The organism is Peribacillus sp. NPDC097264, from assembly GCF_050277925.1.
In the GTDB taxonomy this organism is placed as follows: Bacteria; Bacillota; Bacilli; order Bacillales; family DSM-1321; genus Peribacillus.
In genome coordinates, this window is record NZ_JBNNSR010000003.1 from 115,343 (window position 1) to 173,013 (window position 57,671).

Here is a 57,671-nt window from a genome sequence, read left to right on the forward strand (position 1 = left end):
CCCGGGCTTGCTTCAGGATCAGACCAACTTCTTCATAGTAACCTGGAAGAAATACGAATTCTGGTTTTGCGGACTTGATACGAGTCAATGTCGCACGGAAATCAGTATCTTTTGTCACATAGGCTTCTTCCGAAACGATTTTCCCTCCATTTTTCGTAAAGGCTTCCTTAAAGGCTGCAGCTAGTCCTTTTGAGTAATCGCTTGCACTGTCAACATAAATGGCAGCGGTCTTCGCCTTCACTTCATCTGTTGCAAAATTGGCTGCAACGGTTCCTTGGAATGGATCGATGAAGCACGTTCTAAACACATAATCATTCAATTTTCCAGCTTTGTTCGTGATATCGGGATTTGTTGCTGTTGGTGTAAGTAGAGGAATCTTGTTATCCTGTGCGACTTGAACTTGTGCTAACGTGTTTGTACTTGTAGCGGATCCTACAATCGCCACTACTTTATCTTGACTGACAAGTTTAATCGAACCGTTCGTTGCTTCTGCTGCATCCGATTTATTATCCACTTTTTTAATTTCAATTTTCTTACCATTAATTCCTTCTTTATTGATTTCATTGATGGCCAATTGCAAACCATCCATTGCAGACTGACCAAATGAGGCCGTCCCACCTGACAATTCAAGGTTGGCACCAATTTTTATGGTGTCTCCTGAACTGGATGATCCTCCGCCTGAACTACTGGTTTTCGAGTCACCATTGCAACCTGCCAGTGCCCCTGCGATTAATGATAGTGATAGAACCATGCCTGCTAACTTTTTCTTTTTCATTTGAAACCCCCTTTTTCTTTAGAAAACAAAAAGAATATTCTGAAAATAATGTATCTCATTCTAGGTAGTTTGTCTATATTTTTCGGTAAAATAGTAAATATATGTAATTATCAAAACAAAAAACTGACCCTAGATCAGAGTCAGTTTACCGCTTATTAATCGTTAACACGACGAACTTCAATATCTTTTAATAGGTCATTAATGACCCAGCTTGCCGCAATTAAGCCGGCTACAGATGGAACGAACGCATTGGAAGATGGAGGCATTTGAGCTTTACGGATTTTCGCCTCATCATTACCGACCTCTTTCCGGACATCCTCACGTATCACAATTGGGCTTTCATCGGAAAATACAACCGGAATTCCTTTTGTGATGCCTTCTTTACGCAATCTTGTGCGGATGACTTTCGCAAGCGGATCGGTATGTGTTTTGGAAATATCGGCAATCTGGAAGCGGGTTGGATCCATTTTATTTGCGGCACCCATACTTGCGATGATCTTGATATTTCGTTTCAGGCACTCTTTCATGACATGCATTTTGTAGATGACCGTATCGGATGCATCGATGACATAATCGAGATTATAACTGAAGAATTCCTCGAAGGTTTCTTCTGTATAAAACATCTTCAAGGCGATGACTTCACACTCCGGATTAATATCCTGAATGCGCTCTTTCATCAATTCGGCTTTTGGCTGACCCACAGTCGAAAGAAGCGCATGGATCTGTCTGTTTACATTTGTGATGTCCACATCATCTTTATCGACAAGGATAATCCGGCCAACACCTGTACGTGCCAACGCTTCGGCTGAAAAAGAACCGACTCCGCCTACACCAAGGACAGCGACCGTCGTGTTTTTCAACCGGTCCATGCCCTCTTTACCAATCGCTAGTTCATTTCGTGAAAACTGATGCAGCATATATTTTCAACTCCAATAAATTCTGATCTTATTTGTGTTCCCAATTAACAATATATCATAAACATCAGGGATGACAAGCAAATATGACCAGTTTTATCGGAATTGGCAGGCTAGTTCATTCGAGACAATTTTTCGAGCAGGTTGGCTAATAGGAGTGTGCGTTCTAACAGGCTTTCTATCTCTAAATATTCATCTTCGCTATGGGCATGGCCTCCAATCGGTCCGAGTCCATCAATCGTTGCGATCCCTAATTCAGAGGGGAACGACGCATCCGAGCCTCCACCCGTTTCCGTATCGGTGATGGTGATGCCCATTTCCTCACCCGCTTGCCGGATGATTTCCAATAAGACGGTGGTTTTCTCCGTCTTTTCCATGGGCGGCCGGTCCATCTTACCGCTCAGGCTAGTTTTTGTTCCCGCTACAAACGTTTGGGCACAGATATCCTTCATTTGCTTAAAGACGAACTGCGCCTGATTTCTTTTCGAGATTCGCACATCTATTAAAGCTGATGCATGGGGTGCAACAGTATTGACCGCCACCCCGCCTTCTATGATTCCAACATTTACGCCGATGCCTAGTTGATGATCCGTTAACCGATGCAGGGCGAGGATCTTATGAGCCAATTCTTCAATCGCACTTTGCCCTTTTTCCGGTTCAACCCCAGAATGTGCAGATTTCCCTACAACCTCCACCTTGAATTGGCCGCAACCTCTTCTCGCGGTGACAAGTGAACCATCTGCTCTCGCTGGCTCTAACACAAGCGCGAACTTCTTGTCCTTGGCTTTTTCCGAAATGAGCGCGGCAGACGATGGCGACCCTATCTCTTCATCGCTGTTTAGGATGATCTGTATATGTTTATAGCCGGTTTGTCCAGTCAGCTTCATGCAAAAAATCGCATACAGAAGCTCGACCAAGCTTCCCTTCATGTCAATAACACCTGGCCCATATGCACGCGGTCCCACCATTTTGAACGGACGTTTCTTCGCCGTCCCTTCCGAAAAAACGGTATCCATATGCCCAACAATGAGAATATGCGGAGACATTGCTTCACGGTGCTGGATGACTAAATGATCGCCATATTTCTCCTGTTTAATTACCGTCACTAGAAAATTAAGATCCTCAAATTTCTTTTTTAAAATCGCTCCGATTTCATCAATGCCTTTTTTTGTATAAGAACCGCTATCGATATTCACAAGCTGCTCCAATAATTGGAGCATTTCTTTCCTTTTCGCGTGCAATAAGTCCTTCAAAGCCCTCACTACTTTCTATCCTCGCTAAAGATTTATACTCCTACTCATAATTTACGAACGTACATCACGGAATGTTCCATAAATAGTGCGGGTATCAGTCGGTTTGATGTTTTTACCGGTCAATTTTGCACTTTTATCGGTCAATTGAATACATTTATCGGTCAAAACTCACTTTATATCAGTCAACCTCCCATTCAAGAACATATTCTCGCCCTTTATATGACCCGTAATGATCGACATTCATTCCTGACAGGATACGATTGGCAACCGTTCCTGATTCAATTTGCAAAAACGAACGTACATCTTTATTCGTTATCGTAGGACGGACAAGGAGGGCAAAATCATGCAATGCTTGTAAGTGAGCATTCTTTGAGCTATGTGAACATGAAGTGCATATCCATTTTCCCCGCCCGCGTTTCATGGGAAGAGCCATACATTCCGGACATTGGACACCTTTCAATAATTCAGTTTCAGGGATTTGATACACGTGTAGGATATTCTGATTAAGCGGGGTGTTTTTTTGGAGGAAGCTATTAGAAAGTTTGTTGAATTGCCTTTGCGTCAGTAAATGGGAAGGATACTTATTTTCAAGGGTTCGTATTCTAGCGTTGAGGGTTTCTTTACCAGTAATTTGGTTGAAAATCGAAGTGTGCCCAGGCGTAGTTTTGATGATGGCATTCGGGTTTGCATTAGCAATGAGGGTTTCTATCGGAATCTCCGGGAATTTATGAAGCCTCATCCAATCGGTTAAGCGGGATTTCTGGATATTCACCTGTAGAAGCGGGTCAAGGTAGGCTTGTTCCTGCCCGTCTTTCGTACGGATCAATTGAGGATAAAGTCGATCAAAATAAAGTGAACCGGCAAAGTTTTTCACCTCTATAATGATCATTACGTTTTTGGACAAAAGCAATAGATCCAGTTGAAAAAAACGAGTTGCGTCATGCTGTAATCGCAGATCATGAAAAGTGTAAAATTCCCCGGATAGATAGGCCAACTCAGCACCAATAGCCAGTTCTCCCTTATGACCTGTGCGTATTTTCCGATAATCACTCGTTATAAGGTACTGCTTAGGGTGGTGTTCAGGTAGCCTCCTGGTCAATGCTTCTAATTTGAGCATCTTAATTGGCTTCTTGCATGGTTTTTTAATCAATTCATCACTCTCCTTCCATGCTTTTTTCGACATGTCTGCAGATGAATCCTGCAAAAAAGGGTTCTGCACGTCTTTTATCGGTCTTTTTGTGTTTTTATCGGTTAAATCAGCACTTTTATCGGTCAAATGAATACATTTATCGGTCAAAACGCCTCTTTTATCGGTCAATATCCAAAGCGCACAAAAAAACCCATGTTTTCTCAACATGAGTTGCTTTGTTATGAGTAAGAGTCCCAATTGTGCCGTTTATGCCTTTGTTTTGAACCCGCTCTCCGCAGGTGGGTGCTCGGTTCCTTGCATTTGTAAGTCCTCTACGAAGGAGGCATTTACGCGGCCTGGAAACTAGTGCTCCCGGTAACTATAAGTGTTCGGTCAAAACTTATAGGTTAAAGAACGAACACATCAGGACTCTTACTTGTTGAAATCATCATAGCATATCACTTAGCTCTGTTTCAAGAGAAAGCATCTAGGTATAATTTATCATTTTTTACCAATTTACTTACTTTTCTTTGCAGCCAATCTGATGCTTAGTTCTGCTAATTGCTTGTCGCTTACCGGACTTGGAGCATCTACAAGCAAATCGCTGGCGCTAGCTGTTTTCGGGAACGCGATGGTATCGCGAAGGTTTGAACGACCCGCAAGCAACATCACCATACGGTCTAATCCAAGGGCAATTCCGCCATGTGGAGGTGTTCCGTATTCAAAGGCATCCATTAGGAATCCGAATTGTGCTTTTGCTTCTTCTTCAGTGAATCCTAGTACTTTGAACATTTTTTCTTGAACATCACGTTCGAAAATACGTAATGAACCACCGCCAAGCTCGTATCCGTTCAATACAAGGTCATAGGCTTGTGCGCGGACATTGGCTGGATCGGATTCAAGAATATCCAAGTCTTCACGGAATGGCATTGTGAATGGATGGTGGGCTGCGTAGTAGCGGCCTTCGTCTTCATCATATTCAAATAATGGCCAGTCTGTAACCCATAGGAAGTTGAATTTGCTTTCGTCGATCAAGCCTCTTTCTTTACCAAGCTTGTTACGAAGTGCACCAAGTGCATCCGCTACGATTCCTTTTTTATCAGCAACAAATAGGATAAGGTCCCCTACTTCCGCTTCTACTGCAGATACTAATTGTTGTTGATCTTCAGCGAAGAATTTAGCGATTGGTCCTTTTACGCCGTCTTCTTCGACTTTCAACCAAGCAAGGCCTTTCGCGCCGTAAATGGCTGCAAATTCTGCCAATGCATCGATATCTTTACGGGAATAGTCTGCATTTCCGTCCTTAACGACGATTGCTTTTACTTGTCCCCCGTTCGCTATAGCTCCTGTAAATACTTTAAAGTCGCTATCTTTCACGATTTCAGATACGTCTTTCAATTCCATTGCAAAACGTGTATCCGGTTTGTCAGAACCAAAACGGCTCATCGCTTCGTTATACGTCATTTGCGGGAATGGAAGGGTAACGTCCATTCCTTTTACGTCTTTCATGACTTTTGCCATCATGTTTTCAGCCGTTTTAATGATATCTTCCTGGCTCATGAAGCTAGTTTCAATATCAATTTGCGTGAATTCAGGCTGTCTGTCAGCACGTAAATCTTCATCACGGAAACAACGGGCAATTTGGTAGTAGCGTTCGAAGCCAGATACCATCAACAGCTGTTTGAATAGCTGTGGAGATTGTGGCAAGGCGTAAAATTCACCATCATGGACACGGCTTGGTACTAAATAATCACGTGCGCCTTCTGGTGTGCTCTTTGTTAAAATCGGTGTTTCGATATCAAGGAATCCTTCTCCGTCCAAGAAATCACGGATTGCTTTAGTCGTTTGGTTACGCATTTTCAACGTTTCGAACATTGCCGGACGACGTAAGTCCAAGTAACGATATTTCAAACGGATATCTTCTGAGACTTCCGTTCTTTCATCAATGATGAACGGAGGTGTTTTTGCTTCATTCAAGATTGTTACGCTTTCCGCTTGAACTTCAATCGTACCTGTTGTCACGTTCGGGTTGATGTTCGCCTCATCACGTTTGATGACCGTTCCTTGGATATCAAGAACGTATTCATTACGAATTTTTTCAGCGGTTGCCAAGGCTTCTGCCGAGATATCCGGATTGAAAACGACTTGTACGACCCCGCTTCTGTCACGAAGGTCGATAAAGATGACTCCACCTAGGTCACGGCGTTTTTGTACCCATCCTTTTAATGTAACCTTTTCACCAATAGCTGCTTCTGTTACTTCTCCATTGAAGTATGTTCTGCCAAACATGGTATTTCCCCCTTAAGCCTGTAGCTTTTTAAATTGTTCAACGAATGTAGCTAGATCCATTTGGACCTGTTCGCCCGTTTCCATGAACTTTAGACTGATTTTATTGTTTGCCAATTCATCGTCCCCGAGAGTCGCCACGTATTTCGCTTCTAGACGGTCAGCTGATTTAAATTGGGCTTTTACTTTACGGTCCTGGTAGTCTTTTTCGACTTTGAATCCAGCATTACGCAATTGATAGGCAAGTTTAACGTTATAATCCTTAGCCGCTTCACCTAATGAAACAAGATAGCAATCGATGCCTTTTTTAATTGGAAGTTGAACATTTTCGGCTGAAAGTGCAGCAATGAGACGCTCGATGCTAAGTGCAAAACCAATTCCTGGCGTTTCCGGACCGCCAAGCTCTTCGGCAAGACCGTTATAACGTCCTCCACCGCATAGAGTCGTGATGGCTCCAAATCCTTCGGCATCACTCATGATTTCAAAAGCTGTATGATTATAATAATCCAAGCCGCGAACAAGTGTTGGATCTTCGACAAACTCGATATCCAAATTTGTTAAATGCTGCTTCACTTTTTCGAAATAGATACGTGATTCCTCATTTAAATAATCAATGATGGAAGGTGCCGTTTGCATCAATTCATGATCGTGGTCTTTTTTACAATCAAGAATACGTAGTGGGTTTTTTTCCAGGCGTTGCTGGCAATCACCACAGAACTCGCCGATGCGTGGCTCGAAATGCTGGATTAATGCATTGCGGTGCGCTGTCCGGCTTTCTTTATCCCCTAAGCTATTAATGACCAATTTCAGTTTTTTCAATCCAAGTGCCTTGTACAGGCTCATCGCCAATGAAAGAACCTCTGCATCAATGCCGGGATCCTTACTGCCCAAAGCCTCGATCCCAAATTGAACGAACTGACGGAAACGTCCTGCTTGGGGCCGTTCATACCGGAACATAGGTCCGATATAATAAAGTTTGACCGGTTGATTCGCCCAACCAAACATTTTGTTCTCGATGTATGAACGAACGACTGAAGCTGTTCCTTCAGGACGAAGCGTCAGATTCCTTTCGCCGCGATCCTGGAATGAATACATCTCTTTTTGCACGATGTCGGTCGTATCCCCTACACCCCGCAAAAATAATTCCGTATGTTCAAATATCGGCGTACGGATTTCTTTATACTGATAACGTTGACAAATTTCGCGCGCGGTCTTTTCAATATACTGCCAAATCTCCGTTTGTTCAGGCAGTAAATCCTGTGTACCTCTTGGAATCTGAATCGACATAATTATTTCCTCCTTTAAAGCAAACGCCATTTTATCCCAAACAAAAAACTCCCGCCCCTTGTAACATAATCGTTACAAGGGACGAGAGTTGAATATCCCGTGGTGCCACCCTAGTTGAAACACAATAAATACGTGCCTCCGCTTAAAAGCAGTTAACGCCTGCTTACGTCCATCTCCTACTAGTGAAATCGTTCAGAGTGAAACCTACGGAGGGTTCTTTCATTAAGTCATCATGTGGAATGCTTTCAGCCTCGGCATTTCCTCTCTTGTTCATGTGTTTCTTAATTACTCTTCTCCATCATTGGTTGTTACAGTAATAGTTCTGATATTGTATAATCATACGGACGTTGCCTTCAAATGTCAAGATTCCTTGAGAAATTTGTCGAAACTTTCACTGATTGAGATTCTTTTTCAAGTTTTTGATCGTCCGGACGTTCACTTCGAATTCGGATGCTAATTCAACAAGATTTGCAGTTTGTTCCTTTTGGATGAAATCATGAAAATCGACGCCTAATACTTGATTGCCTCCATTTAATGTCGTTTGGGCCTTCTCGCTGAATTTCATTTGTACCCCTCCATCGTTTAGATATGATTTAGTCTTTCCAAAAATAAATCTTTTTTGCATAATAAAGAGGGAAATTTTTTATTGAACGAGAATAGATACAGATAGACAGAAAAGGGAGAGAGACAGCCATGAAAAGGAAAACAGGATTCATTGCCCTTGCCCTGTTGCTGATGATGACGGCTTTTTTACCGGTACAACACGTACTTGGAGAAAGTGAAGGAGAAATTATCGTGACGTCAAAGGTGGTCAATGTCCGTGAAGGTGCGGGCCTTAGTTACCCTATCGTCAAAAGGCTTACAAAGGGCGACAAATATGAAATCGTAAGTGAAAAAGATGATTGGTACGAAATACGGATTGGTACCGGTAGGACAGGCTGGGTGGCCAATTGGCTTGTGGAAAGAAATACGGAGTCGGGTCAAGTCAGGATGAAAACTGGTCAAGGTACCATTACCGGCGATTCCGTCCGTGTCCGTTTTGGTCCAGGCACCACATTCCAAACGGTAAGTACATTATCAAAAGGTACACCAGTGGACATAATGGAAAAGAATGAAAATTGGGTCCAAATTAAAAAAGGTGACATCGAGGGATGGGTCGCAGCTGACTATATTCAGCTTCCTTCTTCTTCAGCAGAGAACAAGGTGAATCAAGATGTTAAGGAAGAATCGGGAAAGAACCTGAAAACCGGTTTCGTCATGGTCGACAACCTTAATGTCCGTTCAGAACCATCCAAAAACAGTGCCTCATTAGGTAAGCTGAATAAGAGTGCTTCGGTCACCGTTTATCAAATCAATAATGAATGGGCTGAAATTAACTTTCAAGGCAAAAAAGGATGGGTCGCTGAATCATACATAGAAATTGGCAAGGATAAAGACGTTACCAAGGAAATCACGGCAGGCACGGCCATAGCAAGAATAACCGCCACAGGTTTAAATGTGCGGAAAAAAGATTCTTTGAATAGCGAAGTCATCGGTTCGGTCAATAAGGATGAGACTTATCCAGTTCTCCAACAAAAAGGACAAATGACACAGCTTCAACTTTCCGACGCAAAAAAAGGATGGGTCGTCAGCTGGTTCCTAGAAATTGAGAATGAGGAACAAACGTCCAAGGAAACGAACCATCCTATCAAAGGTACTAACATCACAACCATACATGACGGCACCATCCTTAGAAGTAAACCGAATACGGGCTCCGACATCGTTGGACAAGTTAATGCGGGTGAAACCTTCCACGTCCTTGGCATGGAGGGAGATTGGTACTCCATTAAGCTTAAGAATGGGGAAACCGCATATGTAGCAGGCTGGATTGTTAAAGTGGAGGGCAACGCCGATCAAGTTAAACGACCAGGTGTTGAAAAATATTTAGAAGATAAAGTCATCATCATTGATCCAGGCCATGGAGGCCGCGATAGCGGGACAATCGGAGTTGGTGGTACTCTTGAAAAGAACTTGACCATCCAGACGGCTGAGTTGCTTCGGGACAAGCTTCAGGCCGCTGGTGCAAAAGTCATCCTAACAAGAAGCTCCAATACGTATGTGGCTCTTCCATCACGTGTCAACATCTCTCATATTCATAATGCCGATGCATTCATCAGCCTCCATTATGATAGCACCATCGATCAGATCACAAGTGGGATAACCACGTATTATTATCACGGCTATCAGCAGGCCTTGGCCTCTTCCATAGCCCATTCACTCGGTTCCACCATGCAGGTGCCTAATCGCGGGTACCGGTTTGGGGATTATCATGTAATCCGTGAAAACAAACGAGTCGCTGCACTGATTGAATTAGGTTACTTAAGTAACCCTGTCGACGAATTGACGATTACAACGAACGAATACCAAGAAACTGTCACCTCTGCCATCTATAATGGTTTGGCAAGGTATTTTAAATGATGAAAAGCCGAGACTCCAATATGTGGGGCCTCGGCTTTTCCCTTTTCTTGAATACAAAAAAGTAAATCCCTGCACAATGCAGGGATTTACTTTTTACTTTCTAATAGCAACGTTACTGGACCATCATTGGTGAGCTGAACATCCATCATGGCACCGAATTCACCTGTTTCGGTATGGACGCCACGTTTGCGTAATTCTTCATTGAATAGATCATATAAAGCTTTCGCCTCATCAGGACGGGCGGCGTCCATGAAGTTCGGGCGACGGCCTTTTCGGCAATCGCCGTATAAGGTGAATTGTGAAACGGAAAGGATCGAACCACCAACATCCAGTAATGAATGATTCATCTTTTCATTTTCATCTTCAAATATTCTAAGATTGACAATTTTCTCAGCCAATTGGACGGCGTCAGCCACGGTATCCCCATGGGTGACTCCGACTAAAAGCACGAGCCCTTTATCAATTTGACCAATTGTTTTGTCTGCCACAACGACCTTGGCAGCTTTGGAACGTTGTAAAACAACACGCATAGTGATAAAACTCCTTAGTTCATAATCCTTCTTACGGAATAGACATCTGGTATTTGTTTTATACGGACGACGACCTTTTGTAAATGGGCAATGTTATGAATGTAAATGGACATATTGATGGTGGCCACTTTATTACGGTCTGACTTACCTGAAACGGCTGAAATATTTGTCTTAGTTTCATTGACCGCTTGCAGGACTTCATTCAATAAGCCTCGTCGATCATATCCGCTGATTTCAATCTCAACAATGTATTCCTTGCGATCGTTTATGCTGCTTTCCCACTCAACAGGGACCAGACGGTGATCCGATTCGCCACTTTCCAAGTTTGGACAGTCTCGTCTATGAACGGAGACTCCACGTCCTTTGGTAATATAGCCGACAATTTCATCGCCTGGGACCGGATTGCAACATCTTGATAAACGTATGAGCAGATTATCAATGCCTGGTACACGAACCCCAGAGTCACGTTTTTTCGATGAGCTAGGGAAGGTTTTGAGATCTGAAACCGCTTCTGTGATGTCCGCTTCCTGCTCGACCATTTTCTGCTTACGCCATTTTTCAGTAAGGCGATTGGCTACTTGAAGGGCTGTAATCCCGTTGTAGCCGACTGCTGCATACATGTCCTCTTCATTAAGGAAATTGAATTTATCCGACACGCGCTTAATGTTTTCGGGAGTCAGGATTTCCTTCAGGTCAAATTCCATTTCCTTGATTTCTTTTTCAACCAGCTCTTTGCCTTTTTCAATGTTTTCTTCGCGGCGCTGCTTTTTGAAGAATTGGCGGATTTTATTTTTCGCCTGGGACGTTTGGGTAAGCTTTAGCCAGTCCTGACTAGGTCCATATGAATGCTTCGAAGTCAGGATTTCAATGATGTCACCTGTTTTCAGCTTATAATCCAGCGGTACCATTTTCCCGTTCACTTTGGCACCTATCGTTTTATTACCGATTTCGGAATGGATACGGTAAGCAAAGTCAATTGGATTAGATCCTGAAGGAAGCTCAATTACATCGCCTTTAGGTGTGAAAATGAACACCATATCGGAGAAAAGATCGATTTTCAGGGACTCCATGAATTCTTCGGCATTGGTAGCGTCATCTTGGAATTCTAGGATTTCCCGGAACCATGTCAATTTTTCCTCTAGGGACGGCTGTTCACCGACATCCTTGCCTTCTTTGTAAGCCCAGTGAGCGGCTACCCCGAACTCGGCAATGCGATGCATTTCCGATGTACGGATCTGCACTTCAAGCGGATCGCCTTTTGGTCCGATTACCGTCGTATGCAACGATTGATACATATTCGGCTTTGGCATTGCAATATAATCCTTGAATCGGCCAGGCATCGGTTTCCAACATGTATGGATGATCCCCAGGACTGCATAGCAATCCTTGATACTGTTAACCACGATTCGTACCGCTAATAAATCATAAATTTCACTGAATTGCTTGTTTTGGAGAGCCATTTTCCGATAGATGCTGTAAATATGTTTCGGTCTGCCGGAAAGGTCGGCATTTATATGGACTTCCGTAACATTCTTACGCACTTCTTCAATAACTTCTTCTAAATACTCTTCGCGCTCCGCACGCTTTTTCTTCATGAGATTGACGATGCGGTAATACTGTTGCGGATTCAAATACCTTAGTGCGGTATCTTCCAGCTCCCATTTAATCGTGCTAATTCCTAGACGGTGTGCAAGCGGTGCAAAGATTTCCAGGGTCTCATTCGAAATCCTTCTCTGCTTTTCCTGTGGAAGATGCTTCAACGTCCGCATGTTGTGCAATCTATCGGCTAGCTTGATTAAAATGACCCGAATATCTTGAGCCATTGCAACAAACATTTTCCGATGATTTTCCGCTTGTTGTTCTTGCTGTGATTTATATTTGATCTTCCCTAATTTGGTTACGCCATCGACGAGCATGGCTACTTCAGGACTGAAATTTTCTTCGATATCCTTTAGCGTGATCTCCGTGTCTTCAACAACATCATGTAAAAAACCTGCGGCAATAGTTGCAGGATCCATTTCTAGGTCCACCAGTATACCAGCGACTTGAATCGGATGAATAATATACGGCTCCCCCGATTTACGGAATTGTTCTCGGTGAGCATGCTCTGCATATTTAAACGCTCTATGAATAAATTCAGCTTCTTCCGGCTGAAGATATAAGCTGGCCCGTTCTACAACCTGCTCGGCAGTCAATATTTGATCATTAGCCATTTAATCACCTTAACCCCACTTTAACTGCCACCGGATACTTTTCCGTCCGGATTGAGTATGATTGGTAACACTTTCCTTCTTTCAACAAAAACCTACATTATTTGCTAAAAAAATAAATCCGCCTAAACGGATACATGTGCAAATTGATTTAGTAGAAGAAAAACTCTTTATTATTACTATTATCGAAAAAAAATGCAAGGATGTAAAGGGTTAAACGTGTATTTTCTTTAGAATGCTTCTTTTTTTCATTGGAAATTCGACAAAATCACTGAAAATGATAAAAAAAAGAAGGCACTCTGGTCAGAGCGCCCTTGTTTTTAGAATGTCATTAATGTTAAAACATCATAACCTTCTAATTTATCTTTTCCATCTAGGTCTGTTAATTCAATCAGGAATGCAATTCCCGCTACAATTCCACCAAGTTCTTCTACTAATTTAATCGTCGCTTCGATTGTACCGCCAGTAGCAAGTAAATCGTCGGTGATTAGAATGCGTTGGCCCGGTTTAATAGCATCTTTATGGATTGTCAATACATCCGTTCCATATTCTAAACCATATTCGACTTTGATTGTTTCCCGTGGAAGCTTACCTTCTTTTCGTACTGGTGCAAATCCCACTTCCAAAGAGTATGCGACTGGGCAGCCGATAATGAATCCGCGCGCTTCAGGTCCAACAACTAAATCAATCTTCTTATCGCGGGCGTACTCCACGATTTGATCTGTTGCGTATTTATAAGCGGCACCATTATCCATTAATGTTGTAATATCTTTGAAGATAACACCCGGTTTCGGCCAGTCTTGCACAATCGTTACAAATTGCTTTAAATCCATTGCTTTGTTTCCTCCTCAAGGTCTATTGCCTCATGAATCAATATATGATTGAACCAATCGAATAATTGCTGATAGGAAGAATAAACTAGCTCTTGCTCGAGCTCAAATTGTTCTTTCTTTCTTATAAACGAAACAGATTCACTGAAATCGCGTTTTTTCGGGTTGGTCGTGAGCATAATTAATCCATTGTCTATTGTAACAAAATCAAGCTCAAAAAACACCTTAGAAATAAAATCCACTGTATCTCTTGACCAGCCGCGGTATTTGGCAAGGTCATCGCCATACCTTTTTATATCGAGCGGGCCCTTTTTGGAAAGAAATGCATAAAACCATTTGAAGTGGTCACGCGTCGGTAGCGTACTCAAAAAATGATCCTGCACATGAGAAAAATGAGCATAGATTCGTGCTGGTTTTTTATTTTCAACCACCTGTTTCAACAGGTTTCTCAGCGGTGGCATGTCCATGAATACGACATGGCCTTCATGACATTCCAGTTCCAAGGCATCCTTTTCGTCCTCTATATGGACAAGGTCAGGATGTTGTTGTAGAAATGGATAGGCTTTAAGAGTTTCCTCAGAGAAGATAACGATCTTCCGGTTATGTGCCGGAATGTCCGCCAGCCATTTATCAGCTTGTCCCTTGCCTCGATAGTCGAAAAGTTGCCAATGATTGACTTCTATATCTTGCACAAAGATTTGCGGCTTTTTGATGTTATTCCATTCATTGATGGAAAGTTCACCGATAACGGAAACCTTTGCGTGTGGGGCAATCTCTTCCATATAATGTCCAAGGCCGAACCCTACCCCATCCAGTTTATGATTCTCGCTATCCTCAAGCTGAACCTTCAAGTGGTTGTGGTTCGTCCCAATTTTGCGGACGCTCGCAAGCTGAACGGAATCTATTAAAATCTTCGGCTTAGGGTTCGTCACACCGAAGGGAGCAAGCAAACTCATTTCCTGGATCGTTTGAATGGAGGCTTCAGCCAATGTCGTCGCCCCATCCAGATTGGTAATCGGTGTGAAGTCCTCTTCGTTAAGTTGTTCGTTCGCAATCTTATTCATACGGTCCCGAAGCTCTTGAACGTCTTCGATTTTCAATGTCATCCCTGCAGCCATAGGATGGCCACCGAAATGAGGCAATAGTTCCCGACAGGTTGAAAGGCTTGCGAAAAGGTCGAAGCCGGAAATGCTCCGGGCCGATCCCTTGGCAAGTCCTTTTTCCTGGTCAAAACTTAATACGATGGTTGGTCGGTAAAAACGTTCAACGAGCTTAGAGGCTACAATCCCGACAACCCCCGCATTCCACCCTTCCCTTCCAATGATAAGGACACCATTGGTCTCAGGCGGATAGTTTTCCTCCACTTCCCGAATGGCTTCTTCAGCCATCGATGCAACCATCGTTTGCCGCTCTTTGTTAATATCGTTGATTTCCACAGCAAGCTCGGTCGCTTCTTCCAAATTATCCGACATCAGTAAATCGACGGCCGGATCGGCATCTCCAAGGCGGCCAACGGCATTGATTCGAGGCGCCATCCCAAATCCGATTGATTCTTCACTCAATGCCTCCTGCTGGATATTCGCCACTTTCATCAAGGCTACGAGCCCTGGTCGTTTGGTCAACCGCAGCTGTTCGATTCCTTTCGCAGCAATCAGACGGTTCTCCCCTTGTAAAGGGACCAAATCGGCAATGGTACCGATTGCCGCGATTTCCAGCAGATCCTCGGGCATTTCGCCAAGTAAAGCATGGGCCAGTTTGAACGCAACCCCCACTCCTGCAAGGTCTTTAAAAGGATAGGCGCTATCTTCAAGCTTTGGATGGATGATGGCCAGTGCTTCAGGCAGGATAGGACCTGGTTCATGGTGGTCGGTCAAAATATAATCCATGCCCAGCTCAGCTGCCAGCTTCGCTTCTTCCACAGCAGAGATTCCCGTATCAACAGTTATTAACACCTTCACTCCTTGATCTGCAGCAAGGCGGAAAGCCATTGGATTCGGTCCATAACCTTCCGTAAACCTGTTGGGGATGTAAAAGTCGACATCAGCACCTAATTTAGTCAATGTCGTCATCATGACCGTCGTGGACGTAACACCATCCGCATCATAATCTCCGAAAATCCTGATTTTCTCTTTATTTTTTATCGCTTCTCTTATTCTATATACCGCTTTATCCATATCTTTCATTAAAAACGGATCATGGAAAGTTTGATTTTTTACAAATAGAAATGAACGGGCACTTTCAATGGTGTCTAAGCCCCTATTCACTAGTAATGTCGCAACCAAAGGTGTGATATGAAGCTCTTCGGCTAGTATAGCTACTTTATTTTCATCGACGGATTTTACGTTCCATCGAGTTTTTGGCTTTAACATGCATTCACCCCTTAACCTACTTATTATACAAAATCACAAGTTTGGTTTCAATTTTATATTATAGACTTTCTTGTTCAGAAAAAAAAGAAGGCCGGCAATTATGCCAGCCCCCTCTCAGTTATTAAACTTGACCTTCCATACTCTGTTTCTTTTCTTTTGCTGTATTCAATGGTCCTTTTTTCTTCAATTCTTTGATTTTTAAATCGAGCCAGAATTGAGAAGCAATCAATAGGGACGAGTAAACGCCACATAATAAACCGATAAATAAAGCAATCGAGAAGTTTCGAATAGCTTCACTTCCGAATATCGCTAACGCCACAACTGTCACAAGAACGGTCAAGACCGTATTGATCGATCTCGTCAACGTTTGTCTTATACTGATATTGGCAATATTCTCAAGCTCTTCGACCGTTTTGACCTTACGGCTAAATCGTAAGTTCTCACGGATACGGTCAAAAGTAACGATTGTATCATTGATGGAATAACCCACAATCGTCAAGACTGCTGCGATGAATGTGATATCCACTTCAAGGCGAAGCAAGCTGAATATCGTGATGATGAAGAATGCATCATGTATTAGGGCTACAACAGCCGGTAAAGCCATCCGCCATTCAAAGCGTACGGATACATAAAGGATGATGCCAAGTGATGCGATCAATAAAGCAATCATCGCATTTTTAGCAAGTTCTTTTCCGACTGTAGGAGAAACGGTGCTGACATTAGGTTCGGCACCATAATCCTTATTGAAGTGGTCCTTCAATTCAGCGATTTCCTGTTTATCAAGGACACCGACCGTACGAACGACAGCATTTTTATCATCTGTACCGGCAAGCCTGATATCCTTCGCTTCAATATCGAACTTGTCCATCTCCGTCTTAATCTGTTCAGTCGTAAGTGCCTCTTTCGAAGCGATTTCAATACGGGTACCACTGGTAAAGTCAATGCCCAGATTCAATCTGAATACGAACAAGAAAATGATCCCGATGAGCGTAACACCGATTGAAATGCTATAAAAGACTTTCCGATGTTTTACGAAGTCGATTTTATCAAAGCGAGTTGGCAATGACATTAAATCGATTTTCTCGGATAGATTGTGAATGTATTTTTTCTTCACGCCAAACCAAGATTTCCGTTTGTCCAGGAACCCACTTTTCACCCATAAGCTCATGAAAAGACGCGTACCATATACGGCGGTGACAAAACTCATTAAGATGGAAATGATCAACGTTGTGGCAAATCCTTTAACCGAGCTTGTCCCATAGAAGAATAGTACGGCTGCGGCCAACAATGTCGTCAAGTTAGCATCCATGATTGTGCCAAGTGAATTTTTCGTACCTTCTGTGTATGCTGCCTTCACAGATCGTCCAAGTTTCAACTCATCCCTGATTCGCTCATAGGTGATGATATTGGCATCGACTGCCATCCCAACACCGAGTACAAGAGCCGCTATACCAGGTAACGTTAGAACCGCATTCATCCAATCAAAGACTAATAGCGTTAAGAAAATGTAAATGCTCAATGTGACGATCGCAATGAAGCCTGGGAAGCGATAATACACAAGCATGAAGATAAAAATAAGTGCAATTCCGATGATGCCGGCAAAAATAGTATCATTCAAAGCCCCTTCACCAAATTGGGCCCCAACGGAAGTGGAGTACACTTCTTTTAAGTCAACGGGCAGGGCACCTGCGTTCAATAACCCGGCAAGCTCTTTTGCCTCTTCTACTGTAAATTGACCCGTTATGAATACTTTATTTGTACTGAAGACTTCACTGACTGCTGGTGCAGAAATCATATTGTCCTGTGAATCTACTTTTTTAATGGAATCTTTTCCTTCTTCAAAATCCAACCAGATAGCCAGTACATTCGTTGGGCTCTCCATGGCGGAAATCTTTTCAGTGATCTCTTTAAACTTGTTTGCATCTTTCAATGTGACTTCAACGACAGGTTTATTATCTTGGAACGTTTGCTTTGCGCCGCCTTCTTTCAGGTCAGCCCCTGTCATCATTTCCTTATCATTGTAATCACGGAAGGATAGTTTAGCCTGAGTCGAAAGAATTTCCCTGGCATTATTTTGATCTTGGATACCCGCTAGCTGAACACGGATCCGATCATTTCCTTCAATTTGAATAATAGGTTCGTTGACCCCCAATACATTGACACGCCGATCAAGTGCGCTCGCTGTACTGCTCAAAACATCCTGGGTGATTTTTTCCCCAGCAAGCGGTTTTACTTCATATAACACTTCAAAACCGCCTTGAAGATCAAGACCAAGCTTGATGTTCCCAAGGATTCCTTTTGAAGTCGTTCCCATCGCTGCGGCAATCAAAAGAACAATTAGAAAAAACGCAACGATTCTGCTTCTTTTTACCATTATGTAGTAGGCCCCTTTCTTTATTACGCCTGTTCTTGGAGTATAAATAACTGTTTATTTTTTCATGAATGATCTTGTTTGCTCTTTAGTTTGAGAAAAAAGGCACAGTTCTTTATGCTTTTTTCCAAAAAAAAGCATAACCATATCTATTATGATTCATTTACAAACGGCTGTCAATTTAAGTATATATCTCTTTTATTCTTTCAAAAGCTCTTTTAACTCTTCTTCAGAAAGGGGGGCGAATAGATTCGGTGATTTATAAGCTTGGACCATTTGAAATGACATGAACTGATTGCTTGAAAACGTAACGATGTCAGCGACTAATTCGTGAAGATGGACGCTTTCCTGTGGTCGTTTCCATTTCATGTCTGTCAATGTACCCCATAGGTCCTCCTCGGTAACAGCTTCTAAACCAATCATTTCGAACTCCTCGCATTTGCTTTTCAGGAATGGTCGTAGCTTTAAATAATACCGTTGATACGGGTGATTTTTTTTCTTCATCACATTGCCTCCATTAAAATGATTCTCAATTGGATGCGTACATTTCTTAGAAGAGACTCAATCATTTGAGAGAACACAAACACTTTTGTCATGCTTTGTCCAAGTACAAGCATATAGATAATTGTATAGTATAACCGCTTTTTTGAGAAGGCAGGGAGGGAGTTCAATGTCTAAATTTTTGAAAGGGACGCTGATTTTATTAATAGCAAGCCTGATTACAAAGGTTCTTGGATTCATCAACCGCATCGTCATCGCCCGTTTCATCGGCGAAGAAGGCGTTGGTTTATATATGATGGCACTGCCGACATTATTTCTTGTTATCAATATGACTCAATTGGGTCTGCCGATTGCCATATCCAAATATGTAGCCGAAGCGAACGCCAGGGGCGATGAACGGAAAATCAAGAAAATTCTCGTTGTTTCTTTGGCATGCACATTTGGTTTATCGATGATTTTCACCCCGGCCATGCTCCTGTTGGCACCCGTTCTTTCTGAACACTTGTTCACGGACGGACGAACGGTTTGGCCACTTATGGCGATTGCCCCTATCGTTCCGATCATCGCCATTTCATCTGTCCTGCGCGGATATTTCCAAGGTAAGCAAAATATGAAACCATTTGCGTTCTCACAAGTGATTGAGCAGGTGGCCCGGATTACCTTCATCGCGGTGCTGACAAAAGCCTTTTTACCGTATGGAATTGAATATGCCGCAGCCGGTGCCATGTTTGCCTCAATAATTGGTGAACTCGTTTCTCTTGCATACCTTTTAACAAGCTTTAAATTCAAGAAGCATTTCAGATTCAGAAAGGGTTTCTTTCAAAATGTTAAATCAGGAAAAGGGACGTTTACCGAACTAATGGGAATTGCCCTTCCTTCGACAGGCAGTCGCATGATCGGTTCCATTTCCTGGTTCCTGGAACCAATCGTCGTTGCTCAGAGCTTAGCCCTGGCAGGCGTGACGGCTACAGCGGCCACAAGTCAATACGGGGAGCTAACAGGATATGCCTTGCCCCTTCTCATGCTTCCCTCCTTTGTCACGGCTTCACTGGCTACAGCCCTCGTTCCTGCTGTTAGTGAAGCACGGACGACAGGAAATTATCTGCTAGTGGAACATAGGCTTCAGCAAGCACTGAAAATTACCTTCATTACCGGCTGTCTAGCCGTCGTCACTCTCTTCATCTTCGCTGAACCAATCTTACAGGTGATGTATGGTTCTTCTCATGCAGCCGTATTCATTAAGTTCCTGGCACCTTTTTTTATCCTTTTCTATTTTCAATATCCACTTCAGTCCATGCTTCAGGCACTTGACCTTGCAAAAGCTGCCATGTTTAACAGTCTGGCAGGAAACATCCTCAAGATCGGCGTAATCTGGATGCTGGCTTCAAAGGAGAATTTCGGCATCATGGGGGCTGCAATCGGAATAGCGGTAGGGACCATGCTCGTTACGTTCCTCCACTTTTCCACCGTTATAAAAGTCGTTCCATTCACGCTCCATTTCCGGAGCTACATCCTTTCTTTGATCATTGCTTTGATTTCTGGCTTTGGGGGTTATTATGTCTACGAATTCCCTCTCGCCTCTCTGCCATTGGGATCGCGCTTATTGCTCTCCGTTTCAGTATTGTTGGTGCTTTTCATCTTTTTCATGTTAGGGACGGGCAGCATAAAGAAGGTGGATTTGATTCGTATTCCTTTCATCGGTGGTTTCTTAGCAAAGTTTGCTTGGAAATAGAAATAACCAAGTTCCCTTGGTTATTTCCTCACTTCTTTTTTATCAATATAGATCTGACCATTGATGAAACCGCAAATCGAGACTTCTTCAAGCTTCAGGTATCCATGCCTTTTCAACTGATGCAGAAGCCAGTATTTGTCTTTTCCTATGTATGCTAGGTTGTTTTCCTGTATCTTTCCGTCGATGATAAGCGGGTATGGTGTTTCGATACTTTTTGACTTCTTCCCTTGGCTATTTTTAATGACAGAGAGCTTGCCCGAAGATTCAAGTATCGCAAATTGCACTTCATTCAAGTCACTGATTCCCTGTTCGCGGAGCTGCGTCAACAAATCATTAAAATTATACCGTTGCCTTCTCATTACTTTCTCATCTATTTTCCCTTGGTTGATGATGATTTGCGGCTGGCCATCCATGAGATAGCGGAACCTTACACTCTTCAATGAAAAGAATGCCAATATGATTTGAACAACTGCAAGGACCAACATCGGGAAAATCGTTCCAAAAAATGGTTCATCATTTCCTTCTAAGGCTAATACAGCAATGTCTCCTATCATGATGGAAACCACCAAATCCAGGATGCTAAGTTCCCCGACCTCTCGTTTTCCCATCAACCTAAAAAGGAGCAAAATGAATAGATAAACAAACAAGGTTCTTAACCCACTGCTTAAATAATTTTCCATAGCAAAGCACTTCCTTCACCATTATCATGGCTGGGATGAAGAATAATTACTCTTTTTATTTTAAAAATTCCCAGAAGGTTCTCAAACCTGGTCTAAAGCGGATAAAAGTGGAATATGCTTGTACAAACACATCAACAGGCTAGTCGATTCAGCCTTTTAAAAAGGGGGAATAAACATCGAAACAAAAAAAATGAGCGTCGCCGTACTTTATGGCGTCGGCTCCATCTTTGCCATAGCTGTGATTGCAAGTTTTCTATTTTCAATTCTTCTTCGTTTCACTTCATTGACGGAATCATCCCTGACATACGTAATCATGATCGTGTCCTTTATATCATTATTCATTGGCGGGTTCATTTCAGGGGGCAAAGGTCAGAAACAGGGGTTATTCCTAGGTGGCAGTACAGGATTAATGTATCTCCTTGTCGTGTTCCTTTTTCAATACTTGGGACATGATGCACTGTTCACCTTGAAACAATGGATTTATTACGGATGCTTTGTCATTACCGCTATGATGGGTGGAGTACTTGGAGTGAATATGAGCTCAGAATCACGGACGAATTAATAGAAACAAAAAACCGGGCACAGGGCCCGGTTTTCGTCTGTCTTATACTTGTGCTTCTCTTGCTGGTGCGCTTTCCGTAATTTCACGGATTGCAGCACGGTCAAACGTTAGTTTTGAACCATCTGTAGATTTAATGACGATTTTTAACTCATCGATAGCATCGATTGTTCCGTGCATTCCACCGATCGTTGCAACCTTGTCGCCTTTTTTCAAGCTCTCTTGCATGTTTCTTGTATTCTTGGCGCGTTTTTGCTGCGGACGGATAAGTAGGAAATAGAACAATACGAACATTAAGATTAACGGAAGTAATTGTGTTAAACCACCCATTTATATTCACTCCTTTCATTTTTTAAAGTATTTATGGAATTAGAAGTTTTTTGCATTTGGCTTATTGAAACCATATTGTTCAAAAAACTCTTCCCTAAAGTCTCCAAGGCGATCTTCTCGGATAGCTTGTCTGACCTGTTCCATCAAGTTTAACAGAAAATGAAGATTGTGATAAGTCGTTAGACGAATACCATACGTTTCTTCGCATTTAATTAAGTGGCGAATGTATGCCCGGCTATAATTTTTACAAACATGGCAATCGCAATTTTCATCGATTGGACCAAAATCACGCGCGTACTTCGCATTTTTTACGACTAATCGGCCAGTACTTGTCATCAATGTACCATTACGAGCGATTCGTGTTGGCAATACACAGTCAAACATATCAACCCCGCGGATTGCACCGTCAATCAATGAATCAGGTGATCCAACCCCCATAAGGTAACGAGGTTTATTCGTCGGAAGGAGCGGACTCGTGAACTCAAGCACACGGTTCATGATATCCTTTGGTTCACCCACCGATAATCCCCCAATAGCATAACCCGGGAAATCTAGGGAAACAAGGTCTTTCGCACTTTGTTTACGGAGATGTTCAAACTCCCCACCCTGAACGATACCGAATAATCCTTGATCATTTGGACGTTCATGAGCATTCAAGCAGCGTTCTGCCCAGCGTGATGTCCGTTCGACAGACTTCTTCATGTATTCCTCGGTAGCCGGGAATGGAGGACACTCATCGAATGCCATCATGATATCTGAGCCTAGTGCATTTTGGATTTCCATTGCCTTTTCAGGAGATAAAAATAGCTTATCACCATTGATATGGTTTCTGAAATGGACGCCCTCTTCCTCAATTTGACGGAATTTGCTTAGGGAGAATACCTGGAAACCGCCGGAATCCGTTAATATTGCGCGATCCCAGTTCATGAATTTATGCAGTCCTCCAGCTTCCTTGATGATCTCATGTCCTGGACGTAGCCATAAATGGTACGTATTGCTGAGGATGATGCCTGCCCCCATTTGTTTCAATTCTTCAGGTGACATCGTTTTGACGGTAGCCATCGTCCCTACCGGCATAAATGCTGGAGTTTCGAAAGTACCATGTGGCGTATGAACGCGACCAAGCCGTGCCCCCGTCTGTTTACATGTTTTGATTAACTCATATCGTATTGCAGTCAACGCAATAACTCCCTTCAAGAGCCTATCACTCTTTATATTACTTGATTAACATTGCATCTCCAAAACTAAAGAACCTGTATTTTTCTTCCACTGCCGTTTCGTAAGCATGCAGAACATGTTCCCTTCCTGCAAGTGCAGAAATAAGCATGATTAACGTTGATTTTGGCAGATGGAAGTTCGTGATCATTGCATCGATTCCCTTGAATTCGAAACCAGGATAGATGAAAATGCTTGTCCAGCCGCTTTCTTCCTTGAAAACCCCGTCATTACGGGATGCAATCGTTTCCAGCGTTCTTGTTGATGTCGTGCCGACTGTGATGATCCTTCCGCCGTTTCCTTTCACTTCATTCAACAACCGTGCTGTGCCTTCGGTCATTTGGTAAAATTCCGAATGCATTTCATGACTGTCGATGTCTTCCACACTTACAGGGCGGAACGTTCCAAGCCCAACGTGTAGCGTGATGAAAGCGATGTGAACACCCATGTCTTTAAGCTTCTCAAGCAAATGCTCCGTAAAGTGGAGACCAGCCGTAGGTGCTGCTGCAGATCCACGTTCACGTGCATAAACCGTCTGGTAACGGTCTTGATCGTCAAGTTGTTCTTTAATGTAAGGAGGCAACGGCATTTCGCCAAGTTCGTCCAATATTTCATAAAAGATGCCATCATACTGGAACTTCATAATCCGGCCGCCATGATCCAGAATGCCTGTGCAGACCGCACGTAGCTTGCCATCACCAAAAACGATAGTGGATCCTTCTTTAATACGTTTTGCAGGTTTCACCAAGGTCTCCCAAACATCGTCACTCTCTTGTTTTAACAAAAGAACTTCAACTTTCCCGCCTGTTTCCTCTTTACTTCCATAAAGTCTTGCAGGTAAAACCTTCGTATCATTCAATACAAGGCAATCACCCGGCTTCACATATTCCGTGATTGAACTGAATACATCATGCTGAATCTCACCGGTTTCCTTGTCCAATACCATCAATCTACTTGCTTCCCTGTTCTTCAAAGGAACTTGGGCAATCAATTCCTCTGGTAAATGAAAATCAAACTCTTCTAATTTCATCTGTTCCACTTCCTAATCTGTGTATCATGTAGTTAGTTATTATTTAAAACGGCTAATTAAATAAAAAATAGCCGACAGCACAATGCTGACGATGATCGAGGTCATGATAGGAAAATAAAAAGTCGTATTTCCCTTCTTGAAAAAGATATCCCCCGGGAGCCTGCCAAGCTGAATGAACTTCATCACAAATCCAATCACAAAAATAATCACACCTAGAGTCATGATCGTCTTAGGCACATTCATCGCTCAGGCATCTCCATCCCGAAATGCTCGTAAACAAGCGAAGTTGCCATACGACCTCGAGGAGTCCTCTGTAAAAAACCAACCTGCAGTAAATAAGGTTCATACACATCTTCAATCGTATGCGCTTCCTCCCCGATCGTAGCTGCGATCGTCTCCAAGCCCACAGGACCACCACGAAACTTTTCAATGATTCCTTTAAGTAATTTATGGTCAATATGATCCAGTCCTAAACGGTCGACCTGCATTAATTCCAATGCATAATCAGCCAGTTTCGTCGTGATTGTGCCATCCCCGCGAACTTGGGCAAAGTCCCTCACACGGCGTAAAAGCCGATTGGCAATCCTAGGGGTCCCCCGCGACCTTCTCGCAATCTCACCGGCAGCCTGGTCATCCATTTCTGTATCCATGATTTGGGCTGTCCGGAGAACGATGTCGGTCAAGTGATGTTCCGTGTAATATTCCAAGCGGCTCAAGACGCCAAACCGGTCCCTAAGAGGTGCTGATAGTGAACCCGCACGAGTTGTAGCACCAACAAGGGTGAACGGTGGTAGATCGATTCGGATTGAACGAGCTTCGGGTCCCTTACCGACCACGATATCCAGACAAAAATCCTCCATGGCTGGATAGAGGACTTCCTCCACGACCCGAGGCAAACGATGGATTTCGTCAATGAATAAGACATCACCTGGTTCAAGGGCACTCAAAATGGCTGCCAAATCTCCCGGTCTTTCAATGGCCGGTCCAGAAGTGGTGCGGATATTGACTCCCATTTCGTTCGCAATGATGACGGCAAGCGTCGTCTTCCCAAGCCCCGGCGGTCCATACAAAAGCACGTGATCAAGCGTTTCTTCGCGCATCCGGGCGGCTTCGATGTATACACTCAAATTCGCCTTCACTTTATCCTGTCCAATGTATTGCTTTAAGTTTTGCGGTCGCAGGCTTTGTTCAAAGGATAGTTCGTTCAAATCGGCTTCCTGATTAAAAACTCTCTCCTCCATTGCGCCACTCCTTATCTTAACATCATTTGCAATGCTTTCTTAATGTATTGCTCGGTCGTCATTTCTTCCACTTGCAGCTTTTTCGCGACCTTCTGTATTTCTTTTTCCGAGTAACCAAGTGCCTTCAGGGCCAGAATCGCTTCGTCCAACTCTTCGGTATACCCATTTTGATTGATTGCCGTCGGAACTCCTTCATTGAATAAGTTCGGGAAAGCATCCGGGATGATATTCTCAAGCTTGCCTTTTAAGTCAAGGATCATTTGGCGTGCTGTCTTCTTTCCGACTCCAGGGAATTTTACAAGGAACGTCTCATCCTCATTTTCGATGGCTTGCACAACCTGATCCACCTGGCCCGACGCCAATATAGCAAGCGCCCCTTTCGGCCCGATTCCCGTCACATTCAATAGTTTCGTGAACAGAGCCTTTTCCTGCCGCGATTGAAATCCGTATAAAGAAATCATGTCCTCACGTACATAATGATATAGAAAAACTTGAGTCTCTTTCTTAAATTGGGCGGAGTAAATAAAAGGATTCGGAGTCAGCACTTGATATCCGATTCCCCCATTATCCACGACTATGTATTCAGGTCCAATATAATCGACCATGCCTTTTATATAATCATACAAATTAATTCTCTCCCTGATTTAGCTGTACCTCTCATTTTATCATAAAAGGAGAGGGAAGTTTATTAAAAGTTATTTAGCAATTGGTGGTGTTCACCGCCTATGCTTTTTTGAGATAGGCACCTTTTGCCCCGACGCTGGATATCCTGAATTCCCTACCCATCAGTTTGGCGTTAAGTCACCCATCGATCCTTGGAAGGCAGACAAATAGGATGGGTGTATTTCTCCCATCCTAGTTAATCGAATACGGCTCATATTCCTTAATAAGCTGTTTATATTGATCCTTATTTACGATTGGAATCCCTTTTTGCAGTTCTTCCTGCTTGTACACTTCCAATTTCCCTACATCCAATTGATAGAAAGTATGAATGATTTTGGCATGCTCCGGCTTCCCGATAAAAATGGATAGAGTCCCATCCTCCTTCATCCCAAGATAGCCGTTTGCTTTGAGTAAGGGCGATATATCATTCTCTATTTTATTCAATACAATGTGGTCATCATTTTGATCAACCACATTCCATCCTTGGTATTTCAACCAAAAGTCTTCCATCGTCCAAATCTTTTCCGTCAATTTTTCTTCACTTAATTCCCCATCGAGATACAAACGCTGGAGGATGACTTTTTGTTCGATTGGCTGACTTTCCTCTTGTTTTGCTTCCTCGGCAAAAGCAGTCAAACAGAACGGGATGACGAACAAGGCCAAGAAAAACTGGATTTTCAGTTGATTAATCAATGCGATCACCTCTTAAGGCGTTTACTTTTTACATAGTTTGACCTGAAATTCGATTATTAACCGAAAAAATTCCGTTGGTCTTTTTAAAGAAAAGAAGCTGACTCCATTCGAAGCCAGCTTGGATGCGTTTATTTGATATGATCTTTATGAATATCCAGGTTGTCGAACATATCATTGGCATCCAGGACAATTAATTCTTTTGTATCTCCGTCTCGCAGGTTATTATCGAGTGTCATCGTCCGGTAGTATACACCTTCATCCGTCGTTACATAAAGTGCCCGGCCCTCTGTTAGAGGTTCGATTTTCTTCCACACCGCTTCTTTGACCGCCGTCGCCTGATCATAATCATCTAGCAACAAAGCCACTAGCATTTCATCTTTCATGATGATGGCCCTGGCGTCAATGACATTGTCTACACGATTTGCAATCTTATCCGCTTGGTCGACCAATGTCCCTTCATAGGAGTTATAATAGGATGATTTAGCCCGAAGTGGTTTGCTTTCATGACCATGATAGTTACGGTCCTTCTTGCTGTATGCATCATCTTTTCCATACAAATCCTTTTCCATATCATCAAAATTGATTTGACGAACTAGTGCATTCTTTTCGGTTGTATGGTACCCCGTTTCATTCATAGGATTTTGATTCTCTGCCGTATCATTATTGGCACAGCCAATCAAACCCCCAATGAATACCGTGCAAAGCGGCAGTGCCCAAATTTTGTTCCGCACCAACAATCCCCCCTTTGCTAAAATGGATTGAGCCTATTTTCGCTCATAATTAGCATGGGTGTATTGAAGGGATTTCAGTCTGTAAGTTATGTCCATATTAGATACTCATTACCTTTTGGAAATCATGTCCGCCAATTTTTCGTTCATCTCCATTCGCTTCGAAAACCCCTCCACCGTCATTTTCCAAACGGAATGGAATTGTGATGAGCTTTTATTATTCCTGTTCCACTCGCGGAATATATCCGTAGGGAAAGCCAAAGCATAAAGAAATGCCCGATCTTTTTGATATTTTTTCAACTGTGGAACTTGCCAAAGCATCGTGGCAGCATCATCGAGATGGGGTGAAATCCGATTGGCATATTGTAAATAATCGATGCATCGTGGTGCCTTCGCCATTAAATCGAAATCGATTAAAGCAAGTGACCCATCTTCTCTTCTCAAAAAATTATGGTGGGCACAGTCACCGTGAATGATGACGTTTTTTTCCTTATCCCATTTTGATTGGTTTTTTTCAAACCCCTCCAAGGACCATTCCCCCCACCTTACCCACTCATTGATGATTTCATCTGAAACATATTGGCGAGTATACGAAATGTTCTTTTTGAATAATGACAATCTTTCTTTCCATTTTCTCACCTGATCAAATAGGGGAGCTTTGATCGACAGGTTTTCAGAAACATCGTGAAATCTTTCCAATAATTCAATGCCCTCCAACCGGTCTTTATGATGGGAAAAACGGAACTTTTTCTTGCTTGGAGGTATATAGTCCATACTGCCATACCATTTCCCTTTGAATTGGAACGGCATTAACTTCTGGTGAATCTGATACGTTTGTTCGAACCCTTTTTGACTTAACAAGGAAGTCAATTCCCTTTGTCGATCCCATTTTTCAAAGCTATCGAATCCTTTAAGAATGATGGGAGCATCTTTTTTGAATGAAATCATATAGACATTGCTCTGAAGATGATGGACGTTCTTTGGTCGGCGGTTTAAATAAGAGAGGAGACGAGTGTAAAAAACACTGTCCCCCTGATAATTAGTAGTCATCACTTTCGTCCGCATACGTAGGCATTCCAAATGTTTCAGGTGCTTGAACGCCTCCGAATTGACCTGGTTGACCACCCATTTGCCCTGGCATCATTGCTTCAGGGTGACCTCCGAGCTGTCCACGCATCATTCCGGGCTGTCCGCCAAACTGACCTGGCATCGCACCTGGTTGGCCCCCTAGTTGATGGCCATATGGATTACCCATCATATCTCCCATCTGGTTGCCGGGCTGGTTCCCCATCATGCCTCCCATTTGGTTGCCGGGCTGGTTTCCCATCATGCCTCCCATCTGGTTGCCGGGTTGGTTCCCCATCATGCCTCCCATCTGGTTGCCGGGTTGGTTCCCCATCATGCCTCCCATCTGGTTGCCGTATGGATTACCCATCATGCCTCCCATCTGGTTGCCGGGTTGGTTCCCCATCATGCCTCCCATCTGGTTGCCGGGTTGGTTCCCCATCATGCCTCCCATTTGGTTGCCGGGCTGGTTTCCCATCATGCCTCCCATCTGGTTGCCGGGTTGGTTCCCCATCATACCTCCCATCTGATTGCCGGGTTGGTTCCCCATCATACCTCCCATCTGGTTGCCAGGCTGGTGGTTCCCCATCATGTCTCCCATTTGATTGCCGGGCTGGTGGTTCCCCATCATGTCTCCCATCTGATTGCCAGACTGGTGGTTCCCCATCATGTCTCCCATCTGATTGCCGGGCTGGTTCCCCATCATGCCTCCAGGAGGTCCTCCTTGATATTCTTGAATTTGAATTTCATCCACCGATTCTACTTCATATTGCATTGGATGCTGTTTTTCCCCCATTAGACTTTGAATACTAGCTCCCGCATAGGATTCTGAGTATTGTGGTCTGCCTTTATGGAATTGATGATAATCAGGGTGATGGTGCGCCTTGCTTTGCGTTTCCTCCATAGCATAGTATTGGCCCTTCACTTCTTTCTCTGGTCCATATGTTCCTATTTCTCCCTTGTTGCAGCCACAATCCTCACTTTCGGCTTGCATATTGGACTGCATATAGGGCTGCTGTGGATAGTATTGGAAATTCGAAGCATTCGACGATGACGACTCGGAAGATGACTCATAATGGTGCGGCATATATGCACCTGCAACTTGTTGTGGAGTTCCGCCATACATATGATGTGGGACGGGTGCTGAAGCTTGATATGGATAGTATTGCTGACCGGCCTGGTTTTGACTGGCTCCTTGGACGGTACTTTGACCCATTGAATGCATATCAGGAGATTCTCCCCATACGTCTGAACTTTCTTCCATCATTTGATAGCCTTGCATGCCTTGAACACCTTGTTGATAGTGAGGGGCTCCTTGAAAAGCTCCTTGGACTCCATGCATGGGCATGGATGCCCATGGCGGTGGATCGATGCAAAAACCGCTACCTGGCATAATAGGGGTGATTGGAATGCAATCGTCTACCGGTTCACATATTTCCTGAACAACTGGCTTCTTTTTTGATTTTTTCTTTACCGGTTTTTCTACCGGCTTCACCGCTTCAACCTTTTTTGGGGGAGTTGGTGGAGTTGGTGGCTTCTGTACACTCATGTTGGTCATATTGACCAAATAATAATTATTGATATCTATTTCTGGTATCACTTGTTTCGGTACCTGAACCTCTTTAGGTACGACGATTTGTTTTTCCTTAACAGGCATTTCCTTAATAGGCATTTGTTTTTCTTTAATAGGCATTTCCTTAATAGGCATTTGTTTTTCTTTAATAGGCAATTGATATTCTTTTATCACAGGCTGTTGAAATTTCTGCTGTTCTTTTATGGGTGCTTGATATTTTTGCTGTTCCTTCATTACGGGTTGTTGTTGAATTTGCTGTTCTTTCATTTGAATCGGTTGAATTTGAGATTCCTTGGATTGATATGTCACTTGTGGCGCGCCCATCTCTTTTTTAATTGATCCCGATGTATTTCCAGGTATATTAATTTTCATGCCCGGCATCATCATATCCGGATTACTTAACTGAGAATTGGATTTTTTCAGTTGTTCATAACTGACGCCATATTTTTTTGCGAGCTTCCAAAGCGTATCGCCTTTTTGGACTATATGAATTTTCACGCTGATAACCCCTCCTGTGCATATGTCCATATATACTATGATGTAGTGGGTAAATTGCCATTATTATTTATCATGAAAACTTATGCTTGATGAAACTAAAATATGAATGAAAGCCACACAGTCGGAAAAACCCGTTCAAATGAGGGGTTAGCAGGATTGACCGCTTTTTGCCAGAGGGCATTTCTGTCTAATCGATCCGAACTTTGGGTATAAGGTATAGGATTTATAAAATGCTGATCAAGATAGCACTACATAAAAAACAACAACCTAGGAGGATATCTAAATGAAATGGAAAGGAAGACAAAAGAGTTCGAACGTTGAGAACAGAAGAGGAATGGGTGGAAAGAGCATCGCCGGGATTGGTGGCGGATTTGGCATAGTTGTCGTTTTGATCGTTATGTTCCTAGGTGGCAACCCGAGTGATCTTTTGAATGGCCTTGGTTCCAATGATACTACAGACAATGGCTCCTATGAGGAAACGGACCAGGAGAAGGAGCTAACTCAATTTGTCTCGGTCGTTCTTGGAGATACCGAGCGGGTTTGGGCGGAAGAGTTTCGTAAGCAAGGTCTAGAATATAAAGAGCCCACTCTCGTTTTGTATACAGGAAGTGTCGACTCGGCCTGTGGAACGGCCGGTTCTTCAGTGGGACCCTTTTATTGTCCCGGTGACATGAAGCTTTATATTGACTTGAGTTTCTATCAGGAACTTCAAGATGAGTATCAGGCACCCGGAGATTTTGCAATGGCTTATGTCATAGCTCATGAAGTGGGACATCATGTACAGACCCTATTGGGCACGTCTAGAAAAGAAATGCCCGACCGGTCAAGGGTCAGTGAAAAAGAATATAATAAATATTCTGTTCGACTGGAACTTCAAGCTGACTATTTAGCAGGGGTATGGGCTCATCACGCTCAAGGAGAGAACTTACTTGAGGAAGGCGATCTCGAAGAGGCTTTGAGTGCAGCCAGTGGAGTGGGAGACGACACCATCCAAAAGAAAGCTCAAGGGTATGTTGTTCCTGACAGCTTTACGCATGGAACCTCCGAGCAGCGAAAGCGCTGGTTTAATAAAGGATTCCAATCTGGTGATATGAACGGAGGCAATACTTTCAAGGCAAGTAACCTATGATTGTACAAGATTGAGGGCGGACGTTTCCATGTGCCTCCCTCTTTTTTGCTGCATTCACCCGCATGCATTTAAGGAACACCATGGGTAAATCGACTTTCATTCGATTAGCCCCTTTATTTTATGGTAAACTATTTGTACATAACGAGGTGAAGGATCATGCAAAAAAAGAAATTATTAGGCGAAGAAAGACGAACCAAGCTCTTACATATCCTACAAACAAGTTCACAGCCTGTTACCGGTAGCGAACTCTCCCAAATAACCAATGTGAGCCGGCAGGTCATCGTCGGTGACATTACCCTTCTTAAAGCACGAAATGAGCCGATTATCGCTACTAGCCAGGGGTATATCTACTTGCAAACCGAGACTAGACAAAACCCGGAACGGACCATCGCTTGTCAGCATGAGCCCACTCGAGCCCAGGAAGAATTATTTCTACTTGTCGATATCGGCATAACCGTCAAAGATGTGAAAATAGAGCATCCCGTGTATGGGGACTTAACGGCTTCCATCATGGTCAGTAATCGGAAAGAAGTGGCATCCTTCCTTTCAAAGGTTACTAAAACAAAAGCCACATTATTATCGGAACTGACTAGCGGCATTCACCTTCATACCATTAGTGCCGCTTCAGAAGACTTACTGGACGAAGCCGAAGAGGCGTTAAGTGAGGCCGGAATTTTGGTTAACTAAAAAAAGGACACTTCGAAGCACGTCTTTCGAAGTGTCCTTTTTCCTTACGACTCACTTCCACTCTCACCCGATTCATTACTTATTAATTGAGCAATCAGGGTGAGGATGGCCCCTATTGCTTGAATCCAGCTCCCCAATACTTGTATGGATTGCGAATCTAATTGCCCCTCACTATTTCCATTGTTCCCATTCCCTTCGTCTCCATATCCTAGACTTCCATACCCTTGGCCCCCTAGGCTCGCATTCCCTTGATTCCCATATCCTTGGCCAGCACTTAAGTCTTGGTCCCCACTTTTCAAATCGATGATGCCAGCGAGGGCTTGTAATGAATTCCCCACCGCTTGCAATATGTTACCCACTATATTTATTCCTTCGGCCGGCGAATTTTCCGTTATATCAGCTGCAGAAACGCCTCCGCCCAAAGCTTGAATGAAGTTTCCATCTATGACCAATATTTGTTTCGTTTCATCTGAAAAATCCCCAATTAATCCTGTAATGACGGTGGAGTTTCCAATGGCTTGGATAGCACTTCCTATTTGATCCAGGGTGAAAGCTTCCTCCCCATCCGCAATCACCGCATTCCCCGTTCCCTGAAGGACATTCCCCACCACATCCAAGTTTGTAGCCGTCTCCTCTTCCGGTACAAGAGTCGGCGTATTAGCGATGGCGGATAAAACCGTTCCGATGGCTTGAACCCAAGAACCAAATGTTTCTTTGAACTGATTCCCCATCTTTACCGCACATCTCCTATCCTCTACTTTCATCTATTTTCGTTTATTTGTGGTCAGATTCTGTATAAGGACATCATTACGATAACTAACCCCTTGGATATGTATTCTCGTCTTTACATTACTCTATTATATGGGCTAGATGACTTAACGTTCTTTAAAATAATGGGCCTCCTATTTTCTATGAAGAAACGAACTGAACTCCTCGTCCTCAAAGAAAACCGTGATCAAAAAAAATATCCCTGGAATATATCCAAGGATTTTTCACCATACAGTGTCCACTTCCTCGTTCTGTTTCTTATCGGTGCACCAATCCATTTTGAACCGTAAAGCATGGATAACTGCCCAAGATGGAAACGGTACAGCCAAGGGCCTCTAGTTCGGAAATCGTGCCCGGGATGAGCACCTCGTCAAGTGCCATTTCTACATCGATAATGAAGAAATAATGGCCCAGTCCGGTTTTCATCGGCCGAGATTCAATTTTGGATAGGTTGAGCTTCCTCCATGAGAAAGCGGAAAGGACTTGATGAAGCTGTCCCGAATGATCGGCCGGAAGCTGGATCATCAACGTCGTTTTACTGTCTCCCTCAGTCGTCAAATGCCCACTGAAATCGACCTCGCCGTTGGATACGACAATGAATTTGGTGTGGTTATGCTCATAGTCGTGAATATTTCGTTCAAGAATCGTCAACCCATACTCCTGTGCTGCCATTTCGTTCGCGATGGCTGCAATTTTGGCATCCGGATTCTCCATTACCATTTTTGCTGCTGCAGCCGTTGACGTAACATATTCAAATGGGATGCCACTTAGATCTTTATGTAGGAATTTACGGCATTGTGCAATAGCGTGTGAATGGGAATAGACCCTATCCGGTTTAAAGTCAGGATTGGCATGATCCGGATGAACCATGTAATGCTGTTGGATAGGAATCGTGATTTCCCCTTTAATCGGAAGCCTCACTTCATGAACCAGGTAATCCATCGTTATATTTACCGAACCTTCCAACGCATTCTCGATTGGGACCAGCGCATGGCTTACTTCCCCATCGCGGACAGCGTCGAGACTGTCTGGAATCGTACTCATCGGAATTTTACTATCATTAGGAAATAAGCGAGAGACAGCTAAATCCGTGAACGTTGCTTTCGGTCCAAGAAATGCTATTTTTGAAGTCATATTATAATCCCCTTTTCACGGACAATCTATTGTTTATGTTATGCCATTTTCTGATTTATTACAATAGTTAATCTTTAATGACCACACATAAAAAAAAGCCTGTACAATGAACTGTACAGGCTTTATTCTATGCACCATTCCCAAGGATTTCGACCTTTTCGACGAATTCCATTTTACGCAATCTTGTTAAAAGATCATCAATATCCACCGTCATCCCACTCGTGTTGAGCGAGAGAGTGACGTTGGCACGACCCTGTAAGGGAATCGTTTGGTGAATCGTCATGATGTTGCAGCCAGATGAGGCGACCAGTCGTAAGAGCTCCGATAGAGTCCCGGAACGGTCTTCGAGGTAAAAGAACAGAGTGATTAGCTTTTCTTTGACAATCGTATGAAACGGAAAGACCGTGTCCCGATATTTGTAAAAGGCGCTTCTACTCAGATCCACTTTTTGTACCGCTTCCCAAACTGAATCTGCTTTTCCCCGTTCAATCATTTCTTTAGCATCCAGCGTTTTTTTCATCGCTTCGGGGAGGACATCCTCTCGAACGAGGAAAAATTTCTGATCGGCCTTATTCAAAGTCCGCACGCTCCTTTTGCCTACCACCATGGTTTTTACATATTATCAGTCAATAAATTCAAATTCATATTCAAGGATACGAACGATATCCCCGTTTTTCGCACCTTTTTGGCGCAATCCTTCATCGACACCGAATGAGCGAAGTTGTCTAGCAAAACGCTTGATGGATTCTTCACGTGTGAAGTCCGTCATTTTGAATAGACGTTCAATCTTGAATCCTTTAACAGCAAAGCTGCCATCCGATTCACGCTCGATATCAAATTCATCTGAAAGGGCTGTATGTTTATAAAGAACACGATGAACCCCGGTATTCTCTTCTTCATGATCAAGCGGGAATTCAGGTGTTTCTTCGATTTTATCGGCAATTGCATAAAGAAGTTCACGGATACCTTCACGTGTTACAGCTGAAACCGGGAAGACCGGGAATTCCTCTTCAAGCTTTTCTTTGAATGCCGCTAAATTATCTGCTGAATCAGGCATATCCATTTTACTGGCTACGATGATTTGCGGACGTTCAGTCAAACGAAGATTATACTCTTCTAGTTCCTTATTGATTGTCAGGTAGTCTTCGTACGGATCTCTGCCCTCAAGGCCAGACATGTCTATCACGTGAACGATGACTCTTGTTCTTTCAATATGGCGCAAGAATTGATGTCCAAGACCTACTCCTTCAGAAGCACCCTCAATTAGCCCCGGTAAATCGGCCATGACGAAACTGCGGTGATCTTCCGTTTCAACCATACCAAGATTCGGCACGATTGTCGTGAAATGATATTCGGCAATTTTAGGTCGGGCTGCTGATACGACTGAAAGCAATGTAGATTTACCAACACTCGGGAATCCTACAAGGCCTACATCAGCCAATAACTTCAGTTCCATGATAATATCGCGTTCTTGTCCTGGTTCGCCATTTTCACAAATTTCCGGTGCCGGATTGGCTGGTGTCGCAAAACGGGAATTCCCGCGTCCACCACGGCCGCCTTTAGCGATAATGGCACGTTGTCCATGTTCAACTAAATCTGCGATGACTTCTTTCGTTTTTTCATCAATGACAACTGTACCAGGTGGAACTTTAATGACCATATCCTTCGCAGTTGCACCATGCATATTTTTAGACATGCCGTGTTCCCCGCGAGGCGCCTTGAAGTGACGTTGATAACGGAAATCCATCAACGTCCGCAATCCTTCTTCCACTTCAAATACGACGTTTGCTCCATTGCCGCCATCTCCGCCGGCAGGTCCGCCTTTTGGTATGAATTTCTCTCGACGATAAGCAACGATTCCGTTACCACCATCTCCGCCTTTTATATAGACTTTCGTTTGATCGACAAACATGCTATCACTTCCTTGTTTTCTGCAAGTCATTTCTTGCTGTATACTTCTCTAAAACTTAATATCCATCTTAAAGAATAATTCATTCTCATTACAAATACGCATTTCTATTGATTGCTCCGCTGTTAAGGATTTTTCTATAAATTCCACCACCGCGGATTGATCATTGAAACGGCCCTGCAAATGAAAAGAACAACGCATATCACTTATTTCTTTTTTACACATAGAAACAGCCAGTACATTTTCTCCAAAAGGATCGAGATTCTTTTCTAAAACTTTAAAGTAATCGTTCGTCCAACGAGACATCAACTCGTCCAACTCATTGGAGCCCGCAAAAACATCGATAATTTCAAATTCACATTGAAATGTTGAATTACTCCAATTCGACGTCAACAGCATCTCGCTGAACTTTGGCATATTCAAACTAGAGAGCCTTGCCTCATTCTGGGTTTCAATTATGATCTCGTCAATGAATCCTTTGACGCGATCAATTCTATTCAACTCCAAATTCCCTTTTATAATTTGAATTCTATTCAGCCAATCATGTCTAGTCTGACGAAGCGTTTCAATAGTCGTCCAATTTTTATCCATTATTAACACCTTCAATTATGATAAAGAAACTTTTTTTTGGCTCTATCATGTTGAATACTTCCATTTGTATCAGTATATCAAAAAACAAAACAAACAGGAAATGAAGCTCGATTCACATGCCTTCATATGAAAGCCCCCGTCCAAAAAATACAGCCACACACCCTGAGTTCTTTGGACGATGGTAGAGCCGTTTGAACTTGCAAAGAGAATGGGCTTATTCATGCAACAATTGGAGATATAATAGTTGAATTGAACAGTCTATTTAAATTCAATCAATGTGTTAGTTAGAGCAATCCAGGATTTTACCCCCTAAAGTATAAGAAAGCCCGCCAAAACTGGCGAGCCTTTTGTGAATCAGAGGTGGTTTTCCATACTAATTGACTAAAATCTCCTGCAAAACGCTGGTTATTCATCATATTTATAGTATAAATAAAGGGCCGGACCCCTTCTACACTATATAAAGCATACCATTATCAATAATGACGCGATATATAGTGTCTCATAGAAGGAATCAGACCCTTTTGAGTCAGCCTCTGTTCAAAGATGCCAATTATGCTTCTTGTGCAACTGGATATACGCTTACTTTTTTACGGTCACGTCCGAAACGTTCGAATTTAACAACACCGTCTATTTTTGCAAATAGAGTATCGTCTCCACCACGGCCTACGTTCTCACCTGGATAGATTTTTGTTCCGCGTTGACGGTAAAGGATAGAACCACCAGAAACGAATTGACCATCTGCACGTTTAGCGCCTAAACGCTTAGAGATTGAGTCACGTCCATTCTTTGTAGAACCTACTCCTTTTTTCGAAGCGAAGAACTGAAGATCTAATCTTAACATTTGTTCCACCTCCTACTGGTTGAGGATAATTTTCATATATTTACCATAATCACGTTCGATGGTTTGTAGCGATATGAGCATTGCGTTCAAGAGCAATTGCACCTTCTCTTCGGATTCCGGCGAAAGATTCCCCGGGATGACGCAGCGAAGGTAGCCGCCGTCTTGCCCTTGCTCAATCTCAGGTTCTACATCCGTTAAGGACATAATCGCATTGACCGATCCAAAGGATACGGCCGATACGCCTGCACAAACGATATCGGAACCTTTTTTAGCAAAATCAGCATGTCCGCTTAATGTGAACGAAGTGATCCGTTCTTGCGGAGCATCAAAGATAACTTTAATCATCTTGATATCAGCCCTTACGCGTTGATTGCTTCAATAACAACTTTAGTGTATGGTTGACGATGACCTTGTTTTCTACGATTGTTTTTCTTCGCTTTGTATTTGAAGACAGTGATTTTCTTTTGCTTCCCTTGTTTCTCAACAGTACCTGTTACAGTAGCGCCTTCCACTAGTGGAGCTCCGACTTTCACGTCCTCGCCACCTACGAATAAAACTTTGTCAAATGTAACAGTTTCGCCTGCTTCAGCGTTTAATTTTTCAATGTAAACCGCTTCGCCAGCTGCTACTTTAATTTGTTTTCCGCCAGTTTCGATAATTGCGTACATACTTGCACCTCCTTGAATGTCTCAGACTCGCCAATCACAGGCGTTTTGTCCAGAAGACAAAAAACTTAAGACCTGTTGTTGAGCGGTTGTAGCACGGGTGCTACAAACATAACATTAAAATCCTATCATGAAACCTGAATGACTGTCAATACATTTGTTGGATTTCTTGTCCATCACTTTACTGACCGCTTGATTTCTTCATAACTTCCGAAGCGCCTGATGGAATATGTATGGACCGGGCCTGGAACATAAGAGATCACTAGCTTTTTGGATATTAGTTCTTCCAATGTCGCTTTATATGATTCCTTTTCCCCCAACAGGACATCCCCCACTGATTGGCTAAGTTCCACCCAAACGGCCTCATCGTCCGTTTTGCGGTGCTCCAGCAACTCCCGCTCCAAGCGGAAGGCAACGGTTTCAGCGCTTTCCACCTTTCCACTTCCATTGCAGGTTGGGCAAGGAACCGTCATGGTTTCACTAAGCGAAGGGGATGTCCGTTTTCTCGTCACTTGAAGGATTCCTAGTTCAGTAAATCCGACAACCTTCATCCGCATCTCATCTTTCGCGGCTTCCTTTTTGAACAGATCGATGATTTCAAGCCTGTGTTGCGGTTTCTCCATATTGATGAAATCAATCAAGATGATTCCACTAATATTTCTAAGCCTCAGCTGACGGGCGACTTCTTTTGCTGCCGCTGCATTCACTTCAAAAAGCGTCGCTTCCTTTTCCACCTTGCCTGTAAACTTCCCTGAATTGACATCGATTACGGTGAACGCTTCGGTTTCTTCGAAAATCAGATAACCCCCATTATCGAGCCAGACCACTTTTTTCATGGCCTTTTCGAACTGGTTATCTAGATTCCGTTCTGAAAAAATGTTCTTCGCACCAGTCTCATAGGATATACTCCATTCCTTACCATTAGTCAGCACCCACTTTTTCAACTCTTGACTCGCATCAAAATTGTCGATAAAGAGCTGACCTGATACCGTTTTCGCCATTTCAGCGATAACCATCTCTAGGAATGTATCTTTCTCATAGAGGAGGGCAGGTGCCTTCATCGTACCGGACTTTCCTTCCAGTTCTTTATACAGCTGCCTCAGTGTATTCAGCTTGTCGAGAAATGCCGACTCACTTTCCTTCTCCATCGAGGTGCGAACAATCAACCCCTCGTCCTTTTGCTTATATTCTGTTGCTTTTTCTCTCCAATACTTTTGCAAACGTTCATTTTTGAATTTCTTCGACACACCAACATAATCTATTCCATGTATGTAAACGAGGGAATCCGTCGAAAACTCGATCAGCCCCGTCAATTTCGCCCCTTTTGTACCCGTTTCATCACGGCTCACCTGAACGAGCAGCTTTTCACCCTGTTTAACATAATGATTGATGGGTGATTTTCCATCACGCTTCGTCAGTTGATATGCCGGAATTTCATCCCGATGCAGAAAACCATTCTTGTCTGCACCATAATCGACAAACACGGCATCCATTCCTGGCAAGACCTTAGTCACTTTGCCAAGATAAATATTACCTACCGTACTATGTTGATGAGGTGGCATGACTTCGACTTTCCGTAACACTTCATCTTCTAGGACAGCTACTCTCTTCTCACGCGAAGATAGGTTCACAATCACTTTTTTCATCAAAAAAATCCTCTCCTCAATTTGAAGAAAGGATATCATATTTAATAAGAATATAACAGGTCACCAATTTGCCCATTGGTCATTTTCTCGGAAAAATAGGCATGAAGTATTTCCGTCTCATCCAATGAGCCACTCTCTTTCCCATTTTTCATGATGATGACGGGATGCTTGCAGCCACGTTGAAACAATTCCAGCACTTTATAAATCGGTTCATGGGCATCCACCATGATGGGTTTTAATTTGGCCAGATCATTCGTGTTTCCGTAATGGCGCTGCAGAAGAAACCGCATGAACGCATAATATCGCTGTCGCCACTCCATGATTAGAGAAAGACTGATAAAAAAGATGATCAGCCAAATATTCAGGTTAAGCGGTTCGAGAAGAAGCCATGTTAAAAACGCCAATACAGCGAATGCACCAGAAAAATATAAGGTATATTTCTGAGCCTCAAGGAAGGTACAGTATAGGGAAACACCAATGAAGAGTAGCCTTCCCCCGTCCAATGGCCAAATTGGCAGCAGGTTAAAGAACAACAACATAAGATTCATATAGAAGAAGGAATGATACAGATCAGAAGAAACGACAGAAAAGAAATAGAGCAGGTAAGCCGCTCCAATGAGCCATATATGTTGCAGTGGACCCGCCAGTACGACTGCAAGATCTTCCTTCAAACTTTTATTGCCATATTCCTCGGTCTCGACAGCCCCACCAAAGGGGAGGAGCTGAATCGACTTGATCCGCCATTTAAAATACTGTGCACACGCAGCATGTCCCATCTCATGGATAAATACGATGAGTAAAAGCATCATCACTTCAATAAAGTGTGCCGTAAGGATGGCGATTCCTATGACGAACCACAGCGTCGGATGAATCTTGATTTTGGACAGTAAGTTCGCGTATTCAGTCAAAGGAAATCACCTTTTTAGGATCGATGAATGCATCATTTTCTTTAATGGCTAAGTAAAACCTGCCTTTGGAACCATCCTCGCTTACTGTGACCTGTCCTACTTCTTTCCCTTCCCTCACCAGATCATAGAGCTTCACATCAATCTTTTCCAACTGGCCATACCATGACTCACTTTTATTGGCATGCTGTATGACCACAGTCTTACCGATTCCTTCTTTTTCTCCTGCAAAAATGACCACCCCCTCATTGATGGCTTCGACCTTGGACCCTAAGCTCGTTTCCATTATGATTCCCTCGCCGTTCGCCTCGAAGGTTTGGGTAATCTCCCCCGATGCAGGCATCGCATATTCTTCACCTGAATCCGCCGTTTCAGTAGTGGATTCAGTCGGTAAAAATGCGATAGGTTTGCCAAATGCATTTTCATACCAACTGGAAACCGATGCAAATTGGAACTCTTGGTTCATGTTTTCCGTAACAAAGCTTCTGGCTGAGTCCAAGCGAACGGAAGGGTGCTTGAACATCACGGCAACCACTAAGAATAGGCAAATGCTCACCAAGATTTTCAAAAAGAAATATTCCTTCTTAAAGAGCGGATGATCTTTTTCTGAATACCCGTCAAAAGATTCGAATTCGTACGGGTTCTCCTTTTCAATCTCCGTCCAAGTACTGTTAAGCACTGGGCTATCCTTCACCTTTCGTCTCTTGGCGATACGATTGCGGATATCTTTCCTGCGATCATCCATTCCAAATCTACCCCCTGCTCATATCAAAGCGCTCATATTAAAACTTATGAGCAACCTGTCCAGACTATGACGAGGAATCGTTTTTCTTTACGACAGATGAATGGTTTGCGTTTTAAAAACGAATGGACGAAAGAAAAAAAGACTGATTTTCAAACGTTTTGAAAGCCTTTCCCTTTTAATAATGGAAGAGGTGAAAAATCCAATTGATATTCACCTACTTTATTTGTTATAATGAAGTTGTTTTAACATTATTGAGGGGGAACAATTTTAATATGTCAATCGAAATAGGCAGCAAAGTACAAGGTAAAGTAACAGGTATCACTAATTTTGGAGCATTCGTAGAATTACCAGGAGGCTCAACAGGTCTTGTGCATATCAGTGAGGTAGCGGACAGCTATGTAAAAGACGTTAATGACCATCTTAAAATAGGCGACCAAATTGAGGTAAAAGTGATCAGCGAGAAAGACGGAAAAACTGCCTTGTCCATCAAAAAAGCTATAGATAGACCCGAAGGACAAACCTCTTCTTATACTAAACGCCCACCACGCCAAGGCGATAATCGTAATAAAGATTTTCGTTCTAAAGGCAATTTTCAACCTAAGGAAAACTTCGAAGATAAAATGGTCCGTTTTTTAAAGACTAGCGAAGAGAATTTATCTACGCTCAAACGTAGTACAGAATCAAAACGTGGCGGTAGAGGCGGAAGACGCGGATAACCTGTTGCATTTATAATACTTTAGTACAATAGATAAGGTAAGCCTATTATAAGGCTTACCTTTTTTATATCCATTTTTCGATAAAAATAAAAAAAGCGAGGGCATGGAATGCTCCCGCTTACTAAATTAACGCACACTAAAGAATTTTTTCAATTTAGACATGAAACCTTTTTGCTCTCCACCAATTGGAGTCAACGGCACAGATTCACCAAGAATCCGGCGGGCAATGTTCCGATAGGCAATCGAGACCCTGTTGTCCGGATTGTAAGCTATCGGTTCCTTTTTATTCGCAGCCACAATGACCTGATCATCATCAGGTATAACACCGATAAGATCAATTTTAAGGAAATTGGTTACTCCGTCAATATCCATTTCTTCATCTTCATGTAAAAGGTGTCCACGGATTCTATTGATGATCAATTGAGGAGGATCGATATGCTCTTCTTTCTCAAGCAGGCCGATGATACGGTCTGCATCACGGACGGCCGGTCTTTCAGCGGTGGTGACGATGATGGCCCTGTCCGCACCCGCTATCGCATTCCTAAAGCCCTGCTCGATACCTGCCGGACAATCGATCACGATGTAATCATAGTCCGGTTTCATATCACTGATCAGTTTCTTCATCTGTTCCTCATTCACAGCTGATTTGTCACTGTTTTGTGGAGCCGGAAGCAAATAAAGCAAATCTTCGAAATGCTTATCTTTAATAAGTGCTTGATGAATTTTACAACGCCCTTCGACTACATCGACCAAGTCATAGATGATACGGTTTTCCAACCCCATAATCACATCTAAGTTCCGAAGACCAATATCCGTGTCAATCAAGCAAACCTTTTTGCCTAGAAGAGCTAACGACGTTCCTAGATTGGCTGAGGTGGTCGTTTTGCCGACACCACCCTTACCAGATGTTATAACTATTGCCTCTCCCACGATTAGAGACCCCCTTCTAATCTATTTAAATTAGGTCTATATTTCTTCAAAACTTGCAGTTTATCAATGATGATATTTTCTTCGTCGTCCATGAACGCACATTCCAAGTCATGTCCAAATTTCGTATATTGGTCAGGAGATAAGTTCACTTTCCCCGCAATTCGCAATTGTGCAGGTTTCATGATGGATGCAGCGATGATGGCCTTTTTATTCCCCAAATAACCAGCGTGGGCAATGCCTCTCAGCTGTCCCATAATATAGATGCTCCCACCAGCTCGGACAGTACCATCTGGATTGACATCGCCAATGAGCAACAAATCGCCGGGCACTTCAAAAACCTGTCCCGATCTTATCACCCTGGTCAAAGTTGTCACTTGGTTTTCGTCTTTCCACTGTTTCGCATCTTCCTTTGACATGACATTCGAAATCAACTCATCAACGATAAGCTTTTTCTTTTTATGAATAACTTCTTTGATTTTTTCCTTCTGGTCTGCATCTAGATAGCGGTTCCCGGTATGTACTTTAACGGAAATGGACGGGTCGTTTTCTTGAAACTGATAGTTTGCCGAAAGCTTCACTTCTAACTCTTTCAATAATTCGGAAAATGAGCAAGAATCATCGAGATGAAGCATAAACCCGTCCTTTGTCCCCTTAATCATAACATTTTGCTGAATTCTTTTATTCATGACGTTTGTTTCACCTCAATGAAATATAATTCGACATAGGAAAACAATTTACCTTTTTCTACGCACATGTTAAAGAGAAAATACATTTTAGACCGCATCCAACAGTCCAGTGAACGTTATTCCATTTCTCCCTGTAAATCAAACTTTTCAATAAGTCTCTTTAAGGGGTAGCAACTAATAATAATAAAAATGAGATTCAATATGAGTGTTGGAATGAATCTCCTGTCCACAAATTCCCCGAATCCCATATCCGCAAAAGTAAGAATATGATTCATTTGATAAGATACACACTCTACAATTGCCGTAAAGACAAGTGCCATTAAACAGTTAATGAGAATATTGTTTTGAAGGATCTTCATACTTTTGGAAATCAAATATGCTAGAAAAGGTAAAAGGAACATATAAATCCCCAAAATCTCCGTATATACGACATCATAGGTCAGCCCCAAAATGGCTCCATACAACATCCCCAGCTTCCTTGAACCATACATGGTCAGGAAGAAGACGAAAATGATCATGAAACGGGGAACGAGAATGTTATTGCTTCCAAAGACATCCCCCGCGAAAAGTTGCGCAAAGATACTTTCAAAAACGAAGAAGAGTAAGGCTACAAAAGAAAGGATGAAATGTTTCACTTAGCTTCATCCTCCCCTTCACTTTCTTCTTCAGCTCCCTCAACTTCACGTTTAACGACCATGACATTATTGATATCATAGAAATCCGTTGACGGCTCAATATATGCGGTTTGGTTCAATCCATATTGATCCACCTTCACGTCAACAACCTTACCGATTAGCAGACCTTTAGGAAAGATCCCGCCATAACCGGATGTGATGACCTTAGAGTTTTTCTTGATCTTTTTATCATAAGGAATCCGTTTCATTAATAGAAGATTCTTCTCATCATCGAACCCTTCTATCAAACCATATGCCTTATCATTACCCTGGACGATAGCTGAGACGCGGTTCGCTTTATCGATCGAACTCAAAAGCTGAACGGAAGCCGTGAATTCAGTCGTGGCTTTAACTTTACCGATCAAGCCATTGGCAGTGATGACAGCCATATTTTTTTCCACACCGTTACGCTCGCCTTTGTTAATTGTTAGCATTTCATGCCAGCGGTCCGGATTACGACCTATGACCGTTGACTGAATGGGTGCATACTTTCGTAAGTCATCTTCTTTTTTAAGATTATCACGAAGCTCTTCATTTTCTTCTTTCAAATCCTGCACCTGCGTTTTCAACAAGACGTATTCATCCAGACGAGCTTTTAATTTCTTGTTTTCATCGTATGTATGCTGAAGGTCTTTTAAATCCCCTACAAAACCTGTAATACCCGATACTGGTTTATTAAACACATTACCAACCCAACCGGTTGTATCCTTCAAGAACTTTTCGGGCCAAGTTAACTCTTCTCTCTCTTTTAATGAAAAACCGATCAATGCCACGAGAACGATAATACTAACGAGCAAGAGAAGGAGCTTTTTATTAAAAAACTGTGGCATGATGATCTGCACCTCTATTTTAATTTACTCTATTTGCATGAAGTATAATAATATCTTCTGTCAAAAAACTACACATTTAAGACAGGTAAAAAAATAGAAAAGCCGGCTCAAAATTGCGATCTTTTGTTGAGCCGGCCTTTTTTATAAGTACCGCTTAGCGAGAATCTCTAGATTTCGTCTTGAATAAGTGAATATGGTCCAAAGCTTTCCCTGTTCCAATCGCTACACAATCAAGAGGGTTTTCGGCAATAATAACCGGCATTTGCGTTTCTTCACTGATGACTTTATCCAAATTACGCAGTAAAGCACCGCCACCTGTCAATACTATGCCTCTATCCATGATGTCAGCTGCAAGTTCCGGTGGAGTTTTTTCCAACGTGTTTTTGACAGAATCCACAATGGCTGACACTGTATCACGTAATGCTTTGGATATTTCCTCTGCCGTAATTTCAATCGTTTTTGGAAGACCCGTCAATAAATCACGACCACGAATTTCCATGTTTTCGATTCCTTCTGTATCACCTGCAGAACCGATTTCCATTTTAATAGCTTCCGATGTACGCTCACCAATCATCAAGTTGTAGTTTTTACGTATGTAAACGATGATTGCATCATCCATCTCATCACCAGCAATGCGGATTGACTGGCTTGTCACGATACCGCCAAGGGAAATGATGGCCACTTCCGTAGTACCTCCACCAATATCAACAACCATGCTGCCTGTAGGTTCCCAAACAGGAAGATCCGCTCCGATAGCAGCTGCAAATGGCTCTTCAATCGGATAAGCATCGCGAGCACCAGCTTGTCTAGCTGCGTCAATCACTGCACGTTGTTCAACAGCCGTAATTCCTGAAGGCACACAAATCATGACATATGGCTTGTTGCCAAATACGCCTTTTTTCTGAGCTTCTTTCATATAATATTTCATCATCGTAGCCGTTGTTTCATAATCAGCGATTACGCCATCTTTCATAGGACGAAGTGCCACTACATTTCCCGGTGTACGGCCAATCATGTTTTTTGCGTCTTTACCGACAGCAACGATCTGCTTTGTATCTGTCTGCACGGCAACAACCGACGGTTCACGGACAGCAATGCCTTTTCCTTTAACATAAACGAGCGTATTCGCCGTTCCTAAATCAATTCCTATATCTCTTGCGCCAATTCCAAACATTATGGTATCTCCCTTTCGTAAACAAAAATGCCTTTTTATAAGTTCAAATGATAATTTGTCGTTTTTTGACAATAGGTTTTTGAAAAAAGTTCCCTCTTTTAAAAATCATAAACAACATTATATCGTATCGTCAAAAATTTGGATAGTGTCATAAATAACCTTTTTCCTTTAAACTCACATATTTATGCTCCCCGATGATGATATGGTCCAGTACTTCTATCCCCATTATTTTACCACATTCTACTAACCTTTTTGTCACTTCAATATCTTCTCTGCTAGGAGAAGGATCTCCGGAGGGGTGGTTATGAAGACAAATGATAGAGGCTGCCGACCTACGGAAGGCTTCTTTGAATACTTCGCGTGGGTGCACAATCGAAGCGTTGAGGCTGCCTATGAAGACAGTTCGTTTATGAAGGACTTGGTTTTTCGTATTTAAGTAAAGGCAAACAAAATGTTCCTGCGACAAAAAACGCATTTCTTCCATGCAATAATTGGCCCCGTCTTCCGGGGAACGGATCACATAGCGGTCTTGATCATTTAATTTATGGATTCGTCGGCCAAGTTCTACCGATGCCAGGATTTGGATTGCTTTCGCTTCCCCGATTCCCTTGATTGCAGTCAATTCCTCTACGGACGCTTCTTTCAAAAGCCGGAATCCCTCAAAAGCCTTGATAAGCCTATTGGAGAGCTGAAGCACAGATTCCTCCTTAGATCCCGTCCTTAACAAAAGCGCAAGTAACTCTTGATTCGAGAGGCTCTGGGGACCATCCTGCAAGAACCTTTCACGCGGCCTCTCTTCTTTCGGATAATCCCTAATTAACATCTTTTCACTCAAAGCATCCACCCTTTCTTAATAAAAGGGAGGAAATCAGTCCGAAATCTTACGTCCACTCAGATTCCATCATCTTTAATTCTCTTGCTAGCCTTGAAATGGGAAGTCCAACTACCGAGAAATAGTCCCCATTGATTTGTTTGACAAGAAGCGAACCCAACCCTTGGATCCCATAGCTCCCAGCTTTATCAAATGGTTCACCACTGTCCAGATAACGTTCGATTTCAGGTTCTGATAGCTCCCAAAAAGTCACTTCCGTTTTTTCTGCGAATACGCTGCTGTGCTCACCATATAGGATGGCCACACCTGTATAAACTTCGTGTGTTCTACCCGATAACATTTCAAGCATTCTTTTTCCATCAGCACGATTGGCCGGCTTTCCGAGGATTTGCCCGTCAAGTACCACGACGGTATCGGAACCGATTACCCAACTGTCCGGATATCTTGTTGCAATGGCTTCCGCTTTCCTTACAGCTAATTCTTGCACTGCGTCCTCTGCCTGCATGTTTTCGTCAATACTTTCATCGACATTGGAATTCATACTTTCGAAGGGGATTTGTAGGAATTGTAGAAGTTCTTTACGGCGTGGTGATGAAGAAGCTAAAATTAATGAATGCATAATAAAAATTCACCTTTCTTTACTAGGAGAGATACCTTTTCATCCTATCAAATTATGAAGAATTCCACAATTATTGTTTACCAGGAATCGACAAAGATTCAGTCTTATTTCCTGGAAAATAAAAAAAGGTTCCTAATTCAAACAATTTCCTCCTAAAGGGGAACTTTTTCTTTAGAAAACAGCTTCCCCTTCACATACCTGTTCTTAACTCCCCATACTTTGAAAATCCTTTAGAAACTTCAATAGTTTTCCCTGTGCCTCTAATAGCTGTTCATCCTTTTTGGACGTCTCATACTCACTGATCAGCTTGGCTGCGGCCGCTAAATGGGTGTTCATTTGTGAAAGCTCAGATGAAAGTTTCTCATCCTTTAGCTTATCCATATCTTTTTTCAACGTTTCAGCATCCCATTTCGTTTCCTTCCCACGAAGCTCTCCTGATGAAATCTCTGATAGGGATGAATAAATCCCCTTCATGACATCCAGCGTTTTCTCTTCTTCTGCACTTATTCCCGACGCTTTTAAATCAATTTCCTTCCAAAATACTTCCACATCATAGGTCTTTAAAAATAAAGCTAGCTCTTTACTTGAAATCAAGCTTTCAGCTGAACCTAGGAATAAATAATAGCTGTCCTCCATTTTGAATATTTCAGCAGGAACCTGTTTTTCCACGATTTTCTCCTGGATTTGTTTCGCGGCATCCTCGCTACTGAATATCCCACCTTGAACCAGGAACGTTTTCAGTTCCATCCCCTGCCCTTTTTCACCCCCGCTATCATTCTTTACAACTGGGGATGCCGTCGTCGTGATCGCTGTTTCGACCGGAGAATCCGTTGCCTTTTCCTTCGTTATGGTATTTACGGCGATAAGGCCCAGTACCGATCCAAATAAAATCGCACAAAAAACAGCAATCACAAAAGTCTTTACAGACCTGTTACCAAGACGTTTGCCCGTATGTGTATTAAAACCGATAAGCTTCGGCATTTTCTTCTTAGGTGGTGTAGGAACCAATACAACCTTGTTTTCTACGGAATCATCCGGCAAAATCCACTCGAAACTATCATCCGGTTGTTCCTTACTTGCAGCCTCTGGAATTTCCTCTGTAGACTCCCGCTTATTTTCACCCACAAATATTTTTTCTTCTCCATTTATTTTAATCTTTACCCCTTTACGTTTTTCGGACTTGTCCACTTTTCTTCCTCCTCTCTGCTTCATTTTTTTCATCCTAACATAGGGGCAAAAAAAAATAACAAGACTTTTGTCGTCTTGTCATTAATAGGTTTCGTCATTTTTCTCTTTTCATTTATCTGTCACTAATTCAGGTGATACATCTTCAAAAGGGATAGCTTTCCCATCTCCTTCATCACCGCAAAGTTTACGTTTATCACCGTATAGACATATTCCTACGACCTTATTATCCAAGGCAGTCACATAGGATTCATTAATTGAAGGGTCCCAGTACTCTTTCGTATCAGGGTCTACCACCTTATCGAGAAACCCAGCTTCGACAAGCTCCTGATAGCTGATTTCTGTCACACGATCTCCACGCATGACTTTATCCTTTAAATAAAAATTCGAAGCATCCCTAAAAGCATAATCATTTGAAACGAACGCATTGGTCCGCGAATTCTGTATCACATTGAAAAAAATGGGGACGGCCACTGCAGCCAGTATCCCTAAGATGACAATCACCGCCAAGACTTCCATCAATGTCATGCCCTTCTCATTATCCACATTCCTATATTTTCGCACCATCTTCCTAATTTCCAGTATCCATATCAGCATCATCTCTTTCATTTGTGCTGAATGGATTTTTCTTTTCACTAGGTTTTGGTGTTGCGACAATCGGGGTCTGGTCCTGCAAATCCGTTAATGAAGGATAGTAATAGGCAGACACAGTCAGTCCATACTCTAAAGGTTCTTGAATTTGGTCACGGGACCTGACTTCCTTAGCTCCCTCGAAGGTTAAGCTGTCTATCGTAAAAATTCGATTTGTTGCTTGAATGGATTGAATAAATTCCAACATTTCATCATAAGAAGACGATTTTACATTCATCGTCGCTGATAGCTTTTTCAAACTATTCGGCAGTGTTCCTGGTGCCTCAGTTACAATTTGATCCTGAGCTTCGGTCGTTGTTTCTTTTGAATCCGTTGCTTCCCCTTCAACTTCAGGATCTTGGTCATTAGTATCTGTACTTTCGGATGCCTCATCTGTCGCTGCAGGTTCTTCCGCTCCTGTTGCCTCAGTTGGTTCAGGCTCAACCGGAGTTTCTCCATCGGCAAATGCCATATCGACAATAAAGCTATTGGACACGACTTCTGCTTTTTCCAGGTTCAATACAAACTGATCAGTTAAGGGTTGCACAGGCAGTCTTTTTTGCAATTCTGTCGTCGATTCAAAATCAACACCCGTCCCTGTACCAACTTTCATTTGGACCATCTCTAAAATCTGTTCTTCATTTTTTAATTCGGATGTCTTAGAGGCCAGTTCTTTTTTTACCGGATTTAATAGATAAAAGTATAGTAGAATAAAGACCAAGGCAAAGACAAAAAGGGTGCCAGCTAATAAGAATAGTTCCTTTTTATTGAAAAACCTCATCATTCAGAAGCACCACCCTTTTCCCCGGCTTGTTCCTCATCGTCTTTTATAGCTTCTTTTACGGCAGATTTGTCGAGATTAATAGTATACACAGCCAGATAACGCGGCAGAAAGGCCTCTGTTTCTTCCTCAACGTTTTCTATCTCCCTTTCCATTTCCTCAGTGGTCACTGATACCAATTCAGCGGTACCTATCAGTTTAGACTTAGTCAATTCGCTCAAATAATAAGCAGCTTGCCTTGAGGTATCAAACTGGACGGTTAATTGAATGGAACCATCTTCATTATAGGAAAAAGCATCGAAGAAACCTCGTTCTGGAAGCAGGAATGTTAACTGGTTTAACACAAACACCGTATCGATTGGAAACGTATCAGCCCAGTCAATGACACTATGTAATTCAGTAACGGAATTTCCGGAATTCTGTGTATTGAGCATATTTTGTTCTACCGTAGCTGTCGCTTCCCTCACTTGCAATATCTGCTTATCCATGCTTCTAATCCGGTCTGTTTGCAAAGAATATTGCCAATAAAACAAAGCACCCACTGCTAATGCTATCAAGAATAAGAGAATCAGATAAATGAAGAAATGTGGATTTCTTTTTTCTTTCTTAGGGAGTAAATTAATGTCAACTAGCATGATTATTTCACCCCTTTGATGGCCAATCCAACGGCAGAGTGGTATCGCTGCAATAAAGGAGCATCATCCATTACCATTTCCATGTTTTCATTTATGATAGTGATAGGAAGATCCATATGGTCTGAGAGTTTTTCGGAAATCTCCTCAAGATACGGATGATCTCCGGTGACTAAGATGGTAGAAACAGAGTCCCGACCACTATTTAAATTATATTTATAAAAGGTCAGCAATCGATCAATCTCTACATACGTATCCTCAAGCGTTTGAAAATAGATATCTCTGTTACCTTGATAAGCTAACGTTTCGATTCCACTTGACGAGTGTTCGACTTCCCATTCGGAAACCTCATCCGGGAGCAAAATATGACGCATGAATACAGGCTTATCTTCAACGAAAATGGTCGCTGTCACCGAAACCACATCTAATTCTAACAACATGAGCTGTTCGCTGGAATCCAGTTCTCTCGAAACATCCCATAATCGATAGATTGCAAGTGAAGAGATATCGGCAGCCACGGGCTCCAGTTTGGTGCTTTCAAGCAAATCACTATATTGCGAGACTTGCTCTTCCGAAGCTGCAAACAAGAGAATTTCCTTACTTTCCGAATTATCCTCCAGGGATACCGTATCGAAAATCGGATCCTCAAAAGGTAAATGAATGCTTGTGCCCAGCTCCAAATATAAAAATCCTTCGATCTCATCTTCTTTTATTTCTTCTGGAATCATCATTTTTCGAATCACGACAAACGGGTCTGGCACTAAAAAGCGCACTTGTCTTTTCAAAATACCCCACTCTTCAACACATTGCTCTACAATCATCTGCAACGTTTCATAATCGATAATTTTGCCTTCTTTAATGATTCCAGGAGGCAGATAACGTTCACCATAAGCATGCACGATAGGTGGATCCACTTGCTTTAGCTCTACATACCGGATTACATAATCTTTGAAGATCAAATTCACTATTCGATTTTTTCCGCTAAGAAAAGAGAAAGCCATAGATAGATACCCCTTACTTTAAAGTCATCTTAAAAAGTGCAAATACCACTGTAAAATAAAATCGCCCCAAAAATAGGCAGTTAAAGTGCCGAAAACAATATACGGTCCAAACGGGATGGCCGTTTTCTTCTTAATCATTCCTGTCAGAATTCCGATGATACCAAGGAAAGCCCCATAGAAGGTCGCAAAAAGAAATGCTAATAGCACGAGCTTCAATCCCAGTGCAAGGCCCAGTACGCCAAACAATTTGATATCGCCGCCACCCATTCCGCCCTTACTTACCACGGCAATCAAAAGCAGGAGACCAAAACCGACGGCCGCGCCTAGAATGGAATCCCACCATGGAGATAGTGGATAAAATACTCGCAAAAATAAAAAAACCACTGCAAAAAAAAGCAGGATCTTATCAGGTATAAGCATATAAGCCATATCGGAAACGAAGATGATCATCAATAAAGAAATCAATGCCCAGGCTATCCACAATTCACTTGTCCATCCCAAGAATAAAGGAGCGACGGCGAACAAAATGCCTGTCAGCAATTCAACAACCGGATAAAGCGGGGAAATCCAGGCTTCACAGCCACGGCATTTCCCGCCTTGTATCACATAAGAAACAACCGGTATTAACTCAAACGGCGACAAGGTTCGTCCACAAGAAGGACAAGCCGAACGCCGATTCGTAAATGACTTGTTTGCCGGTACACTTAAACCGACTACGTTATAGAATGAACCTAGAGTTAGACCTAGAAGGAAGAGTAAGAGATAGATAGTCATTTTTATAAGTTAATATCATCACGATCTAAAGTACTTGGATCTTTATCATCAATATACTTTTTCGCCTTTTCACCTGTTCCATCATCAATTAACGTTACTTTATAAGTGAATTTATTTTTATCGGCCGTTCCCGTCCCTTTAGTAATGGTTACTTTACTAGACGACTTGTTATATCCTTCACCACTTGGATTTTCTACGTTCTCTAAATAACCATCATCTTCTAATTTTGCTAAAGTGAAATCACCTTCCCTAGCTTCACCAGCAGCAACCTCCATTCTAGCCGCACTAACCATCTGCTGTGCATTGGCAATATGTGCGTCTTTCTTCGAGTTATTGATCAAGCTACCGATACTTGGAATGGCGATGGCTGCGATAATCCCCAAGATGACGACAACGGCCAATAGCTCAATCAGGGTAAGACCACGTTCATTTTTAAGATGCTTTTTAATAAAATTCATATAAATCCTCCTCTTCTTATTTTCCATTTCGTTACTTTACTGTTACTTTTCTATTAGATTACTATATATTTCTAGAAAAATACAGCGTTAAGGGGTAATTATTCTTACATTTTTTACATATTGTCCACTTGGTTAAAGATTTCAAACATTGGCACCATGATCGAGATGACGATTGTGCCGACAATTCCCGCAAGGAGGACGATCATAAGCGGCTCTATAAGCGACTTTAAGCGGTCTGTGCTTGCTTCTACCTCCTTCTCGTAAAAGTCTGCGACTTTCCCAAGCATCGCATCCAGAGCCCCTGTTTTTTCGCCAATCGATATCATCTGGGTGATTAATGGTGGGAAAGCCCAATGTTTTTTCATCGGGTCTGTGATTGACTGGCCCCGCTCCAGGGAATCATGTGATTCCCTGATGACTCGGCCAACCACTTCATTTTCAACTACCTGTTCGACGATTTTCATCGCCTGTAAAATCGGTACGGAGCTACTGAACAGGGAACTGAGGGTCCGCGTCATTCTTGCCAATACTGCTTTTTGCATCATCTTTCCGAATAAAGGCATTCTTAGCATTGCATAGTCAAAATAGTATTTCGTCTTCGGATTTTTCTTAAAAGATACAATCCCAATGGCGATCAAGAGTGCAAACAGAATGACCAAGTACCAGGCTTTTTGCATGAACCCGCTCGCCCCTAAAACAAAGCGGGTTATGGCCGGTAATTCGCCACCAAAATCGCTGAACATATCAGCAAATGTTGGCACAACGGACGTTAATAAAAAGATGACCACGAAAAATGCTACAAAGGCGACCACAACTGGATAGGCCATGGCTGATGTGATTTTCTGCCTCGTTGCCTGTTGCTTTTCAAAATGATCGGCCAGCCGGTCCAAGGTACTATCCAGATTACCACCAGCTTCCCCAGCCTTGACCATATTGATATACATCGTCGAAAAGATTTTTTTATGCTTGGCACTTGCTTCAGAGAGTGCCTTCCCCTCCTGCAAATCCTGTTCGATGCTTTCAAGCGCTTTGCTTAAAGGCTTGCTCTCCGTCTGTTGAGATAAAATGCTCGTTGCATCGACGACCGTGACCCCTGATTGCAGCAGTGTGGAGAATTGACGGATAAAGATAACAAAATGCTGCAGTTTTACCGGGTTTCCTATGGAAAGGTCCCTTGTTAAAAACGTTTCTGGTACCAAGGTCATTTCGATGACCCGAATGCCTTCCAGCTTTAACTTCTCCATTGCCTCACGCTTTGTATCGGCGGTGACTACCCCCGCCTTTTTCCCTGATTTATTCCGACCTGAATATTTGAACCTAGCCATTTACTCCACCTTGTCCTGTAAAAATGCATGGGCGCTTTCTTTGGATATGACGCCTTCTGCCAATAGTTCCTTAATGCTGCTTTCAAGGGTATGCATGCCTTGTGCCTTGGAAGTCTGCATAACATTGACGATTTGATGGATTTTTTCATTTCTGATCAAATTGGCCACAGCTGCATTATTGACTAGAATCTCGGTTGCAGCTTTCCTGCCTTTTTTATCGACGGTCGGAATCAAGCGTTGCGAGATGATGGAAACAAGGACGTTAGCAAGCTGGATTCGAACCTGAGGTTGCTGTGCCGGTTCAAAGACATCTATGATCCGGTCGATTGTCGTCGGGGCACTCGATGTATGTAATGTCCCAAACACCAAATGACCCGTTTCGGCTGCTGTAATCGCCGTCTGGATGGTCTCTAAATCTCGCATTTCCCCTACTAGAATCGTATCGGGATCCTGCCTTAGAGCGGCTCTCAGGCCATTTGCGAAATTATTCGTGTCGAAACCCACTTCACGTTGGTCAATGATGCAATTTTGATGCTTATGCAAATATTCGATGGGATCTTCCAAGGTTATGATATGCTTACGCATCGTCTGATTCATATATTGAATCATGGACGCGAGTGTTGTTGACTTTCCGCTTCCCGTTGGTCCCGTCAAAAGGACAAGGCCTTGGGGTTTTTCGACGATTTTCTTTAAAATGGACGGTAACTGCAGTTCATCTAAAGTAGGAATTCTTGTCGGCACGATTCGGACGGCCAACGCCACGCAGGACCTTTGCATATACGTGTTGATTCGAAATCTGGAAATCCCAGGAATGCCGTAAGAAAAATCCAGTTCACCATGTTCTTTAAATTGCTCCCACATCTCTTCGGGGATAATCGCTTTAGCCATCCCTTCCGTATCGGATGGAAGCAACAGTTCTTTTCCGTATTTCTTCAACTCACCATTCAAGCGCATAACTGGTGGCACACCCACCGTTATATGAATGTCAGATGCCTTTAGTTCAAAGCCAGCCATTAGTAAACTATCAATTTTAGCTCTCAAACTGACACCCCTATTCCAGAACTGCTACTCGAAGAATTTCCTCGGTAGTGGTCAGTCCTTGTTTGACTTTCAATAAGCCGTCATCCATTAAGAAAATCGTTTTATATTTCATGGCCACTTCGCGGAGCTTGTTAAGCGGCTCGCCATTCATAATCAGTTTTCTCATCTCATCATTGATGACCAATATTTCTTGAAGGGCAATCCTTCCTTTATACCCAGTCATATTACAAGACGTACACCCGCGCCCCCGGTTAATGCTTTCGATTTTCATGCCTCGTTTTGCAAAAATATCGATTTCCCGCTTACTCGGCTCCTGTTTTTCGACACAATCCCGGCACACTTTTCTTACTAATCGCTGTGCCATGATTCCGCTCAAGGAAGAAGCGACCAAAAAAGGTTCGACGCCCATATCTATCAATCTAGTGATCGTTCCTAGTGAATCATTCGTATGGATCGTGCTTAATACTAGATGTCCTGTCAAGGATGCACGGATGGCCACCTCTACCGTGTCCTTATCCCTGATTTCCCCCACCATGATGATGTTTGGATCTTGTCGTAGGATGGAACGTAGACCGGTTGCAAACGTCATGCCGACATTCGTATTGACTTGAATCTGGTTCACACCTTCAAGCTGAAACTCAACCGGATCTTCAATCGTAATGATATTGACTTCCTCGGTATTCAGCTGATTTAAGGCCGCATATAAGGTCGAAGATTTCCCTGATCCAGTCGGACCTGTAATCAGGACAATTCCATTTGGCTGGGCAATCATGGATTCAAATCGCTGTAGGTTCAATTTATTGAATCCAAGTTGTTTCAAATCATTCAACTTATTGCCTAAATCAAGAATCCGCAAGACGATTTTTTCCCCAAAGATTGTGGGAAGAGTCGACACCCGTAGATCGACAGGATGATGGCCGAGGTTCACTTTAATCCGGCCATCTTGTGGAACTCTATGTTCGGTAATGTCCAATTTCGCCATGATTTTGATTCTGGCAATTAAAACGTTTTGCATATTCTTGGGTAACACCTTTTCCAACCGTAATACACCATCCACGCGATACCTGACGACCAATTTCTTTTCCTGGGGATCAATATGAATATCACTTGCCTTATGCGTAACGGCATTCGAGAGCAACTGATTGACAAGTCGTACGACCGGTGAATCCTGATCGACTGTTTCCTCTTGATTATTTACATCGCGATTAAGGGTAACCATCAATTCTTCTAGTCCGTCTTCATCCGTGTAATGTTTAGCAATCGCACGCAAAATATCATCTTTTGTCGCTATGGCTGGTTCGATTTGAAAACCAGTTGAGAGCCGTAGATCATCGATGGCATAAAAGTCCATCGGGTCAGCCATGGCGACATATAGTTTTTCGCCTTCTTTTTTCAAAGGAATCATTAAGTTCCGCTTAGCCATATCCTCCGAAATCAAACTGAA

The 57,671-nt window shown here is 42.7% G+C and carries 58 protein-coding genes, 1 other RNA gene and 2 other annotated features (2 of these 61 running past the window's edge); of the genes, 6 read left to right on the forward strand and 53 right to left on the reverse strand.

The window, feature by feature from the left end; all coding sequences use genetic code 11:
• The 8 genes from ACQKL0_RS05875 to ACQKL0_RS05910 all read right to left on the reverse strand — a co-directional run.
• Positions 1–775 carry the 5' portion of an ABC transporter substrate-binding protein gene (locus ACQKL0_RS05875; RefSeq protein ID WP_402986408.1) on the reverse strand. The gene continues 413 nt to the left of window position 1, outside the view, so only the first 775 of its 1,188 coding nucleotides appear in the window; it begins with the start codon at positions 773–775; its stop codon lies off the left edge, out of view.
• A 155-nt stretch (positions 776–930) separates the two neighbouring features.
• The gene (locus ACQKL0_RS05880) at positions 931–1,692 is read right to left on the reverse strand and encodes a tRNA threonylcarbamoyladenosine dehydratase (protein WP_427686620.1); all 762 of its coding nucleotides are present in this window, start codon (positions 1,690–1,692) and stop codon (positions 931–933) included.
• Between the two features lie 110 nt (positions 1,693–1,802).
• Positions 1,803–2,951: a M20 family metallopeptidase gene (locus ACQKL0_RS05885; RefSeq protein WP_427686622.1), complete on the reverse strand. Its 1,149-nt coding sequence runs from the start codon at positions 2,949–2,951 to the stop codon at positions 1,803–1,805.
• Between the two features lie 169 nt (positions 2,952–3,120).
• Positions 3,121–4,239, reverse strand: a complete 1,119-nt coding sequence (locus ACQKL0_RS05890; protein ID WP_427686624.1) for a nuclease-related domain-containing protein — start codon at positions 4,237–4,239, stop codon at positions 3,121–3,123.
• A gap of 79 nt (positions 4,240–4,318) precedes the next feature.
• Positions 4,319–4,504: non-coding RNA, 6S RNA (gene ssrS, locus ACQKL0_RS05895), on the reverse strand.
• Positions 4,505–4,587: 83 nt separating this feature from the next.
• Complete coding sequence (gene aspS, locus ACQKL0_RS05900) at positions 4,588–6,360, reverse strand: aspartate--tRNA ligase (protein ID WP_427686625.1); 1,773 nt, start codon at positions 6,358–6,360, stop codon at positions 4,588–4,590.
• A gap of 12 nt (positions 6,361–6,372) precedes the next feature.
• Entirely contained in the window at positions 6,373–7,644 is a 1,272-nt protein-coding gene (gene hisS, locus ACQKL0_RS05905; RefSeq protein WP_402869810.1) for a histidine--tRNA ligase, read from the reverse strand.
• A gap of 74 nt (positions 7,645–7,718) precedes the next feature.
• Positions 7,719–7,955 (reverse strand) — a binding site (T-box leader).
• An 80-nt stretch (positions 7,956–8,035) separates the two neighbouring features.
• Positions 8,036–8,209, reverse strand: a complete 174-nt coding sequence (locus tag ACQKL0_RS05910) for a hypothetical protein (RefSeq protein ID WP_402869812.1) — start codon at positions 8,207–8,209, stop codon at positions 8,036–8,038.
• Positions 8,210–8,337: 128 nt separating this feature from the next.
• Between ACQKL0_RS05910 and ACQKL0_RS05915 the strand changes: the two genes are divergently transcribed.
• Positions 8,338–10,101: an SH3 domain-containing protein gene (locus tag ACQKL0_RS05915; protein WP_427686627.1), complete on the forward strand. Its 1,764-nt coding sequence runs from the start codon at positions 8,338–8,340 to the stop codon at positions 10,099–10,101.
• An 86-nt stretch (positions 10,102–10,187) separates the two neighbouring features.
• Here ACQKL0_RS05915 and dtd read toward each other — a convergent pair whose 3' ends face one another.
• The 6 genes from dtd to ACQKL0_RS05945 form a co-directional block, all read right to left on the reverse strand.
• Positions 10,188–10,631: a D-aminoacyl-tRNA deacylase gene (dtd, locus tag ACQKL0_RS05920; protein ID WP_402869815.1), complete on the reverse strand. Its 444-nt coding sequence runs from the start codon at positions 10,629–10,631 to the stop codon at positions 10,188–10,190.
• 14 nt (positions 10,632–10,645) lie between these two features.
• Entirely contained in the window at positions 10,646–12,844 is a 2,199-nt protein-coding gene (locus ACQKL0_RS05925) for a RelA/SpoT family protein (RefSeq protein WP_402869817.1), read from the reverse strand.
• Between the two features lie 317 nt (positions 12,845–13,161).
• A complete protein-coding gene (locus tag ACQKL0_RS05930) occupies positions 13,162–13,674 on the reverse strand; it encodes an adenine phosphoribosyltransferase (RefSeq protein WP_402869819.1) in 513 nt (170 codons plus the stop codon).
• Positions 13,665–16,040, reverse strand: coding sequence for a single-stranded-DNA-specific exonuclease RecJ (recJ, locus tag ACQKL0_RS05935; RefSeq protein WP_427686629.1), 2,376 nt, complete (start codon positions 16,038–16,040; stop codon positions 13,665–13,667). Before recJ ends, ACQKL0_RS05930 begins: the two co-directional genes overlap by 10 nt.
• 121 nt (positions 16,041–16,161) lie before the next feature.
• Positions 16,162–18,414 carry a protein translocase subunit SecDF gene (gene secDF / locus ACQKL0_RS05940; protein WP_427686631.1) on the reverse strand — a complete coding sequence of 751 codons (2,253 nt, stop codon included), beginning with the start codon at positions 18,412–18,414 and terminating at the stop codon, positions 16,162–16,164.
• A 195-nt stretch (positions 18,415–18,609) separates the two neighbouring features.
• Positions 18,610–18,915 (reverse strand): post-transcriptional regulator, encoded by a 306-nt coding sequence (locus ACQKL0_RS05945; protein ID WP_427686633.1) that lies wholly within the window; start codon positions 18,913–18,915, stop codon positions 18,610–18,612.
• 166 nt (positions 18,916–19,081) lie between these two features.
• On the opposite strand from ACQKL0_RS05945, the gene spoVB reads away from it, so the two are divergent.
• Entirely contained in the window at positions 19,082–20,644 is a 1,563-nt protein-coding gene (gene spoVB / locus ACQKL0_RS05950) for a stage V sporulation protein B (RefSeq protein ID WP_427686634.1), read from the forward strand.
• Between the two features lie 20 nt (positions 20,645–20,664).
• Here spoVB and ACQKL0_RS05955 read toward each other — a convergent pair whose 3' ends face one another.
• Entirely contained in the window at positions 20,665–21,324 is a 660-nt protein-coding gene (locus ACQKL0_RS05955; protein WP_427686636.1) for a DUF421 domain-containing protein, read from the reverse strand.
• Between the two features lie 190 nt (positions 21,325–21,514).
• Here ACQKL0_RS05955 and ACQKL0_RS05960 point away from each other — a divergent pair, with 190 nt between their 5' ends.
• Entirely contained in the window at positions 21,515–21,886 is a 372-nt protein-coding gene (locus ACQKL0_RS05960) for a TIGR04086 family membrane protein (protein ID WP_427686638.1), read from the forward strand.
• A gap of 42 nt (positions 21,887–21,928) precedes the next feature.
• Here ACQKL0_RS05960 and yajC read toward each other — a convergent pair whose 3' ends face one another.
• From yajC to safA, 10 genes are all read right to left on the reverse strand, one after another.
• Positions 21,929–22,213 carry a preprotein translocase subunit YajC gene (gene yajC / locus ACQKL0_RS05965; protein ID WP_402869833.1) on the reverse strand — a complete coding sequence of 95 codons (285 nt, stop codon included), beginning with the start codon at positions 22,211–22,213 and terminating at the stop codon, positions 21,929–21,931.
• 39 nt (positions 22,214–22,252) lie between these two features.
• Positions 22,253–23,392: a tRNA guanosine(34) transglycosylase Tgt gene (gene tgt, locus ACQKL0_RS05970; protein WP_402869835.1), complete on the reverse strand. Its 1,140-nt coding sequence runs from the start codon at positions 23,390–23,392 to the stop codon at positions 22,253–22,255.
• Between the two features lie 37 nt (positions 23,393–23,429).
• On the reverse strand, positions 23,430–24,458 hold the full coding sequence (gene queA / locus ACQKL0_RS05975; RefSeq protein WP_402958220.1) for a tRNA preQ1(34) S-adenosylmethionine ribosyltransferase-isomerase QueA: 1,029 nt from the start codon (positions 24,456–24,458) through the stop codon (positions 23,430–23,432).
• A gap of 39 nt (positions 24,459–24,497) precedes the next feature.
• A complete protein-coding gene (locus ACQKL0_RS05980; RefSeq protein ID WP_427686640.1) occupies positions 24,498–24,701 on the reverse strand; it encodes a DUF2905 domain-containing protein in 204 nt (67 codons plus the stop codon).
• Positions 24,698–25,699: a Holliday junction branch migration DNA helicase RuvB gene (gene ruvB / locus ACQKL0_RS05985; protein WP_402869841.1), complete on the reverse strand. Its 1,002-nt coding sequence runs from the start codon at positions 25,697–25,699 to the stop codon at positions 24,698–24,700. Before ruvB ends, ACQKL0_RS05980 begins: the two co-directional genes overlap by 4 nt.
• Positions 25,700–25,710: 11 nt before the next feature.
• Positions 25,711–26,325 (reverse strand): Holliday junction branch migration protein RuvA, encoded by a 615-nt coding sequence (gene ruvA / locus ACQKL0_RS05990; RefSeq protein ID WP_402958215.1) that lies wholly within the window; start codon positions 26,323–26,325, stop codon positions 25,711–25,713.
• A 229-nt stretch (positions 26,326–26,554) separates the two neighbouring features.
• On the reverse strand, positions 26,555–27,055 hold the full coding sequence (locus ACQKL0_RS05995; RefSeq protein WP_402869845.1) for a BofC C-terminal domain-containing protein: 501 nt from the start codon (positions 27,053–27,055) through the stop codon (positions 26,555–26,557).
• 128 nt (positions 27,056–27,183) lie between these two features.
• Complete coding sequence (locus ACQKL0_RS06000; protein ID WP_427686642.1) at positions 27,184–27,786, reverse strand: YhcN/YlaJ family sporulation lipoprotein; 603 nt, start codon at positions 27,784–27,786, stop codon at positions 27,184–27,186.
• 108 nt (positions 27,787–27,894) lie between these two features.
• A complete protein-coding gene (locus tag ACQKL0_RS06005) occupies positions 27,895–28,833 on the reverse strand; it encodes a phosphotransferase (protein WP_402869849.1) in 939 nt (312 codons plus the stop codon).
• Positions 28,823–30,919, reverse strand: coding sequence for a SafA/ExsA family spore coat assembly protein (safA, locus tag ACQKL0_RS06010; protein WP_427686644.1), 2,097 nt, complete (start codon positions 30,917–30,919; stop codon positions 28,823–28,825). Before safA ends, ACQKL0_RS06005 begins: the two co-directional genes overlap by 11 nt.
• 283 nt (positions 30,920–31,202) lie before the next feature.
• On the opposite strand from safA, the gene ypfJ reads away from it, so the two are divergent.
• Together ypfJ and ACQKL0_RS06020 are read left to right on the forward strand one after the other, a co-directional pair.
• Positions 31,203–32,048: a KPN_02809 family neutral zinc metallopeptidase gene (gene ypfJ / locus ACQKL0_RS06015; RefSeq protein ID WP_427686646.1), complete on the forward strand. Its 846-nt coding sequence runs from the start codon at positions 31,203–31,205 to the stop codon at positions 32,046–32,048.
• Between the two features lie 153 nt (positions 32,049–32,201).
• The gene (locus ACQKL0_RS06020) at positions 32,202–32,735 is read left to right on the forward strand and encodes a transcription repressor NadR (RefSeq protein ID WP_427686798.1); all 534 of its coding nucleotides are present in this window, start codon (positions 32,202–32,204) and stop codon (positions 32,733–32,735) included.
• 44 nt (positions 32,736–32,779) lie between these two features.
• Here the strand turns inward: ACQKL0_RS06020 and ACQKL0_RS06025 are convergent, their stop codons facing one another.
• The 11 genes from ACQKL0_RS06025 to ACQKL0_RS06075 form a co-directional block, all read right to left on the reverse strand.
• The gene (locus tag ACQKL0_RS06025) at positions 32,780–33,466 is read right to left on the reverse strand and encodes a DUF6944 family repetitive protein (protein ID WP_427686648.1); all 687 of its coding nucleotides are present in this window, start codon (positions 33,464–33,466) and stop codon (positions 32,780–32,782) included.
• Positions 33,467–33,761: 295 nt separating this feature from the next.
• Positions 33,762–34,637, reverse strand: a complete 876-nt coding sequence (pheA, locus tag ACQKL0_RS06030; protein WP_427686650.1) for a prephenate dehydratase — start codon at positions 34,635–34,637, stop codon at positions 33,762–33,764.
• A gap of 127 nt (positions 34,638–34,764) precedes the next feature.
• Entirely contained in the window at positions 34,765–35,214 is a 450-nt protein-coding gene (locus ACQKL0_RS06035) for an ACT domain-containing protein (protein WP_402875772.1), read from the reverse strand.
• A 45-nt stretch (positions 35,215–35,259) separates the two neighbouring features.
• Entirely contained in the window at positions 35,260–36,549 is a 1,290-nt protein-coding gene (obgE, locus tag ACQKL0_RS06040) for a GTPase ObgE (RefSeq protein WP_402875773.1), read from the reverse strand.
• 48 nt (positions 36,550–36,597) lie between these two features.
• On the reverse strand, positions 36,598–37,137 hold the full coding sequence (locus ACQKL0_RS06045) for a Spo0B domain-containing protein (protein ID WP_402875775.1): 540 nt from the start codon (positions 37,135–37,137) through the stop codon (positions 36,598–36,600).
• Between the two features lie 550 nt (positions 37,138–37,687).
• Positions 37,688–37,978, reverse strand: coding sequence for a 50S ribosomal protein L27 (gene rpmA, locus ACQKL0_RS06050; RefSeq protein ID WP_402875777.1), 291 nt, complete (start codon positions 37,976–37,978; stop codon positions 37,688–37,690).
• Positions 37,979–37,990: 12 nt separating this feature from the next.
• Positions 37,991–38,323 (reverse strand): ribosomal-processing cysteine protease Prp, encoded by a 333-nt coding sequence (locus ACQKL0_RS06055; protein WP_402958202.1) that lies wholly within the window; start codon positions 38,321–38,323, stop codon positions 37,991–37,993.
• 14 nt (positions 38,324–38,337) lie between these two features.
• A complete protein-coding gene (rplU, locus tag ACQKL0_RS06060) occupies positions 38,338–38,646 on the reverse strand; it encodes a 50S ribosomal protein L21 (RefSeq protein ID WP_402875780.1) in 309 nt (102 codons plus the stop codon).
• A 13-nt stretch (positions 38,647–38,659) separates the two neighbouring features.
• Positions 38,660–38,744 (reverse strand) — a sequence feature (ribosomal protein L21 leader region).
• A gap of 75 nt (positions 38,745–38,819) precedes the next feature.
• Entirely contained in the window at positions 38,820–40,289 is a 1,470-nt protein-coding gene (locus tag ACQKL0_RS06065) for an Rne/Rng family ribonuclease (protein WP_427686652.1), read from the reverse strand.
• A gap of 41 nt (positions 40,290–40,330) precedes the next feature.
• Entirely contained in the window at positions 40,331–41,197 is an 867-nt protein-coding gene (locus ACQKL0_RS06070) for a M50 family metallopeptidase (RefSeq protein WP_402875783.1), read from the reverse strand.
• On the reverse strand, positions 41,190–41,939 hold the full coding sequence (locus tag ACQKL0_RS06075) for a peptidoglycan DD-metalloendopeptidase family protein (protein ID WP_427686654.1): 750 nt from the start codon (positions 41,937–41,939) through the stop codon (positions 41,190–41,192). Before ACQKL0_RS06075 ends, ACQKL0_RS06070 begins: the two co-directional genes overlap by 8 nt.
• Positions 41,940–42,211: 272 nt before the next feature.
• Between ACQKL0_RS06075 and ACQKL0_RS06080 the strand changes: the two genes are divergently transcribed.
• Positions 42,212–42,655, forward strand: coding sequence for a S1 domain-containing RNA-binding protein (locus tag ACQKL0_RS06080; RefSeq protein WP_402875787.1), 444 nt, complete (start codon positions 42,212–42,214; stop codon positions 42,653–42,655).
• 126 nt (positions 42,656–42,781) lie between these two features.
• Here ACQKL0_RS06080 and minD read toward each other — a convergent pair whose 3' ends face one another.
• The 17 genes from minD to ACQKL0_RS06165 all read right to left on the reverse strand — a co-directional run.
• Positions 42,782–43,585 (reverse strand): septum site-determining protein MinD, encoded by an 804-nt coding sequence (gene minD / locus ACQKL0_RS06085; RefSeq protein ID WP_402875789.1) that lies wholly within the window; start codon positions 43,583–43,585, stop codon positions 42,782–42,784.
• 2 nt (positions 43,586–43,587) lie between these two features.
• On the reverse strand, positions 43,588–44,271 hold the full coding sequence (gene minC, locus ACQKL0_RS06090; RefSeq protein WP_402958197.1) for a septum site-determining protein MinC: 684 nt from the start codon (positions 44,269–44,271) through the stop codon (positions 43,588–43,590).
• Positions 44,272–44,387: 116 nt separating this feature from the next.
• On the reverse strand, positions 44,388–44,906 hold the full coding sequence (gene mreD / locus ACQKL0_RS06095; RefSeq protein ID WP_402958195.1) for a rod shape-determining protein MreD: 519 nt from the start codon (positions 44,904–44,906) through the stop codon (positions 44,388–44,390).
• Positions 44,903–45,775, reverse strand: coding sequence for a rod shape-determining protein MreC (mreC, locus tag ACQKL0_RS06100; RefSeq protein ID WP_402958193.1), 873 nt, complete (start codon positions 45,773–45,775; stop codon positions 44,903–44,905). The genes mreD and mreC overlap by 4 nt, the downstream gene beginning before the upstream one ends.
• 154 nt (positions 45,776–45,929) lie before the next feature.
• Positions 45,930–46,949 carry a rod shape-determining protein gene (locus tag ACQKL0_RS06105; protein ID WP_402875797.1) on the reverse strand — a complete coding sequence of 340 codons (1,020 nt, stop codon included), beginning with the start codon at positions 46,947–46,949 and terminating at the stop codon, positions 45,930–45,932.
• Positions 46,950–47,097: 148 nt separating this feature from the next.
• On the reverse strand, positions 47,098–47,772 hold the full coding sequence (gene radC / locus ACQKL0_RS06110; protein ID WP_427686800.1) for a RadC family protein: 675 nt from the start codon (positions 47,770–47,772) through the stop codon (positions 47,098–47,100).
• Positions 47,773–47,830: 58 nt separating this feature from the next.
• A complete protein-coding gene (locus tag ACQKL0_RS06115; RefSeq protein WP_427686656.1) occupies positions 47,831–48,400 on the reverse strand; it encodes a Maf family protein in 570 nt (189 codons plus the stop codon).
• Between the two features lie 204 nt (positions 48,401–48,604).
• Positions 48,605–49,588: a hypothetical protein gene (locus ACQKL0_RS06120; RefSeq protein ID WP_427686658.1), complete on the reverse strand. Its 984-nt coding sequence runs from the start codon at positions 49,586–49,588 to the stop codon at positions 48,605–48,607.
• 108 nt (positions 49,589–49,696) lie between these two features.
• A complete protein-coding gene (locus tag ACQKL0_RS06125) occupies positions 49,697–50,152 on the reverse strand; it encodes a type II secretion system protein (RefSeq protein WP_427686660.1) in 456 nt (151 codons plus the stop codon).
• 4 nt (positions 50,153–50,156) lie between these two features.
• Complete coding sequence (locus ACQKL0_RS06130) at positions 50,157–50,999, reverse strand: hypothetical protein (RefSeq protein WP_427686662.1); 843 nt, start codon at positions 50,997–50,999, stop codon at positions 50,157–50,159.
• Positions 50,996–51,631 carry a hypothetical protein gene (locus ACQKL0_RS06135; protein ID WP_427686663.1) on the reverse strand — a complete coding sequence of 212 codons (636 nt, stop codon included), beginning with the start codon at positions 51,629–51,631 and terminating at the stop codon, positions 50,996–50,998. Before ACQKL0_RS06135 ends, ACQKL0_RS06130 begins: the two co-directional genes overlap by 4 nt.
• A gap of 2 nt (positions 51,632–51,633) precedes the next feature.
• Positions 51,634–52,629 (reverse strand): type IV pilus biogenesis protein PilM, encoded by a 996-nt coding sequence (gene pilM / locus ACQKL0_RS06140; RefSeq protein ID WP_427686665.1) that lies wholly within the window; start codon positions 52,627–52,629, stop codon positions 51,634–51,636.
• A 24-nt stretch (positions 52,630–52,653) separates the two neighbouring features.
• Entirely contained in the window at positions 52,654–53,403 is a 750-nt protein-coding gene (locus ACQKL0_RS06145) for a prepilin peptidase (RefSeq protein WP_427686667.1), read from the reverse strand.
• 2 nt (positions 53,404–53,405) lie between these two features.
• Positions 53,406–53,861 carry a prepilin-type N-terminal cleavage/methylation domain-containing protein gene (locus ACQKL0_RS06150; protein WP_427686669.1) on the reverse strand — a complete coding sequence of 152 codons (456 nt, stop codon included), beginning with the start codon at positions 53,859–53,861 and terminating at the stop codon, positions 53,406–53,408.
• A gap of 113 nt (positions 53,862–53,974) precedes the next feature.
• Complete coding sequence (locus tag ACQKL0_RS06155; protein ID WP_427686671.1) at positions 53,975–55,186, reverse strand: type II secretion system F family protein; 1,212 nt, start codon at positions 55,184–55,186, stop codon at positions 53,975–53,977.
• Positions 55,187–56,227 (reverse strand): type IV pilus twitching motility protein PilT, encoded by a 1,041-nt coding sequence (locus ACQKL0_RS06160; RefSeq protein ID WP_402958171.1) that lies wholly within the window; start codon positions 56,225–56,227, stop codon positions 55,187–55,189.
• A gap of 10 nt (positions 56,228–56,237) precedes the next feature.
• On the reverse strand, positions 56,238–57,671 hold the 3' portion of the coding sequence (locus ACQKL0_RS06165) for a GspE/PulE family protein (RefSeq protein WP_427686673.1). 225 nt of this gene lie beyond the right edge of the window; only the last 1,434 of its 1,659 coding nucleotides appear in the window; the start codon falls outside the window, past its right edge — the gene reads right to left on this strand; it ends in the stop codon at positions 56,238–56,240.

Excerpts from the sequence above, each read along its gene's own strand:
- ACQKL0_RS05880 (WP_427686620.1), bottom strand. The coding sequence starts at position 1,692 with ATGCTGCATCAGTTTTCACGAAATGAACTAGCGATTGGTAAAGAGGGC.
- aspS (WP_427686625.1), bottom strand. The coding sequence starts at position 6,360 with ATGTTTGGCAGAACATACTTCAATGGAGAAGTAACAGAAGCAGCTATT.
- hisS (WP_402869810.1), bottom strand. The coding sequence starts at position 7,644 with ATGTCGATTCAGATTCCAAGAGGTACACAGGATTTACTGCCTGAACAA.
- ACQKL0_RS05910 (WP_402869812.1), bottom strand. The coding sequence starts at position 8,209 with ATGAAATTCAGCGAGAAGGCCCAAACGACATTAAATGGAGGCAATCAA.
- ACQKL0_RS05915 (WP_427686627.1), top strand. The coding sequence starts at position 8,338 with ATGAAAAGGAAAACAGGATTCATTGCCCTTGCCCTGTTGCTGATGATG.
- dtd (WP_402869815.1), bottom strand. The coding sequence starts at position 10,631 with ATGCGTGTTGTTTTACAACGTTCCAAAGCTGCCAAGGTCGTTGTGGCA.
- ACQKL0_RS05925 (WP_402869817.1), bottom strand. The coding sequence starts at position 12,844 with ATGGCTAATGATCAAATATTGACTGCCGAGCAGGTTGTAGAACGGGCC.
- ACQKL0_RS05930 (WP_402869819.1), bottom strand. The coding sequence starts at position 13,674 with ATGGATTTAAAGCAATTTGTAACGATTGTGCAAGACTGGCCGAAACCG.
- recJ (WP_427686629.1), bottom strand. The coding sequence starts at position 16,040 with ATGTTAAAGCCAAAAACTCGATGGAACGTAAAATCCGTCGATGAAAAT.
- secDF (WP_427686631.1), bottom strand. The coding sequence starts at position 18,414 with ATGGTAAAAAGAAGCAGAATCGTTGCGTTTTTTCTAATTGTTCTTTTG.
- ACQKL0_RS05945 (WP_427686633.1), bottom strand. The coding sequence starts at position 18,915 with ATGAAGAAAAAAAATCACCCGTATCAACGGTATTATTTAAAGCTACGA.
- spoVB (WP_427686634.1), top strand. The coding sequence starts at position 19,082 with ATGTCTAAATTTTTGAAAGGGACGCTGATTTTATTAATAGCAAGCCTG.
- ACQKL0_RS05955 (WP_427686636.1), bottom strand. The coding sequence starts at position 21,324 with ATGGAAAATTATTTAAGCAGTGGGTTAAGAACCTTGTTTGTTTATCTA.
- ACQKL0_RS05960 (WP_427686638.1), top strand. The coding sequence starts at position 21,515 with ATGAGCGTCGCCGTACTTTATGGCGTCGGCTCCATCTTTGCCATAGCT.
- yajC (WP_402869833.1), bottom strand. The coding sequence starts at position 22,213 with ATGGGTGGTTTAACACAATTACTTCCGTTAATCTTAATGTTCGTATTG.
- queA (WP_402958220.1), bottom strand. The coding sequence starts at position 24,458 with ATGAAATTAGAAGAGTTTGATTTTCATTTACCAGAGGAATTGATTGCC.
- ACQKL0_RS05980 (WP_427686640.1), bottom strand. The coding sequence starts at position 24,701 with ATGAATGTGCCTAAGACGATCATGACTCTAGGTGTGATTATTTTTGTG.
- ruvB (WP_402869841.1), bottom strand. The coding sequence starts at position 25,699 with ATGGAGGAGAGAGTTTTTAATCAGGAAGCCGATTTGAACGAACTATCC.
- ACQKL0_RS06005 (WP_402869849.1), bottom strand. The coding sequence starts at position 28,833 with ATGACTACTAATTATCAGGGGGACAGTGTTTTTTACACTCGTCTCCTC.
- ypfJ (WP_427686646.1), top strand. The coding sequence starts at position 31,203 with ATGAAATGGAAAGGAAGACAAAAGAGTTCGAACGTTGAGAACAGAAGA.
- ACQKL0_RS06025 (WP_427686648.1), bottom strand. The coding sequence starts at position 33,466 with ATGGGGAATCAGTTCAAAGAAACATTTGGTTCTTGGGTTCAAGCCATC.
- pheA (WP_427686650.1), bottom strand. The coding sequence starts at position 34,637 with ATGACTTCAAAAATAGCATTTCTTGGACCGAAAGCAACGTTCACGGAT.
- obgE (WP_402875773.1), bottom strand. The coding sequence starts at position 36,549 with ATGTTTGTCGATCAAACGAAAGTCTATATAAAAGGCGGAGATGGTGGT.
- ACQKL0_RS06045 (WP_402875775.1), bottom strand. The coding sequence starts at position 37,137 with ATGGATAAAAATTGGACGACTATTGAAACGCTTCGTCAGACTAGACAT.
- rpmA (WP_402875777.1), bottom strand. The coding sequence starts at position 37,978 with ATGTTAAGATTAGATCTTCAGTTCTTCGCTTCGAAAAAAGGAGTAGGT.
- ACQKL0_RS06055 (WP_402958202.1), bottom strand. The coding sequence starts at position 38,323 with ATGATTAAAGTTATCTTTGATGCTCCGCAAGAACGGATCACTTCGTTC.
- rplU (WP_402875780.1), bottom strand. The coding sequence starts at position 38,646 with ATGTACGCAATTATCGAAACTGGCGGAAAACAAATTAAAGTAGCAGCT.
- ACQKL0_RS06065 (WP_427686652.1), bottom strand. The coding sequence starts at position 40,289 with ATGAAAAAAGTGATTGTGAACCTATCTTCGCGTGAGAAGAGAGTAGCT.
- ACQKL0_RS06075 (WP_427686654.1), bottom strand. The coding sequence starts at position 41,939 with ATGGATGATCGCAGGAAAGATATCCGCAATCGTATCGCCAAGAGACGA.
- ACQKL0_RS06080 (WP_402875787.1), top strand. The coding sequence starts at position 42,212 with ATGTCAATCGAAATAGGCAGCAAAGTACAAGGTAAAGTAACAGGTATC.
- minC (WP_402958197.1), bottom strand. The coding sequence starts at position 44,271 with ATGAATAAAAGAATTCAGCAAAATGTTATGATTAAGGGGACAAAGGAC.
- mreC (WP_402958193.1), bottom strand. The coding sequence starts at position 45,775 with ATGCCACAGTTTTTTAATAAAAAGCTCCTTCTCTTGCTCGTTAGTATT.
- ACQKL0_RS06105 (WP_402875797.1), bottom strand. The coding sequence starts at position 46,949 with ATGTTTGGAATTGGCGCAAGAGATATAGGAATTGATTTAGGAACGGCG.
- radC (WP_427686800.1), bottom strand. The coding sequence starts at position 47,772 with ATGTTAATTAGGGATTATCCGAAAGAAGAGAGGCCGCGTGAAAGGTTC.
- ACQKL0_RS06115 (WP_427686656.1), bottom strand. The coding sequence starts at position 48,400 with ATGCATTCATTAATTTTAGCTTCTTCATCACCACGCCGTAAAGAACTT.
- ACQKL0_RS06125 (WP_427686660.1), bottom strand. The coding sequence starts at position 50,152 with ATGGTGCGAAAATATAGGAATGTGGATAATGAGAAGGGCATGACATTG.
- ACQKL0_RS06130 (WP_427686662.1), bottom strand. The coding sequence starts at position 50,999 with ATGATGAGGTTTTTCAATAAAAAGGAACTATTCTTATTAGCTGGCACC.
- ACQKL0_RS06135 (WP_427686663.1), bottom strand. The coding sequence starts at position 51,631 with ATGCTAGTTGACATTAATTTACTCCCTAAGAAAGAAAAAAGAAATCCA.
- pilM (WP_427686665.1), bottom strand. The coding sequence starts at position 52,629 with ATGGCTTTCTCTTTTCTTAGCGGAAAAAATCGAATAGTGAATTTGATC.
- ACQKL0_RS06145 (WP_427686667.1), bottom strand. The coding sequence starts at position 53,403 with ATGACTATCTATCTCTTACTCTTCCTTCTAGGTCTAACTCTAGGTTCA.
- ACQKL0_RS06150 (WP_427686669.1), bottom strand. The coding sequence starts at position 53,861 with ATGAATTTTATTAAAAAGCATCTTAAAAATGAACGTGGTCTTACCCTG.
- ACQKL0_RS06155 (WP_427686671.1), bottom strand. The coding sequence starts at position 55,186 with ATGGCTAGGTTCAAATATTCAGGTCGGAATAAATCAGGGAAAAAGGCG.